Origin of the sequence: Jidongwangia harbinensis (assembly GCF_020216025.1) — a bacterium.
Lineage (GTDB): Bacteria > Actinomycetota > Actinomycetes > Mycobacteriales > Micromonosporaceae > Actinoplanes > Actinoplanes harbinensis.
Map to the genome: position 1 here is coordinate 56,565 of NZ_JAIWNC010000034.1, position 46,765 is coordinate 103,329.

The 46,765-nt window shown below is 72.7% G+C and carries 45 protein-coding genes (1 of these 45 running past the window's edge); 27 read left to right on the forward strand and 18 right to left on the reverse strand.

Translation table 11 applies throughout. The features are described from left to right. Positions 1–636: the 5' portion of a carbohydrate ABC transporter permease gene (locus tag LDL48_RS32770; protein ID WP_225258999.1), read on the reverse strand. It extends 303 nt beyond the left edge of the window; only the first 636 of its 939 coding nucleotides appear in the window; its start codon is at positions 634–636; its stop codon lies off the left edge, out of view. A gap of 10 nt (positions 637–646) precedes the next feature. Continuing rightward, complete coding sequence (locus tag LDL48_RS32775; protein ID WP_225259000.1) at positions 647–2,011, reverse strand: extracellular solute-binding protein; 1,365 nt, start codon at positions 2,009–2,011, stop codon at positions 647–649. A 188-nt stretch (positions 2,012–2,199) separates the two neighbouring features. Here LDL48_RS32775 and LDL48_RS32780 point away from each other — a divergent pair, with 188 nt between their 5' ends. Genes LDL48_RS32780 through LDL48_RS32800 form a run of 5 tightly spaced genes read left to right on the forward strand, consistent with a single transcriptional unit; the run spans position 2,200 to position 7,545 of the window. Further along, positions 2,200–3,744, forward strand: coding sequence for a cache domain-containing protein (locus LDL48_RS32780; protein WP_225259001.1), 1,545 nt, complete (start codon positions 2,200–2,202; stop codon positions 3,742–3,744). Positions 3,745–3,802: 58 nt separating this feature from the next. Beyond that, complete coding sequence (locus tag LDL48_RS32785) at positions 3,803–4,531, forward strand: histidine phosphatase family protein (protein WP_225259002.1); 729 nt, start codon at positions 3,803–3,805, stop codon at positions 4,529–4,531. Continuing rightward, the gene (locus tag LDL48_RS32790; protein ID WP_225259003.1) at positions 4,515–5,390 is read left to right on the forward strand and encodes an NAD(P)H-hydrate dehydratase; all 876 of its coding nucleotides are present in this window, start codon (positions 4,515–4,517) and stop codon (positions 5,388–5,390) included. The genes LDL48_RS32785 and LDL48_RS32790 overlap by 17 nt, the downstream gene beginning before the upstream one ends. A gap of 43 nt (positions 5,391–5,433) precedes the next feature. After that, positions 5,434–5,847 (forward strand): CBS domain-containing protein, encoded by a 414-nt coding sequence (locus LDL48_RS32795; protein WP_225259004.1) that lies wholly within the window; start codon positions 5,434–5,436, stop codon positions 5,845–5,847. A gap of 60 nt (positions 5,848–5,907) precedes the next feature. Then, positions 5,908–7,545, forward strand: a complete 1,638-nt coding sequence (locus LDL48_RS32800; RefSeq protein ID WP_225259005.1) for an alkaline phosphatase D family protein — start codon at positions 5,908–5,910, stop codon at positions 7,543–7,545. 6 nt (positions 7,546–7,551) lie between these two features. Here LDL48_RS32800 and LDL48_RS32805 read toward each other — a convergent pair whose 3' ends face one another. From LDL48_RS32805 to LDL48_RS32815, 3 genes are all read right to left on the reverse strand, one after another. Beyond that, on the reverse strand, positions 7,552–8,346 hold the full coding sequence (locus LDL48_RS32805) for an MBL fold metallo-hydrolase (protein ID WP_225259006.1): 795 nt from the start codon (positions 8,344–8,346) through the stop codon (positions 7,552–7,554). Positions 8,347–8,427: 81 nt separating this feature from the next. After that, the gene (locus tag LDL48_RS32810) at positions 8,428–9,114 is read right to left on the reverse strand and encodes a glycoside hydrolase family 11 protein (RefSeq protein WP_225259007.1); all 687 of its coding nucleotides are present in this window, start codon (positions 9,112–9,114) and stop codon (positions 8,428–8,430) included. Between the two features lie 123 nt (positions 9,115–9,237). Beyond that, a complete protein-coding gene (locus tag LDL48_RS32815) occupies positions 9,238–9,411 on the reverse strand; it encodes a hypothetical protein (protein ID WP_225259008.1) in 174 nt (57 codons plus the stop codon). A gap of 43 nt (positions 9,412–9,454) precedes the next feature. Here LDL48_RS32815 and LDL48_RS32820 point away from each other — a divergent pair, with 43 nt between their 5' ends. Next, positions 9,455–10,066, forward strand: coding sequence for a DNA-3-methyladenine glycosylase (locus LDL48_RS32820; protein ID WP_225259009.1), 612 nt, complete (start codon positions 9,455–9,457; stop codon positions 10,064–10,066). A 1-nt stretch (position 10,067) separates the two neighbouring features. On the opposite strand, the gene LDL48_RS32825 is transcribed toward LDL48_RS32820, so the two are convergent. Further along, positions 10,068–10,526: a VOC family protein gene (locus LDL48_RS32825; protein ID WP_255629568.1), complete on the reverse strand. Its 459-nt coding sequence runs from the start codon at positions 10,524–10,526 to the stop codon at positions 10,068–10,070. A gap of 93 nt (positions 10,527–10,619) precedes the next feature. Here LDL48_RS32825 and LDL48_RS32830 point away from each other — a divergent pair, with 93 nt between their 5' ends. Beyond that, positions 10,620–11,606, forward strand: coding sequence for a helix-turn-helix transcriptional regulator (locus LDL48_RS32830; protein WP_225259011.1), 987 nt, complete (start codon positions 10,620–10,622; stop codon positions 11,604–11,606). 4 nt (positions 11,607–11,610) lie between these two features. Further along, positions 11,611–11,913, forward strand: coding sequence for a DUF1905 domain-containing protein (locus LDL48_RS32835; RefSeq protein ID WP_225259012.1), 303 nt, complete (start codon positions 11,611–11,613; stop codon positions 11,911–11,913). 52 nt (positions 11,914–11,965) lie between these two features. On the opposite strand, the gene LDL48_RS32840 is transcribed toward LDL48_RS32835, so the two are convergent. Then, positions 11,966–12,640 carry an MBL fold metallo-hydrolase gene (locus LDL48_RS32840; protein ID WP_225259013.1) on the reverse strand — a complete coding sequence of 225 codons (675 nt, stop codon included), beginning with the start codon at positions 12,638–12,640 and terminating at the stop codon, positions 11,966–11,968. 126 nt (positions 12,641–12,766) lie between these two features. Here LDL48_RS32840 and LDL48_RS32845 point away from each other — a divergent pair, with 126 nt between their 5' ends. The 4 genes from LDL48_RS32845 (at position 12,767) to LDL48_RS32860 (ending at position 19,183) form a co-directional block, all read left to right on the forward strand. Continuing rightward, positions 12,767–13,321 carry a hypothetical protein gene (locus LDL48_RS32845; protein WP_225259014.1) on the forward strand — a complete coding sequence of 185 codons (555 nt, stop codon included), beginning with the start codon at positions 12,767–12,769 and terminating at the stop codon, positions 13,319–13,321. A gap of 52 nt (positions 13,322–13,373) precedes the next feature. Further along, positions 13,374–14,354 (forward strand): YihY/virulence factor BrkB family protein, encoded by a 981-nt coding sequence (locus tag LDL48_RS32850; protein WP_225259015.1) that lies wholly within the window; start codon positions 13,374–13,376, stop codon positions 14,352–14,354. Positions 14,355–14,429: 75 nt separating this feature from the next. Beyond that, complete coding sequence (locus LDL48_RS32855; RefSeq protein ID WP_225259016.1) at positions 14,430–15,947, forward strand: DUF11 domain-containing protein; 1,518 nt, start codon at positions 14,430–14,432, stop codon at positions 15,945–15,947. Between the two features lie 260 nt (positions 15,948–16,207). Next, complete coding sequence (locus LDL48_RS32860; RefSeq protein ID WP_225259017.1) at positions 16,208–19,183, forward strand: 3-keto-alpha-glucoside-1,2-lyase-like domain-containing protein; 2,976 nt, start codon at positions 16,208–16,210, stop codon at positions 19,181–19,183. 49 nt (positions 19,184–19,232) lie between these two features. Here LDL48_RS32860 and LDL48_RS32865 read toward each other — a convergent pair whose 3' ends face one another. Genes LDL48_RS32865 through LDL48_RS32880 form a run of 4 tightly spaced genes read right to left on the reverse strand, consistent with a single transcriptional unit; the run spans position 19,233 to position 22,664 of the window. Then, entirely contained in the window at positions 19,233–20,420 is a 1,188-nt protein-coding gene (locus LDL48_RS32865; RefSeq protein ID WP_225259018.1) for an ABC transporter permease, read from the reverse strand. Beyond that, entirely contained in the window at positions 20,417–21,073 is a 657-nt protein-coding gene (locus tag LDL48_RS32870) for an ABC transporter ATP-binding protein (protein WP_225259019.1), read from the reverse strand. The genes LDL48_RS32865 and LDL48_RS32870 overlap by 4 nt, the downstream gene beginning before the upstream one ends. Continuing rightward, the gene (locus LDL48_RS32875; RefSeq protein ID WP_225259020.1) at positions 21,070–22,110 is read right to left on the reverse strand and encodes a peptidoglycan-binding protein; all 1,041 of its coding nucleotides are present in this window, start codon (positions 22,108–22,110) and stop codon (positions 21,070–21,072) included. The genes LDL48_RS32870 and LDL48_RS32875 overlap by 4 nt, the downstream gene beginning before the upstream one ends. After that, entirely contained in the window at positions 22,107–22,664 is a 558-nt protein-coding gene (locus LDL48_RS32880) for a hypothetical protein (protein WP_225259021.1), read from the reverse strand. The genes LDL48_RS32875 and LDL48_RS32880 overlap by 4 nt, the downstream gene beginning before the upstream one ends. A gap of 105 nt (positions 22,665–22,769) precedes the next feature. On the opposite strand from LDL48_RS32880, the gene LDL48_RS32885 reads away from it, so the two are divergent. Together LDL48_RS32885 and LDL48_RS32890 are read left to right on the forward strand one after the other, a co-directional pair. Beyond that, complete coding sequence (locus tag LDL48_RS32885) at positions 22,770–23,426, forward strand: response regulator transcription factor (RefSeq protein ID WP_225259022.1); 657 nt, start codon at positions 22,770–22,772, stop codon at positions 23,424–23,426. Further along, positions 23,423–24,655, forward strand: a complete 1,233-nt coding sequence (locus tag LDL48_RS32890; protein WP_225259023.1) for a sensor histidine kinase — start codon at positions 23,423–23,425, stop codon at positions 24,653–24,655. The genes LDL48_RS32885 and LDL48_RS32890 overlap by 4 nt, the downstream gene beginning before the upstream one ends. Here LDL48_RS32890 and LDL48_RS32895 read toward each other — a convergent pair. Both LDL48_RS32895 and LDL48_RS32900 read right to left on the reverse strand, forming a co-directional pair. Further along, complete coding sequence (locus LDL48_RS32895) at positions 24,606–24,929, reverse strand: hypothetical protein (protein WP_225259024.1); 324 nt, start codon at positions 24,927–24,929, stop codon at positions 24,606–24,608. The genes LDL48_RS32890 and LDL48_RS32895 overlap by 50 nt on opposite strands. Positions 24,930–25,147: 218 nt before the next feature. Then, on the reverse strand, positions 25,148–25,639 hold the full coding sequence (locus LDL48_RS32900) for a beta-class carbonic anhydrase (protein WP_225259025.1): 492 nt from the start codon (positions 25,637–25,639) through the stop codon (positions 25,148–25,150). Positions 25,640–25,833: 194 nt separating this feature from the next. On the opposite strand from LDL48_RS32900, the gene LDL48_RS32905 reads away from it, so the two are divergent. Genes LDL48_RS32905 through LDL48_RS32935 form a run of 7 tightly spaced genes read left to right on the forward strand, consistent with a single transcriptional unit; the run spans position 25,834 to position 32,813 of the window. Beyond that, entirely contained in the window at positions 25,834–26,709 is an 876-nt protein-coding gene (locus LDL48_RS32905) for an ABC transporter permease (RefSeq protein WP_225259026.1), read from the forward strand. A 12-nt stretch (positions 26,710–26,721) separates the two neighbouring features. Beyond that, the gene (locus LDL48_RS32910; RefSeq protein ID WP_225259027.1) at positions 26,722–27,753 is read left to right on the forward strand and encodes a taurine ABC transporter substrate-binding protein; all 1,032 of its coding nucleotides are present in this window, start codon (positions 26,722–26,724) and stop codon (positions 27,751–27,753) included. After that, positions 27,740–28,513: an ABC transporter ATP-binding protein gene (locus LDL48_RS32915; RefSeq protein WP_225259028.1), complete on the forward strand. Its 774-nt coding sequence runs from the start codon at positions 27,740–27,742 to the stop codon at positions 28,511–28,513. Before LDL48_RS32910 ends, LDL48_RS32915 begins: the two co-directional genes overlap by 14 nt. Continuing rightward, positions 28,510–29,376, forward strand: coding sequence for a TauD/TfdA dioxygenase family protein (locus LDL48_RS32920; RefSeq protein ID WP_225259029.1), 867 nt, complete (start codon positions 28,510–28,512; stop codon positions 29,374–29,376). Before LDL48_RS32915 ends, LDL48_RS32920 begins: the two co-directional genes overlap by 4 nt. After that, on the forward strand, positions 29,373–30,434 hold the full coding sequence (locus tag LDL48_RS32925; protein ID WP_225259030.1) for an LLM class flavin-dependent oxidoreductase: 1,062 nt from the start codon (positions 29,373–29,375) through the stop codon (positions 30,432–30,434). The genes LDL48_RS32920 and LDL48_RS32925 overlap by 4 nt, the downstream gene beginning before the upstream one ends. Next, positions 30,427–31,692: an NtaA/DmoA family FMN-dependent monooxygenase gene (locus LDL48_RS32930; RefSeq protein WP_225259031.1), complete on the forward strand. Its 1,266-nt coding sequence runs from the start codon at positions 30,427–30,429 to the stop codon at positions 31,690–31,692. The genes LDL48_RS32925 and LDL48_RS32930 overlap by 8 nt, the downstream gene beginning before the upstream one ends. Positions 31,693–31,694: 2 nt before the next feature. Continuing rightward, positions 31,695–32,813 (forward strand): LLM class flavin-dependent oxidoreductase, encoded by a 1,119-nt coding sequence (locus LDL48_RS32935; RefSeq protein ID WP_225259032.1) that lies wholly within the window; start codon positions 31,695–31,697, stop codon positions 32,811–32,813. Positions 32,814–32,819: 6 nt separating this feature from the next. Here the strand turns inward: LDL48_RS32935 and LDL48_RS32940 are convergent, their stop codons facing one another. After that, on the reverse strand, positions 32,820–33,674 hold the full coding sequence (locus LDL48_RS32940; protein WP_225259033.1) for a glutathione S-transferase C-terminal domain-containing protein: 855 nt from the start codon (positions 33,672–33,674) through the stop codon (positions 32,820–32,822). An 11-nt stretch (positions 33,675–33,685) separates the two neighbouring features. Then, on the reverse strand, positions 33,686–34,882 hold the full coding sequence (locus tag LDL48_RS32945) for an aminotransferase class V-fold PLP-dependent enzyme (RefSeq protein WP_225259049.1): 1,197 nt from the start codon (positions 34,880–34,882) through the stop codon (positions 33,686–33,688). 94 nt (positions 34,883–34,976) lie between these two features. Between LDL48_RS32945 and LDL48_RS32950 the strand changes: the two genes are divergently transcribed. Then, a complete protein-coding gene (locus tag LDL48_RS32950; RefSeq protein ID WP_225259034.1) occupies positions 34,977–36,341 on the forward strand; it encodes an MBL fold metallo-hydrolase in 1,365 nt (454 codons plus the stop codon). Between the two features lie 204 nt (positions 36,342–36,545). Here the strand turns inward: LDL48_RS32950 and LDL48_RS32955 are convergent, their stop codons facing one another. Continuing rightward, entirely contained in the window at positions 36,546–38,750 is a 2,205-nt protein-coding gene (locus LDL48_RS32955; RefSeq protein ID WP_225259035.1) for an MMPL family transporter, read from the reverse strand. A gap of 174 nt (positions 38,751–38,924) precedes the next feature. On the opposite strand from LDL48_RS32955, the gene LDL48_RS32960 reads away from it, so the two are divergent. Together LDL48_RS32960 and LDL48_RS32965 are read left to right on the forward strand one after the other, a co-directional pair. After that, positions 38,925–40,187, forward strand: coding sequence for a sensor histidine kinase (locus LDL48_RS32960; protein ID WP_225259036.1), 1,263 nt, complete (start codon positions 38,925–38,927; stop codon positions 40,185–40,187). Then, positions 40,184–40,864: a response regulator gene (locus LDL48_RS32965; RefSeq protein ID WP_225259037.1), complete on the forward strand. Its 681-nt coding sequence runs from the start codon at positions 40,184–40,186 to the stop codon at positions 40,862–40,864. Before LDL48_RS32960 ends, LDL48_RS32965 begins: the two co-directional genes overlap by 4 nt. Before the next feature lie 21 nt (positions 40,865–40,885). On the opposite strand, the gene LDL48_RS32970 is transcribed toward LDL48_RS32965, so the two are convergent. Further along, positions 40,886–41,941, reverse strand: a complete 1,056-nt coding sequence (locus tag LDL48_RS32970; RefSeq protein ID WP_225259038.1) for an aldo/keto reductase — start codon at positions 41,939–41,941, stop codon at positions 40,886–40,888. 169 nt (positions 41,942–42,110) lie between these two features. Between LDL48_RS32970 and LDL48_RS32975 the strand changes: the two genes are divergently transcribed. The 3 genes from LDL48_RS32975 to LDL48_RS32985 all read left to right on the forward strand — a co-directional run bounded on the left by LDL48_RS32975 (position 42,111) and on the right by LDL48_RS32985 (position 45,373). Further along, on the forward strand, positions 42,111–43,148 hold the full coding sequence (locus LDL48_RS32975) for a hypothetical protein (protein WP_225259039.1): 1,038 nt from the start codon (positions 42,111–42,113) through the stop codon (positions 43,146–43,148). A gap of 91 nt (positions 43,149–43,239) precedes the next feature. Beyond that, on the forward strand, positions 43,240–43,719 hold the full coding sequence (locus tag LDL48_RS32980; RefSeq protein ID WP_225259040.1) for a MarR family winged helix-turn-helix transcriptional regulator: 480 nt from the start codon (positions 43,240–43,242) through the stop codon (positions 43,717–43,719). A 91-nt stretch (positions 43,720–43,810) separates the two neighbouring features. Further along, complete coding sequence (locus tag LDL48_RS32985; protein ID WP_225259041.1) at positions 43,811–45,373, forward strand: methyl-accepting chemotaxis protein; 1,563 nt, start codon at positions 43,811–43,813, stop codon at positions 45,371–45,373. 168 nt (positions 45,374–45,541) lie between these two features. Here the strand turns inward: LDL48_RS32985 and LDL48_RS32990 are convergent, their stop codons facing one another. After that, on the reverse strand, positions 45,542–46,546 hold the full coding sequence (locus LDL48_RS32990; protein ID WP_225259042.1) for a LacI family DNA-binding transcriptional regulator: 1,005 nt from the start codon (positions 46,544–46,546) through the stop codon (positions 45,542–45,544). Positions 46,547–46,765 lie beyond the last annotated feature (219 nt).

A 46,765-nucleotide genomic window follows, 5' to 3' on the forward strand; every position in this document is an offset into this window, starting at 1 on the left:
CATCGCGGCCGCCTCGTAGAGCTCGCGGGGCACCTCCTGCAGCCCGGCCAGGTACAGGATGAAGTTGAAGCCGAGCGTCCACCAGATGGTGGTGATCGCCAGCGACGGCATGGCCCAGGTCTCGCTGCCCAGCCAGACCGGCGCGGTGATGCCGATCTTGCCGAGGGTGACCTCCGCCAGCCCGATGACCGGGGTGTAGATGAAGATCCAGATCAGCGCGACCACGGCCGAGGGCAGGATGAACGGCGCGAAGAACGCCAGCCGGAAGAACCAGCGCCCGCGGGCCACCCGGTCGGCGAGCAGCGCGAACAGGAAGGCCAGCAGGATCAGCGGCGGCGTGGTCAGGATGGTGAACCAGACCGTGTGCCACAGCGACGACCAGAAGTCGGGGCTCCGCAGGGCCTCGGCGTAGTTGTCCAGGCCGGCGAACCCGGACAGTCCCGGCTTGACCAGGCTGGTGTTGAAGAAGCTCATCACCAGGCCGTACAGCGCGGGTCCGATGATGAAGGCGAGATAGAGGATCAGGAACGGGGCGAGGAAGCCGAACGCGGGCAGGCCGCTGCGGGCGCCCCGGGACGACGGCGGCGCGGGTACGGGCGGGACCGGGCGGGCCCGGGTGGCGGTTCCGGTGGACACCGACGACCCCCTAGATCGGTGATGCGGTGGTCGCGAGCGCGGTGAGCTTGTCGCGTATCTGGGCCAGAGCGGCCGCGGGCGACTGTTGTCCGCCCAGCACGGTGGAGACGCCGGAGCCGGTGACGGTCTCGAAGTTGGAGCCGGATCCGCTGTACCAGCCCTCCGGGTCGTACGCCGCACCCTCGGCCGCCGCCGCGTAGTTCGACTGCGGGGTCATCGCCCGGTACTCGGCGCTCTCCAGGAACGGCCGCCAGGACGGCACGTGCCCGCCCTCGGTCCAGACCCTGCTCTGGTCCAGCATGGAACGGACGAACAGCAGCGAGCGGTCCAGCCGGGCCGGGTCGTCGTCGGGCTGCCGGGGCAGCACCAGGGTGTGCGAGTCGGCCTGCACGGCGTACCGTTCGCCGCCGAACAGGTTCGGGAACAGCGTCATCGAGAACGGCAGCCCGACGGTCTGGAACGTGGAGATCTCCCACTCGCCCTGGAAGTAGAAGCCGGCCTTCTGCTCCGCGAACAGCGCGATCGAGCCCTGGTAGTCGACGCCGGCCGGGAACAGCCCGCCGGCGGTCAGGCTCTGCAGGAACGTCAGCACCCGGGTGGCCTTGGCGTCGTCCAGCACCACCCGCCGCCCCTCGTCGGCGAGCATCTGCCCGCCGAGCTGGCTGTAGAGCGACTGGAAGATGCGCCACGGCGTCGACGGTTCACTGTTGATCGCCACCACGCCGCCGAACGCGCCGGTGACCTTCCTGGCGCGGGCCATGGCGTCGGTGAACTTCTCCGGACTGTCCAGCGGGGTCAGCGCGCCACCGGAGTCGAGCAGGCCGGCCTTCTCGCAGACCTCGGTGTTGTAGAACATGACGAACGGGTGGGTGTCCAGCGGGATGGCGTACGCCTTGCCGTCGACCAGGCCCGCCTCCCAGGTGGCCGGGGTGAACTTGTCCGGCGTGATCCCGTGCCGGGCCAGGTCCTCCGGCCGCAGTTCCTGCAGCAGGCCGGAGCGGACCATCGACTTCATCCGGGTCAGGTGCGCGACCGCCACCTCGGGCGGCTTGTCGCCCACCGTCGCCAGCGACAGCTTGGTGTAGTACGGATTGCCCCAGGCCAGTGTGACCGCGCTGAGGTCGACGCCGGGGTTGGCGGTGCGGAAGCCCTCGAGCATCTGTGCCATCCGGACGCCGTCGCCGCCGCCGAACAGGTTCCAGTAGTCGACGGAGTCGGGTTTGTCGGTGCCGGTGGTGAGCCCGCTGAGCACCGGGGTGGAGCATCCGGCAAGGCCGGCGCCGAGGCCCAGCCCGGCCACCGCAGCGGCGCTCCGCAGCAGGTCACGGCGGCTGAGCCCGGTCCGGCCGGCGCGTCCGTCGCGTTGGCTGGTCATGGTCGGAGCCTGCGCCGGGGGCGGAGCCGGGTCCAGAGATCGGCACGTGCCAGATCGAGAACGCTCGGACGCGAAACGAGAAGTGGCAGACCGCGGAGTAACCGCCTTCTTTCGCATTTGCGCTCCGGGAACCGCTCTCGGCCGAAATAGTGACAAGTGGGGTCAGGATCCAGGAAGGGTGCTTGCGCATGCGCAACGGGCGTATTCCCATCGCGGTGAAGCTCGCGGCGGTGGCTGTGGTCGCCGTACTCGGTGTGCTGATCCTGGCGTTCGCCCGGATCTCCGACATCCGCCCGGCCGAGATGGAGGCGCGGCAGACCAAGACCCGCCACCTGGTCGAGGTCGCGCACTCGGTGCTGGCCGGGTACCAGAAGCTCGAGGCGGACGGGGCGATGTCCAAGGACGAGGCCCAGAAGGCGGCCAAGGACGCGGTCAAGGCCATGCGGTACGACAAGGTCGAGTACTTCTGGATCAACGACCGTGGCCCCACCATGATCATGCACCCGACCAGGCCGGAACTGGACGGCACGGACCTGTCCAAGAACGCCGACCCGAACGGCAAGCTGCTGTTCGTCGAGATGGTGAACACGGTGAAGGCCAACGGCGCCGGGTACGTCAGCTACCTGTGGCCGAAGCCGAACCACAAGGACCCGGTGCCGAAGCTGTCGTACGTGTCCGGCTTCGAGCCGTGGGGCTGGATCATCGGCAGCGGCATCTACATCGACGACGTGGACGTGATCGTGGCCGACAAGCGCGGCGAGGTGCTGGCGCAGACCGGCGTCGTGCTGGCGCTGCTGCTGGCCGGCCTGTGCACGGTCAGCCTGGCGATCTCCCGTCCGGTCCGCCGCCTGACCCGCACGCTGGACCGGCTCGCGGCCGGCGACCTCGACGTGGCGGTGCCGCCGGCCGGCCGCGACGAGTTGGGCCGAATGGCCGGGTCGGTACGCACGCTGCAGCAGAACCTGCGCGCCAAGCAGGACCTGGAGCAGCAGAACACGCAGCTGCAGCAGCGGGCCGCCGCGGACCAGCGGGCCGCCGCCACCGAGCTGGGCGCGCGAGTGGAGACCGTGGTGCGGACCGTGCTGGACCGGATCACCGAGGCGGTGGCCAGCATGCAGTCGGCCGCCGCGGACCTCACCGCCACCACCGGCGACCTCAGCGACGCGGTGGACGAGATCTCCGGGCAGGCGGCCGAGTCCACCGGCACCGCGACCCAGGCGGCGGAGGAGGCGAACCAGGTCAGCGACACGGTGACCGGCCTGACCACGGCCGCGGAGACGATCGGCGGGGTGATCGAGGTGATCCGTACCGTCGCGGCGCAGACCAACCTGCTCGCGCTGAACGCCACCATCGAGGCGGCCCGGGCCGGCGAGATGGGCAAGGGTTTCGCGGTGGTGGCGAACGAGGTCAAGGAACTGGCCCAGCAGAGCGCGGCGGCCACCGACCAGATCGCCGCCGAGGTGGAGGCCATCCAGGCCACCTCGCACGACGCGGCCACCGTGATGGCCCGGATGGCGCAGACCGTACGGTCGCTCGGTTCGGCCACCGGCCACGTGGCCACCGCGATCGCCGGCGGCGACGGCGCCCGGAACAGCGTCCGGGAGACCGCGCACCGCACCGGCGACGTCGCGGTCCGGATCCAGCAGGCCTCCGACCAGCTGACCCGCGAGGCGGACCGGATCAGCACCGAGTTCGCCGCGCTCATCGAGCAGATGGTGGACGCGCGCCGGTGACGACGGCTCCCGGCCGGACCGCGGGTACGTCCGGCGCCCGCCGGGTATGAGCACCGGCATGGAGCAACTGCAGTGGCTCGCCGTGGTACGCCACGGCCAGAGCACCGGCAACGTCATCGCCCAGGACGCCGAGTCCGGCGGGCTCGAGGCCATCGACATCCCGGAGCGCGACGCGGACGTGCCGCTGTCGGCGACCGGGCGGGACCAGGCCGAGGCGGTGGGCCGGTGGCTGACCGGCCGGCCGCCGGCCGAGCGCCCGGAGATCGCGGTGGTCTCGCCGTACCTGCGGACCCGGCAGACCGCCGAACTGGCGCTGGCCGGCACCGGCATCCCGGCCGTGGTGGACGAGCGGCTGCGCGACCGGGAGCTCGGCGTCCTGGACCTGCTGACCGGCCGGGGCGTGGAGGCCCGGCTGCCGGACGAGGCGGCCCGGCGCCGGCGGCTCGGCAAGTTCTACTACCGCCCGCCCGGCGGCGAGAACTGGGCGGACGTGCTGCTGCGGCTGCGCGCGCTGCTCCGCGAGCTGCGCGCGGACCATCCGGACGGCCGGGTGCTGCTGTTCGGGCACGAGGCCACCGTGCTGCTCGTGCGCTACCTCGCCGAGCACCTCAGCGAGGCGGAACTGATGGACATCGCGCACCGGACCGCCGTCGCCAACACCTCGATCAGCAGCTGGCGCCGGGCCGGCGACGACCTCAAGCCGGAGTTGTTCAACTCCGTCGACCACCTGCACCGCGAGGGCACCCCGCCGACGAAACAGGAGGACGTCAATGCCGAGCCGGTCTGACACCCCGCCCGCGGTGATCACCCCGCGGCTGCTGCGCGAGTGGCCGCTGCCGGATCCGCAGGGCGGCAAGGAGTCCCGCGGCACCGTCCTGGTGATCGGCGGTTCCCGGGTCACCCCCGGCGCCGTCCTGCTGGCCGGCGTGGCCGCGCTGCGGGCCGGCGCCGGCCGGCTGCAGCTCGCCGTCACCTCGAGCACCGCCACCGCGCTCAGCATCGCCGTGCCGGAGGCCAAGGTGGTCGGACTCCCGGAGACCGACGCCGGCTCGGTCTCCGGCGAGGTGCCGGACCATCTGCTGGAACTCGCCGCCGAGGCGGACGTGCTGGCGGTCGGGCCCGGCCTCGACGACGTCGAGCAGACCGCCCGGCTGATGCGCGCGGTCCTCGGCGCCGCCGCCAAGGATGCCGCGGTGGTGCTGGACGCGCACGCGCTGGGCGCGCTGAGCCGGGACGCCGGCCTGCTCGCCGACCGGGACCTGCGCGCGGTGCTCACCCCGAACCTCACCGAGGCGGAGATCCTGCTGGGCCGCGGTCCTGGGGAGGACCTCGGCGCGGCGGCGCGCGAACTGGCCGCCCGGCACCGGGCCGTGGTGTCGCTGTACGGCCACATCGCCGCACCCGACGGGCGTCTCTGGCGGGAGGAGAGCGGCGACGCCGGGCTAGGCACCTCGGGCAGCGGCGACGTCCGCGCCGGCATCGTCGCCGGGCTGCTCGGCCGCGGCGCCGAACCGGCACAGGCGGCCTGCTGGGGTGCGTTCGCGCACGCGGTCAGCGGCCAGCGGCTGGCACCCCGGTACGGCCGCACCGGGTTCCTGGCCCGGGAACTGGTAGACGAGGTGGCGTACACGATTGCGACGGTGTGAAGCGGGTACCCGCTTGTCATCACCGAAGGGAAGGGAGGCACCCATGACCACCGCGCGCGAAATCATGACGCCCGACGTCACCTGTGTCGGCGAGAAGGAGAGCCTGGCCGACGCCGCGCAGAAGATGGCCGACCTCGGCGTCGGCTCGCTGCCGATCTGCGGTGACGACAACCGGCTCAAGGGCATGCTCACCGACCGCGACATCGTGGTGAAGGCGCTGGCCAAGGGCCGCAGCGCGACCGACGTGACGGCCGGCGAGCTGGCCGAGGGCAAGCCGGTGACGATCGGCGCCGACGACGACGCGCAGGAGATCCTGCGCACGATGAGCCAGTACAAGGTACGCCGCCTGCCGGTGATCGACGGCCACCAGCTGGTCGGCATCGTGGCGGTCGCGGACGTGGCCCGGGCGCTGCCGGACCGTCCGGTCGGCGACCTGATCGACGCGCTCTCGTCCTGACCTGCCCCGGGACCGGTTCGGGGCAGCGGGCGCACCGGGAGTTCTGCTAAATAGGACTCCATGACTTCTTCTCCCCGCGCGGAGGGTACGGTCGACCGCCGTACCCTCCTGCGTCTGGCCGGACTATCCACCGGCGCGACCATCGTCGCGGCCGCCGCCGGGACCGGGACGGCCGCGGCCGCCGAGGGGGCCTTCCGGCACGGCGTCGCCTCCGGTGACCCGCTGCCCGGCGGCATCCTGCTGTGGACCCGGGTCACGCCCACCGCGGACGCGGTGCCCGGCTCCGGCGCCGGACCGGACGTGACCGTCGACTGGCAGATCGCGTCGGACGCCTCGTTCGCGACCGTGGTGCGCTCCGGTGTCGCGGCCACCGGGCCGGCCCGGGACCACACCGTCAAGGTGGACGTCGACGGGCTGGAACCGGCCACCACGTACTGGTACCGCTTCGGTCTGTCCGGCGTGTGGTCCCCGACCGGGCGGACGATGACCGCGCCGGCCGCCGACGCGCCCGTCACCCGGCTCCGGCTGGGCGTGGTCAGTTGCGCCAACTGGGAGGCCGGCTACTTCGCGGCGTACCGGCACCTGGCCGAGCGCGGCGACCTCAACCTGGTCGTGCACCTCGGTGACTACCTCTACGAGTACGGCACCGGCCAGTTCGCCGCGGCCGAGACGGTGGTGCGCCCGCACCTCCCGGCGCACGAGACGCTGACCCTGGAGGACTACCGGATCCGGCACGCGCAGTACAAGACGGACGCGGATCTGCAGGCGCTGCATGCCTCGGTGCCGTGGATCATCACCTGGGACGACCACGAGGTCGCCAACGACATGTGGTCCGACGGCGCGGAGAACCACACGCCCGGCACCGAGGGGGACTTCGCGGCGCGCAAGGCGGCGGCCCGGCAGGCGTACGCGGAGTGGATGCCGGTGCGGCTCGGCGCCGACGGTGCGATCTACCGGCGGCTGCGCTACGGCGACCTGGTCGAACTCTCCATGCTGGACCTGCGCACGTACCGGTCGCAGCAGGCCACCGGCCCGGCCGTGGACGACCCGGACCGCACCATCGCCGGCGCCGACCAGCTGCAGTGGCTCACCGACGGACTGGTGGAGTCGACCGCCGCGTGGAAGCTGGTCGGCAACCCGGTGATCATCTCCCGGCTCGACCTGGCCACGCTGCCGGCCTGGCTGCTGGGTCCGCTCGCCGAACTGCTCGGCATCCCGAGCAACGGCGTCGTGCTCAACCCGGACCAGTGGGACGGCTACAACGCCGACCGGGAACGCCTGGTCGACGCGCTGCGCGCCGCCCGTACCCGGGACGTGGTGTTCCTCACCGGGGACATCCACACGTCCTGGGCCAACGAGCTGACCACCCGCGACACCGGCCCGTCGAACCCGGCCGCGGCCGAGTTCGTGGTGCCGTCGGTGACCAGCGACAACATCGACGACTTCCTGAACACCCGGCCGGGCGGCCCGCTCAGCGTGTTCGCCGCCGAGCTGATCCGGGCGACGAACCCGCACGTCAAGTGGCTGGAGCTGGACGGGCACGGCTTCGGGGTGCTGGATCTGTCCCCGTCCCGCTGCCGGATGGACTGGTACCACCTGGCCGACCGGACCAGCGCGGGCAGCGGGTCGAGCTGGGTGGCCGGGTGGTCGGTGGGACGCGGCTCGTCGCAGATCCGGCGGGAGTCCGCCCCGGCCTGACGACGGTCAGACCAGGTCGACCACCTCGCCGCGGCGGATCGCCCGTACCCCCGGCAGTTTGCGCTGCTCGCAGCGTCCCAGATAGGCGCTCAGCGGCGACTTGAAGACTCGGTAGTCGTCGTAGTGGATGGGCAGGGTGAGGCGCGGCCGGATCAGCTCGGTGAGCGCCGCACCCTGCTTGTCGTCCATGGTCAGCAACAGGCCCAGCAGCCGGGTGCCGCCCAGGTGGATCAGCATGGTGTCGATCTCGCCGCACCGCTGGGTCACCTCGGACAGGAACGGCCGGTACAACGTGTCGCCGGTGATGTACAGGCGGACCACCCGGCGGCCGTCCACCCCCAGTTCCAGCACCGAGCCCATCACGTCCGGCAGCAGCCGGTCGACGAACCCGGGACCGTGCCGCCCCGGCACGGCGGTCACCCGCAGCCGCTGGGAGTCCCGCTCCCAGACGTGCGACTCCCAGACGCCGAGGCCGCCCGCACCGCGGAATCCCCTGCGCCGCAGCTTCCGCCCGGCCTGCGGGGTGGTCAGGATCGGCTGGTCGCGGGGTACCTGCTCGCGGGCCGCCCGGTCGAAGTGGTCGCCGTGCAGGTGGGACAGCAGGATGCCGTCCAGCGGCGGCAGGTCCGGGTACCCCAGGGCCGGGTCCTTGAGCCGCCGGGTCCAGGCGCCGTACCCGAGGTGGACGCGGGTCCCGGCGTGCCCGAACGCCGGATCGGTGAGCAGTGTGAAGGCACCCAGCTGCAGCAGCGTGGTCGCATTGCCCACGAACGTCACGGTGGCCCGGGTCGGCGAGGTCATACGCGGCGACTACCCGCAGGGGACGATTGTTAACGCTTCTTCCGGTGATCCCGAACCGCCACGGCACGTCGTGTGCCGACGTCACGCCTCCCCGGGGCCGGCGCTGACTGCGGCGAGCGACGCGGCCGGGCGGCGTTGCGGCTCGGCGGTGGCGCAGTCGACCGTGATGTCGGAGCTGCCGATGCTCCGGTAGCCCTCGGTCGCCATCACCATGAAATCGTGGGTGCCCGGTTCCATGCCGGCGCGGGCCCACGCGTCGAAGTGGTCTTCGGTGTTGATCGTCCCACCGGTCCGCTTCTCCTGCCGGACACTCCAGTACCGCCAGAAGGTGAACGTGACGCTGTGATTGGCCCGCTCGCGGTAGACGTCGTAGGTACCGCCCTCGCTGGTGACGGTGCCCACGAAGGCGGCGTAATCGGGCCGGAACGTGCCCCAGTTCTCGACAATGTAGTACTCGGTGTACGGGTCGGTCGTCGTTCCGAACACGGCCAGATAGCCATTGCCCTCCGGTTCGAAGGTGCCGGAGTAACTGAAGGTCCGCGGTCCCCCGGTTTCCCAGCCCTTGCCGCCGATCCAGTTGCCGACGTCGCTCCACCGAGAGCTGTACCCGCCGCGCTTCAGCGTCATCGAGGCGTCGCCCACGTCCTGCCAGAACCAGTAGAAGCAACCGTCGTGCGTACCCCGCTGGTTGGTCGTGATGGTCGTTTCGCCGTCGGCGCTCGTCCCGGCGTCGGCGGGCAGCGCGGTCCCGGTGAGTGTCAGCGTCACGGCGCAGGCGGCGCTGAGGGTGGCCCTGACGATTGTGCGCTCAACTCGAAGACGTCCGAACATGGGAACCGTCCCTAGGTCTCTCGGAGCTCGGCCTGGGAAAAGCATCGATGAACAACGATATTACCTGACCGAGCAGGTGACCCGAGCTTTCAGGTTGTCGAGCAGTGCGGTGGTGGGGAGGCCGTACTCGGCGAAACCCACCATCGCGATGGAGTGGATGACCCCGATCAGCCTGCCGATGTGGTCAGCCGCCGGAAGGCCCTGCGCGGCGTGGAAATACGACGTCGACCTCATGAGTGCCGGACCCCCTTCGACTGCCTTCTGCTTTCCTTGGAACGTGACCTACCCCTGGCTCGACGCCCCCGCGACTTCGGTCGCCGACACCGCGCGCCAACTGCTCGGCTGGCTGGCGGTGGCCAACGGCGTCACCATCCGGCTCACCGAGACTGAGGCGTATGCAGGACTGGGCGGGGACCCCGCCAGCCACGCCCATCGAGGCCGGACCTCGCGTAACGCGGCGATGTTCGGGCCGGCCGGCCACCTCTATCTCTACCGCATATACGGGTTACACACCTGCGCCAATGTGACGTGCGGAGCCGCGGGGCAGCCTGCGGCAGTTCTCCTGCGCGCGGGGCAGGTCGTGAGCGGTGTCGACGTGGCCCGGGCCCGGCGACCCTCGGCGAAGCGCGACGTCGATCTCGCTTCCGGGCCGGCGCGCCTCGTCGAGGCGCTTGGCTTGCCACTCACGGCCTATGGCTCATCCGTGGTTGACGGCACGGGCCCACTGACCCTGCATCCTCCGCCCGAGCCGGTCCCGGACGAGCGCGTCGTAGCTGGTCCTCGGGTGGGCGTAACCGCTGCGCACGATCTGGCGTGGCGATTCTCGCTCGCCGGCGACCCCACCGTCAGCGCCTACCGTCGCCACGTGCCCCGTAGCAGCCGGACCTAGCCTAGTCGTCGTCCTCAGGTGCGCTGCGCGAGACGCAGAACTCGTTGCCCTCCGGGTCGGCGAGCGTGACCCAGGTGTGCGGCCCCTGACGCCCGTCGTGCAGGCGCGTGGCGCCGCGGGCGGTGAGCTTGCCGACCGCGGCCTCGACGTCGCCGTCCACGCCGATCCGGACGTCGAGGTGCATCCGGTTCTTTCCCGCCTTCTTCTCCGGCACCAGCTGGAACAGCAGCCGGGGGGCCCGCTTCAGCCCGTCCGGGTGGCGGATCGCCGCGCCTTCCCGCCACACCAGGGTGCCGCGGTGGACCTTGGTGTCGCCGTCCGACGCGTAGCCCTCGGCGATCATGCGCCGGATGAACGCCTCGTCGGACGGCTCCACCACCCAGTCCAGCGTCTCGGCCCACCAGTCGGCGAGCGTGTGCGGGTCGGCGCTGTCCTGCGTGACCTGGAATTCGTATGCCAACGGGATCACCTCGGAATTCGACGGAATGGGCGACAGCGAGGCTAGCCGCCATTGCGGACAGTATCGTTCCTCGATCGGTGTCAGACTCGGATCATGCTCGACACGTCGGCCCGCCTGCTGCGCCTGCTCGCCCTCCTGCCGACCCGGCCGGACTGGACCGGCCCGGAGCTGGCCGCCCGGCTGGAGGTGACCGGGCGAACGGTGCGCCGCGACATGGCCCGGCTGCGCGAGCTGGGCTATCCGGTACAGGCCACCCCGGGCGTGGCCGGCGGTTACCGGCTCGCGGCCGGATCGACCCTGCCGCCGCTGCTGCTGGACGACGACGAGGCCGTCGCGGTGGTGCTCAGCCTGCGGACCGCGACCCACCAGGGCGTGACCGGCGGCGCGGAGACCGCGGTGCGCGCGCTGGCCAAGCTGGAGCGGGTCCTGCCGGCCCGGCTGCGCCGGCGTGCGGCGGCGCTGCGGCTGGCCACGGTCCCGCTGACCGGCCCGGCGCCGACCGCGGACCCGGACGTGCTGACCGTGATCGCCGAGGCGTGCCGGGACCAGCACCGGCTCACCTTCGGATACCGCGACCGGGACGGCGCGGCGAGCGTGCGCACGACCGAGCCGCACCGGCTGGTGCACACCGGCCGCCGCTGGTACCTGGTGGCCCGCGACCACGACCGCGACGACTGGCGCACGTTCCGCGCCGACCGGATCGACGATCCGCGGCCGACCGGGATCCGGTTCACGCCGCGGAATCCGCCGGACGCCGCGGCCTTCGTCGCCGACGCCGTCACCACCGGGCCCTACCGCCTCCGCGCCCGGGTGCGGGTGCACGCGCCGGCCCACGTGGTGGCCGAGCGGTTCCCGCCCGGCACCGGCGTCGTCGAAGCGGTGGACCGGCACAGCTGCCTGCTGGTCACCGGCGCCGACCGGCTCGCGCCGATCGCCGTGCACCTGGCGGCGCTCGGCCACGACTTCACCGTGCTGGAACCGGCGGAACTGGTCGACGAACTCGGGACGCTGGCGGCCCGCCTCGCCGCCGCGCACCGCGCCTCGGCGGCCGGAATCTGTCGTACCCCCGTGTCATCCTGATGCCGTGGTGGTCACCTTCGACGCCGAGCTGTGGATCTGGGATGCCCGGCGCGGCGACAGCTGGACGTTCGTCAGCCTGCCCGGGGAGGTCTCCGGGGACATCCGGGACCGGGCCGGCGGGCTGCGCCGGGGCTTCGGGTCGGTGCGGGTGCGGGCCACCATCGGCAGCAGCACCTGGACCACGTCGATCTTCCCGGACAGCGCCCGGGGCGCCTACGTGCTGCCGGTCAAGCGCGGCATCCGGCGGGCCGAGTCGCTGGAGGCGGGCGACCGCGCGGCCGTCACGGTCGAGCTCGTCGACGTCTGAGCAGCCGGCCCGCCTCCCGGTCTCGGCGAGCAGCCCCACCACCGGCACCCGGTCAGCTCGCGACGAACTGACGGAACCGTTCCACCGCGCGGCCGGAGACCGCCGGGCCGTGGCCGAACACGGCGTGCGCGAAGTCCAGTTCGGCCAGCCGGGCCACGCTGCGGGCCTGCTCGTCCAGGTCGGCCGAGACCATCCGCGGGGTGCTGCCGATCCGCCCGCCGCGTTTGCCGGCCGCCGCGTCGCCGGCGAACAGCACGCCCTCGGCCCGGTCGAGCAGATAGGACACGTGCCCGGCGGTGTGGCCGGGGGTGTGCAGCGCGGTGAAGCCGGGGACGGGCGTGGCCCGGTCCGTGGTCACCAGGTCGTCCACCGGTGCCGGCTCGGGGGTGCCGAGCAGCAGGCCGACCAGCTTGACCACCGGGTGCCGGACCACCGCGCGGGCCTCGCCGGTCACGTACGGCGCGTCCAGCCGGTGGGCGACGACCCGGGCCCCGCTGCGGCGGCACAGGTCGGCGACGCTGCCGGTGTGATCGGGGTGGTGGTGGGTGAGCAGGATCGTGCGGACGTCGCCGACGGTACGGCGGATGCCGTGCAGCGCCCGGTCGATGGTGGCCGACCGGCGGGGCAGGCCGGTGTCCACCAGCACCACGCCGTCGTCGGTCACGACCACGTGCATGTTGACGTATCCGATGCCGAGTTCGAACACTCCGTCGACCACTTCGCGCACCCGCCGATGATGACACCGCGGAGTCCCGATCTGGCGCTTCACTAGGAACGACGCGCCGTAAAGACTATGTCAGACATTGATGATCTGCGATGATGGGAGCGCTCCCATGAACCGCCGGAGGCTCCCATGACCGCCACATTGGAATCCGCCGTCCGTCATTTCCGGCATCGTCGCCGCCCGTCCCCGTACCCCCTCGCGTTGGTCCTGGTGATCGCCTGGACCGCGATGTTCCTGACCGTGCCGCACATCCGCATCGGCGCGGACCTCCGCCAAGTCGCCCTCTTCGCCCACCTGGCCGCGCTCGTGCTCGGCTTCGGCGCCGTGCTCACGCTGGACTGGTTCGGCCTGATGTGGATCCTGCGCCGGCAGACCCTCACCACGCTGGTCCGGGTGGCGCAGGTGGTGCACACCCCGATCTGGCTCGGGCTCGCCGGCCTGACGCTCAGCGGCGTGCTGCTCGCGCCGAACACGTCGGCGCCGCTGACCGTGGTGAAACTGGTCGCCGTGCTCGGTGTGGCACTCAACGGCCTGGCCGCCGGCAAGGTGCAGCAGCGCATGCTGGCACTGGACGGCGCCACCCCGCCCCGCCGGCTGCTCGCCACCAGCGTCCTGGTCGCCACCATCTCCCAGGCGGGCTGGTGGACCGCCATGCTGGTCGGATTTCTCAACGCCCAGGACTGAACCGGCCGGGCCGCCGGCATGAGCCGGTGCCGGCGCGGGCAACAGGGGCGTCATGCCCACCGCCTCGCCGCCACCGGCCAGCCCGGCCCGGTTGTCCCCCCGGGCGTGGTGGCACACGCTGCGGCGCACCGTGCGCGAGTTCCGCAACGACAGCCTGCTGGACTGGGCGGCCGCGCTCACCTACTACGGTGTGCTGTCGGTCTTCCCGGGGCTGATCCTGCTCGCCTCGGTGCTCGGCCTGGTCGGCCCGGCCGCCACCCGGCCGCTGATCGACAGCCTCACCGGGGTGGCACCCGGACCGGTCCGGCAGATCCTCGCCGACAGCCTGCGCAGCCTGGACCGGGACGGGGACGCCGCCGGCGTGCTCGCCGTCGTCGGGCTGGCCGGCGCGCTGTGGTCGGCGTCCGGTTACGTGGGCGCGTTCATGCGGGCCGCCAACGCGATCTACGACGTACCCGAGGGCCGCCCGCTCTGGAAGACCCTGCCGGTCCGGATCGGGGTCACGCTCGTGGTCGGCGCCATGCTGGCCGCCAGCGCGCTGATCGTGCTGTTCACCGGGGAACTGGCCGAGTGGCTGGGCCGGCTGGTCGGCGCGGACCGGACCGCCGTCACGGTGTGGTCGATCGCCAAGTGGCCGGTGCTGGCGGTGCTGGTCAGCGCGGTGCTGGGCATCCTCTACTGGGCTTCGCCCAACGCCCGGCAGGCCGGTCTGAAATGGATCAGCCCGGGCGGGCTGCTCGCGGTCGTGCTCTGGGTCGCGGCCTCGGTCGGATTCGGGGTGTACGCGGCCAACTTCGGCTCGTACCACAGGACCTACGGCACGCTCGGTGGCGTCGCGGTGTTCCTGGTGTGGATGTGGATCTCGAACATCGCCATCCTGCTCGGCGCGGAACTGGACGCCGAGTTGCACCGCAGCCGGGCCATCGCGACCGGGTATCCGTCCGACTCGGAACCGTATGTCCGGCTGCGCGACACCCGGGCGCTGGACGAGCGCCAGAAGGAAGCGGTCGCCGACCCGCCGCCGCCCGGCTGACCTCGGGGTCCGGGATCGCGGCGGTTGACGGTCATCACTATGATCTCCCCGCACGCATCAACGGGGAGGAACTCTGTGGCACCCTCACGCCTGCGCCGGCTGGTTGCCGGTCTGGCCGGACTGATCGCGAGCGCCGCGCTGGCGCCGCTCCCGGCGAACGCCGCGCCCACGCCGCCCGAGCTGTCGTTCGAGCACGTCGCGCTGGTCCCGGACGGCCCGGCGAAGATCCAGCACGTGAGCTACTTCAGCTATCAGCCGACCGGCGGCGCGCCGTACACGTTGCACGACGTCAAGGCCACCATCGACACGTCCAAGCTGGCCGGTGTCGCGACCGTGGAGCTGTTCGGCAACTCCGGCGGGGCGTGCCGGACCGCCGGCACGCTGATCACCTGCACGTTCGACGCGCTCGGTGCGCCCGAGGGCTACGCCGGCGTCGCGATGGTGAGCTACCGCGCCGCCGAGGGTGCCGCGGTCGGCGCGGAGGGCACCGCCACCCTCACGATCAGCAGCCGTGAGCTGGGCTCGGTGACCCGCACCGCGAAGATCACGGTGGCCGAGGGCGTGCAGCTCGCGGCGGCCGGCGAGACGATCCTGTCGCGCACCTCGAAGCCCGGCGGCACGGTGTCGGTGCCGCTGTCGGTGCGCAACGACGGCAAGAACGCCATCACCGGCGTCGAGATGTTCTTCTACATCGACCCGTGGTATTCGCCGGCCAAGCGCTACCGCAACTGCGTGTACGGCGCCAGCGCGGCGTACTGCCACTTCGAGACGACGCTGCAGCCGGGCACCACGTACGCCGTCTCCGAGCCGGTCGGCGTCAAGGTGCGTGCCGACATTCCGGCCCCGTCCGTCGTCGGACCGACGTACAACTGGAAGACCCCGGTCGACAACCGGGACAACGTCGACCGGGTGATGGCGCAGCAGGGCCGGGCCGGCACCCAGGGTGAGCTGAAGCTGGTGGCGCAGTCCGCGGCGAAGGGCGCGCAGACCGACACCGGCGGCGGCGTCGACTGGCACAATGTGATCATCGACGTGCAGGGCACCCAGACCGCGGACGTGGCCGCGGTCGGCGCCAAGGTCACCGCCGCGGTCGGCAAGACCGTCGAGGCGAAGGTCGGCGTCCGCAACCTCGGCCCGGCGTTTCTTCCCGGCTTCCCGGAGCCGGCCGCGACCGCGACCGTGCGGATTCCGAAGGGCACGACCGTGGCGTCCGTGCCGGACGACTGCGTGGCGACGGGCAACGACAGGACCACGTACGTCTGCACCACCACGGTCATGCCGTTCGACCCGGACACCACGATCACCTGGCCGTTCCGGCTCACCGTCACCAAGTCCGGTGAACTGGTCGGCTCGGTGACCGCCAAGGCCGCCGGCGGCGACCCGAAGGCCGGCAACGACACGGCCAAGCTGACCGTGAACCAGGCCCGGGCCGTGAGCACCACCCCGACCACCAGGCCGGCGGCCGGCGGCTCCGGCGGTGGTGCCACGCTGCCGATCACCGGTGCTCCGGTCGCGGTGGTCGCGGGGGTCGGTGTGGTGCTGCTGGTGGGCGGGATCGCGGCGTTCACGCTGACCCGGCGCCGGAGGACCTGACCGGGCCGGCCGGAATGGCCGGTGCATGATCGACGGCTGAATGGCCGGTGTGGGCGGTGGCCCGCGCCGGCCATCGTCGTCTCCGGTGGCCGAATTGGACGGGCCTGTCCCGCCTTGTCGTGACGATCTCCCGGCGAGGCAGGGCTCCTTTTTGTTTCGTCGATGAAACTTCTGGATTTCGAGTCGAAAGTGGTTGATGATATCGGCGCAAGTGGATCGTCGTGGTCAGCGCGACCGATCCGGTGACCTGAAGGAGCGCCATGATCCGACGACGTGTGCTGCGTCGCTCGCTGCCCGCCGTGCTGGTGGGCCTGTTAGGGGCGATGCTGGTCCACCCGGCTCCCGCCGCCGCGGCCGACATTCCACCGCAGCAGCCGGGCGTAACAATGCGGGCCTTCGACACCCGGATTCCACTCACCGAGATCTGCACGCTGAAGCCGGGACAGACGCCGAACGTCGACCGGCTGATGCCGGTGATCGACTGGACCGGTGACGCGTTCGGGCTCGAGGACAACTTCGTGGCGCACGCGGTGGGTTACCTCAACGTCCCGGCCGACGGCGTCTACATGTTCCGGCTGAGCAGCGACGACGGCTCCCGGCTGTACCTCGACGACACCGTGGTGGTGGACCACGACGGACTGCACGGTGTGACGTCGAAGGACGGCTCGGTGGCGCTGACCGCCGGTCCGCACGCCCTGCGGGTCGAGTTCTTCGAGGCCGGCGGCGGACAGCAGCTCACGCTGGCCTGGCGGCCGCCCGGGGCCGCCGATTTTGAGATCGTGCCGAACTCGGTGCTCAGCACGGACGCCGACGTGGTCCGGGTGACCGCTCCGGGGCAGAAGCAGTGCGAGGGCTCGAACGACGCGCCCGGTGACGGCCTGCCGCTGGACGCCGTCCACCCCAACTACACGCTGACCAACCTGCGGCCCGAGGGCTTCGAGCCGAAGGTCTCCGGGATGGACTGGACCGCGGACGGCCGCATGGTCATCACCACCTGGGGCGGCAGCAACAACACCCTCGGTGAGGTCTACCTGGTGGACGGGGTCACCGGCGAGACCGACCCCAGCAAGGTCAGGTACACGAAGTTCGCCGAGGGACTGCGCGAGCCGATGGGCGTCGCGGTGGTCGACGGGATGATCTACGTGTCCCAGAAGCACGAGCTGACCGAGCTGCGTGACACCGACGGTGACGACGTCGCCGACGCCTCCCGCACCGTGGCGACCTGGCCGTACGGCGGCAACTTCCACGAGTTCGCGTTCGGCCTGCTGTACAAGGGCGGCAACTTCCACCTCAACCTGTCGGTCGCCATCGACCTCGGCGGCGCCACCACCAACCCGCAGCCCGCCACGAACCGCGGCACCAGCATCACGGTGAACCGCCGGACCGGGAAGATCACCTACGTCGCGGGCGGCCTGCGTACCCCGAACGGCGCCGCCTGGGGACCCGACGGCGAGGTGCTCGCGGTGGACAACCAGGGTGGCTGGCTGCCGGCGTCGAAGCTGGTGCACATCAAGCAGGACCGGTTCTTCCACCACTACACCAACCCGGCCGGGCAGTTCGACGCCAACCCGGTCACCCCGCCGGTGCTGTGGCTGCCGCAGAACGAGATCGCCAACTCGCCGAGCACCCCGGTGCTGCTGAAGAAGGGGCCGTTCAAGGGGCAGATGCTGATCGGTGACGTGACCTACGGCGGACTGCAGCGGGCATACCTGGAAGAGGTGCACGGCGAGCTGCAGGGCGCGGTGTTCCGGCACACGCAGGGCCTGGAGGCCGGTGTCAACCGCACCACGATCGGACCGGACGGCGCGATCTACGTCGGCGGGCTCGGCGCGCCGGGCAACTGGGGCCAGACCGGCAAGCTCTGGCACGGCCTGCAGAAGCTCACCCCGAACGGTGCGAACACGTTCGACATGAAGTCCGTCAAGGCCACCGCCACCGGCTTCAAGATCGAGTACACCCGCCCGCTGTCGGTGGAGACGATCCAGAACCTGGCCAGGTCGTACCAGGTCGAGCAGTGGCGCTACGTGCCGACTCCGCAGTACGGCGGCCCGAAGGTGGACGAGGAGAAGCTGACCGTCACCGGGGTCAAGGCCACCGAGGACCGTAGGACCGTCACGCTCACCGTCGCCGGGCTGCAGGCGGGCCACGTCGTGCACCTGCGCTCGCCCCGCCCGTTCAAGGCCGCGAACGGCGAACAGCTCTGGAGCACCGAGGCCTGGTACACGCTCAACGCGATCCCGGGCGCACAGCCGGACCAGGTGTTCTACGAGCTGGAGCAGGGCCGGCGCCAGGGCAGCGCCGGAGACGGCACCGACCACCCCGGATACTCCGGTGCCGCCTTCGTGGACAGCTTCGGCACGGCCGGCGCGTCCGTCACCACGCACGTCAACGTCAAGCGCAAGGGCACCTACGACGTCGGGCTGCGCTACTCCAACGGCCCCAACCCGTTCCGCGGGACCAAGACCGTCAGCGTGTACGTCAACGGGGTCAGGACCGGCCAGGCCGTGCTGCCCAGCACGGACAACTGGAACGACTGGGCCACCGAGACACAGCGGGTGGAGCTGCGCCGGGGCGACAACACGGTCGAGTACCGGGTCGACCCCACCGACACCGGCCACGTCAACCTGGACCTGATCACGGTGCGCCCACCCGGCGAGCGGATCACCCTGTACGACGGCGGCGACCTGTCCGAGTGGCAGCACACCGACGGCCGTGGCCCGGGCTGGCCGCGGGTACCGGGCGACGCGATCGAGGTCTGCTGCGGCGACCTGCGCACCAAGCAGGCGTTCCGGGACTACAAGCTGCACGTGGAGTTCAAGGTTCCGCAGCTCCCGGCGGACGTCACCGGGCAGGACCGCGGCAACAGCGGCGTGTACCAGCAGGAGCGGTACGAGGTGCAGGTGCTGGACTCGTTCGGTGACACCACGCCGGCCACCAACGAGGCGGCGGCGATCTACCAGCAGAAGGCGCCGGACGTGAACGCCGCCACCGCGCCGGAGACCTGGCAGACGTACGACATCGATTTCCGGGCGGCCCGGTACGACGCGGCCGGCACGAAGACCGCGAACGCCCGGATCACGGTGAAGTGGAACGGCGTCGTCGTGCACAACGACGTCGAACTGACCGGCCCGACCGGCGGCAGCATCCCGGAGGGACCGTCGACCGGCTCGATCCGCCTGCAGGACCACGGAAACAAGGTCCAGTACCGCAACATCTGGATCGAACCGGCCGCCTGACGAACCGGCACACCCCGCGGGCCCCGGTGCCCGCGGGGTGTCCGGTCGTTCACCGGGACAACGCCTCGGTGGGCGCCAGCCGGGCGGCCCGGACCGCCGGGTACAGGCCGGCCACCGCACCCACCAGCACCGTGGCGGCCACCCCACCGGCCAGCGCCCACACCGGCATCGCCACCGGCCACGACCGCCACCACGACCAGACCGCGGTGACCGCCGTGGCCACCGCCGCGCCGGCCACCCCGCCGAGCCCGGCCAGCAGCAGCGACTCGGCCAGGAACTGCTGGCAGATCTGTCCGCCGGTGGCGCCCAGCGCGCGCCGCAACCCGATCTCGGCGCGGCGTTCCAGCACCGACACCACCATGGTGTTCGCCACCCCGACGCCGCCGACCAGCAGCGCCACCGCGCCGAGGCCGAGCAGCAGGCCGTTCAGCGCGGCGTCCCCGGCCCGGGCCGCGGCGAGCGCCTCGGACGGGCGGGACACCTGCACCTCGTTCGGGGCGGCCGGGTTCACGGTGGCCGCCAGCACCCGCCGGACGTCCTCGACCGCCGACTCCACCGACCGGGTGTAGACCGTGGTGGGCGCGCCGTCGAAGGCCAGCAGCTTCGCCGCGGCGGTCCACCCGACCAGCGCCGCGGCGTCCAGTTCCGGGGCCAGCGGCACCGGCGCCAGGATGCCGACGACCGCGAACCACTTCCCGCCCAGCCACACCCGCGGGCCGGGCGCGCGGACCCCGAGCCGCTCCGCGGCGGTGGCGCCGAGGACGACGGCGGGACCGTCGGCCACCACGTCACCGAGCCACCGGCCTCTGGCCAGCCCGGCCCGGACCGTGGCGGGCAGGTCGAGGCGGGCGGCGAGCACGGCGATGCTGCCGCTCTCCGCGGCCGGGATGCGGTCGGTGCGGTACACCTTCGCGTCCAGCCGCCCGGTGGCGCTGACCGACCGGATCGGGCCGATCCGGCGGACCATCGTGAGGGACTCCGCGGGCAGCGACGCGTCCTCGCCGCGGAGCGTCTGTCCGGGGCCGGCGATGAGCAGGTTCGTGCCCAGGCCGGCCAGCGCCCGGTCCAGTTCGGCCCGGCTGGACGCGGAGATGCCGACCACCGCCAGCATCGCCGCGATGCCGATCGCGATGCCCGCGGCGGACAGCACCATCCGCAGCGGCCGGGACCGCAGCCCGGCCGCGCCGAGCCGCAGCACGTCGGCGGCCGCCAGGCGGGCCGGGCGCAGCCGGGTCACGAGGCCACCAGCCGTCCGTCGCGCAGGTACACCCGGCGGGGGAGGGCCGCCGCGATGTCCCGGTCGTGGGTGATCACCACGACCGTGGTGCCGGCCGCGTGCAGACCGCGCAACAGGTCCATCACCACCGTGCCGGCCGCGGTGTCCAGGTTGCCGGTGGGTTCGTCGGCGAGCAGCAGCGGCGGGTCCGCCACCACGGCCCGGGCGATCGCCACCCGCTGCCGTTCGCCGCCGGACATCTCGTGCGGCCGGTGGTGCGCCCGATGGTCCAGACCGACGCGCTCCAGCGCCCGCGCCGCGCGCCGGCGGCGCTCCCGCCGCCGCACCCCGGCGTACAGCAGGCCGTCCGCGACGTTGTCCAGCGCGGAGACCCCGGCGGCCAGGTGGAACTGCTGGAAGACGAAGCCGACGGTACGGGCCCGCAGCGCCGACAGCGCCCGGTCCGGCAGGGCGGCCACGTCGTACCCGTCGATGTGCACGCTTCCGGCGGACGGCCGGTCCAGCGCGCCCAGCAGGTGCAGCATCGTCGACTTGCCCGAACCGGACGGCCCGACCACGCCGACCAGTTCGCCGGCGCCCACGGTCAGCGACACGTCGGCGAGCGCGGTGACACCGCCCGGATAGTGCTTGCGGACGTCCGCCATCCGGATCACGCCGCCATCCCCACGGTCATCCCGTCGGTGAGCCCGGCGCCGCTGACCTCGGCCCGGCCGTCGGCGAACAGGCCGACGTCCACCGGCAGGTAGCGGCTGCCGGCCGGGTCGACCACCTCCAGGCCGTACCCGCCCTCGGCGAGCGCGAGCAGCGCCGCGACCGGCACGGTCAGCACGTCCTTGCGCTCCTCCCCGGTGTACGTGACCTCGACCGGCGCCTCCCGCAACCGGCCCAGTGCGTCCCGGTCGGTGAGCCGGACGGTCACCGGCAGGGTCGGCGTGTCACCGTCCTTGGGCGTCGCCTTCGTACCCACGTGGGTGACCTTGCCGGGGGTCTGCCTGCCGTCCGGCAGCGTCACGGTCACCGGTACCCCCGGGTCGGCCCACCCGGCGGCGTCCGCCTCCGCCTGCACCGTCACCACCGGCGTCGCCCCGGTGTACGACAGCACGTCGCCGGTGGCCGGGCCGCCGAGCCGGCCGGTGTGCCCGGCCACCCGGATCGCGCCGGTGGCCACCACCACCGACTCCGGGGTCACCGCGCCGGTCTCCGGCAGCCCGAGCTTCTCCTGCCAGCGGCGTACCGCGGCGGCGGTCCGATAGGTGTACTCGTCGTCGACGGTGAACTCGTCGTACCCGAGTTCCCGCAGGTTGCGTTCCAGCTGGGCGACGTCCGGGCCGTCGGTGCCCGGGACCAGCGACCGGTACATCGGCAGGATCCCGTACAGCAGCACCACCGGCCGGTTGTCGGCGCGCAGCAGCGTGCCGCCGCGGTCCACGGCGGCGCCCACCTTGGGCAGCCAGGTGAGCGTGCCCGCCGCCCGGGAGGCGAGCGGGACCGCGGTGCCGTAGCCGAGTTCCGCGTCCACCGTGGTCCGGCTCGCCAGCGTCTGCCGGGTGACCGTGGTGGTGGCGGCCGGCCGGTCGGCGCCGGGCGCGCCCGGCGGCCGGTCCCGCAGAAGCAGCACCACGCCGCCGCTCCCGGCCAGGACGAGGACCGCGGCGACGGCGATCACGAGCCGGCGGGTGCGGCGACTCACCGGCTGCCCCCGGTAGTGCCACCCCGGATGGCCGGCAGCCGGTCCGGCCCGACGCTTGCGCACTTCTCCATCGCCTCGCCGAGGTTCTTGTGGTCGGGCATCGCGGCGAAGTGGCCGCTGGCCGGATCGGGATCCGGGAAGTCCGGTACGCCGTTCTCCCGCACGCACTTCGCCATGGCTCGCATCTTGGTGACGTCCTCGGGCGACATCTTCGGCGGCTCTCCGCCGTTCGGCAGCAGCTCGCGGCACTTCTCCGCGGCGGCCTCCATCTTCTTGACCTCCGGCGAACCGGGCTTGTCGGCGTCCCCCGCCCGCAGCGCGATCCCGCCGCTCGCGTCCGGATCCGGTATGTCGACCCCCTCCGCGCGCATGCACTGCGCGAACTTGCGCATCTGCGCCGCGTCGTCCGCCGGCGCCGCCGGCGCCGAACTGGCCGCGCCCTTCCCGGCCGAGGCCACCGGGGGCGCCTTCTCGTCCGCGCCCGCGCACCCGCCCAGGGCGGCGACGACCAGCAGCGGTACGGCGAGCAACCGGATCATGTGTCCGTGCGTCATCACGGCTCCCTTCATGTCGGCGCACAGCCCACCGCACCGCCCATAAGACGGCCGTCAGCGCGAACGCTTACCGCGGCTTTATCGTCCGGTCCGCACCATGGACCGATGCGGGTACTGGTGGCGGAGGACGAGGTCGTGATGGCGGACGCGATAGCCGAGGGGCTGCGGCTGCAGTCGCTGGCCGTCGACACGGTCTACGACGGCGACGCCGCGCTGCAGCGCCTGGCCGTGCACAGCTACGACGTGCTGGTCCTGGACCGCGACCTGCCGGGGGTGCACGGCGACGAGGTGTGCCGGTCGGTGGTGGCGTCCGGCGGCGCGGTCCGGGTGCTGATGCTCACCGCCGCGTCCGAGGTGACCGACCGGGTGCACGGCCTGGCGCTCGGTGCCGACGACTACCTGCCCAAGCCGTTCGCGTTCAGTGAACTGGTGGCCCGGGTGCGGGCGCTCGGCCGGCGGGCCCGGCCGGCCGCGCCCCCGGTCCTGGAACGCGCCGGGGTCCGGCTGGACACCACCCGCCGGGAGGTACGCCGCGACGGCCACCACGTGGCGGTGTCCCGCAAGGAGTTCGCCGTGCTGGAGGAGCTGCTGCGGGCCGACGGAGCGGTGGTGAGCACCGAACAGTTGCTGGAACGGGCCTGGGACGAGCACACCGACCCGTTCACCAACGTGGTCCGGGTGACGATGATGACGCTGCGCCGCAAGCTCGGCGCCCCGCAGGTGATCGACACGGTGACCGGAGTGGGGTACCAGATCCCGTGACACCGCACCGCTGGACCGTCCGGGCCCGCCTGACCGCCATCTACGGCGGCCTGTTCCTGCTCGCCGGGGCGGCGCTGCTCGCCATCACCTACCTGCTGTTGTCCCAGGCCCTGAACAACCAGGGCATCGACCAGACCCGGGTGTACGCCCTACCCGGCGTGGCTCCCGCCGGCGCCGAGACGATCGAGGTTCCGACCCGGCCCGCGGAGGAACTCGCGTCGGTGGTGCCGCCCACCGGACTGACCGACGATCAGCGCCTGGACATCGAGAGCCGGTGGGTCCTCGCCCAGGACCTGCAGCGCGACTTCCGCCAGGCGACCCTGTCCTCGCTGCTGCGGCAGGGGTCGATCGCGCTGGCCGGGGTGGCCCTGGTCGGCATCTGCCTGGGCTGGGTGACGGCCGGGCGGACGCTGCGCCCGATCCAGCAGATCACCGAGACCGCGCAGCGGGTCGCCGACCGCAACCTGCACGAACGGATCGGGCTCACCGGTCCGCGCGACGAGCTGCGCCGGCTGGCCGACACGTTCGACGACATGCTGGCCCGGCTGGACGCCGCGTTCGACTCGCAGCGCCGGTTCGTGGCCAACGCCTCGCACGAGCTGCGCACCCCGCTGGCCATCAACCGGACCCTGATCGAGGTCGCGCTGAGCCGGCCGGACCCGCCCGCCGAGGTGCGCCAGCTGGGCGAGACCATGCTGGCGGTGAACGCCCGGCACGAGAAGCTGATCGACGGCCTGCTCCTGCTGGCGCGTACCGAGCAGGAACTGACCGACCCGGTCCCGGTCGACCTGACCCAGATCACCGACCGGTTGACCGCCGCCGCCCGTTCCGAGGCAACGGCCGCCGGCGTCACGCTCACCGTGACCACCGAGCCGGTGGCGACCACCGGCGACCCGGTGCTGCTGGAACGCCTGGTGCAGAACCTGCTGCGGAACGCGATCGCCTACAACGTCGCCGGAGGCCGGGTCGACGTCGCCTGCCTGGCGGGCCGGCTGACCGTCACCAACACCGGGCCGGAGATCGCCGGGTACGAGATCCCGCGGCTGTTCGAACCGTTCCAGCGACTCACCGACCGGGTCGGTTCGGCGCACGGCACCGGGCTGGGGCTGTCGATCGTGCGCTCGGTGGCGCGGGCGCACGGCGCCGAGGTGAGCGCCGCGCCCGGGCCGGAGGGCGGGCTCACGGTGACGGTGACCTTCCCGCCGGACGCCGGGCCGTCACGGCGCTGACCGGCGCGCACCGCGGTCCGTCCTGGGCCTCGGCGGTGAGCACACTGACATGGGCGGTGTCGCCGGGCCACCTGCGGTAGCCGGCGGCCGCAACCACGTCCGGCCCGGCACGCACCACGAACGCCGGTGAGGTGATCTCGGCCAGGCCTGACTCGTCGGCGTCGTCAGCCGACACCCGCGCCAGGAGCCCTTCCACCTCGTTCCCGTCCGCCGGGGCCAACTCCACGAGGCCGGAGGCGACCGGGCGGAAACCCGCCGCGTCGCAGTACGCCAACGTCGCAGGTCCCAGAGCCGGCCGGGCACAGCAACGACCGGGGAGAGACGGCCACCTCGATTGCCGAGTCCGCGAAGCCGACCTGCGCTCCGGCCAGCTCGATCCAAGGCCTCCGAGCGCGGTCCACCAGGCGGTCATCGATCACGGCCGAATCATGGCAAGCGACCGACGCGGCACGCCACCGAGAAACCGCGACCGGATGCGACCCGGGCGGGGCGCTACTTCACCTCGCGGAGGCGGCCCGTCTCGACCTCGTACACGAAGCCGCGCACCGAGTCCTTCACCGGGATGAACGGGTCGGCGAGGATGCGCCGGACCGACTGCCGCACGTCCGCGTCGAGGTCGGGGAACGCCTCCGCGGCCCAGGCCGGCTTCACGCCCACCTCGGCCTCGATCGCCGCCTTGAACTCGTCGTCGGTGAAGGTGAGCATGCCGCAGCCGGTGTGGTGGATGAGGATGATCTCGGTGGTGCCGAGCAGCCGCTGGCTGATCGCCAGGCTGCGCAGCTGGTCGGCGGTGATCACGCCGCCGGCGTTGCGGATCACGTGTGCGTCGCCCTCGGCGAGGCCGAGCAGGCCGTACGGGTTGAGCCGGGCGTCCATGCAGGCGACCACGGCGACGTGCCGGGCGGGCGGGAGTGGCAGGTCGCCCTTGTCGAAGTCGGCGGCGTAGCGCTCGGCGTTGGCGAGCAGCTCATCGGTGACGCTCATGGTGCCTCGCTCCTTCGGTTCAGTAGCCGGGAACACAGTTGCAATATACCTAGTAAGGCGATAGGAAATACAGGTGTTGCCGGCCTGGGTGGTGGCTCCTGACCCGAGCCCCGGCCGCTGATGTCGTCGTCCCGTACCGCCGATCTCGTCGCCCGACCGGTGACGGGCCGGCGCGCGCCCTCCTGGAGCCAGACTTGTCCACCTCGGTAACCACCGCGACGGCACCGCCCGCCGCCGAACCGTCGATCGGCGGGCCGCCGGCGGGCCGCCGGGCGCCCGCGCCGCGCGGCGGACGACGGCGCCGGATCCTGTTGCGCCTGCTCGCCCTGGCGGTCCTGTACGCCCTGTGGGAGGTGGCCGCCCGGGTCACCCGCAACCCCACGTTCATCCCGCCCCCGTCCGCGGTGTGGCACCAGCTCGTCGAGACGTCCAGCACGCACGACGGCCGCCGCGGCTACAGCGGCCACCTGCTGATCGAGCACCTCGGCGTGAGCCTGCGCCGGATCCTGGTCGGTTCCGCGATCGGGATCGGCGCCGGCCTGGTGCTCGGGGTGGTGATGGGCTCGGTCGCCTGGATCCGGGTGGTCGTCGAGCCGGTCGTCACGTTCATCCGGGCGCTGCCGCCGCTGGCGTACTTCAGCCTGTTCATCATCTGGTTCGGCATCGACGAGACGCCGAAGATCTGGCTGCTGTCGATCGCCGCCATGCCGCCGGTCGCGGTGGCCGCCGCGGCAGCCGTCTACTCCGCGCCGACCGCGCTGGTCGAGGCCGCCCGGGCACTGGGCGCCGGCCGCCGGCAGGTGATCCGGGACGTGGTGCTGCCCAGTGCGCTGCCGGAGATCTTCACCGGCATCCGGCTCGCCGTCGGGGTGGCGTACTCGTCGGTGGTCGCCGCCGAGACCATCAACGGCGTGCCGGGCATCGGCGGCATGATCCGCGACGCCCAGCGCTACTCGCAGACCGACGTCGTCGTGCTCGGCCTGTTCGCCATCGGCCTCTCCGGCCTGCTCATCGACGCCCTGCTGCGGACGGCCGAGAACCGGCTGATCCCGTGGCGGGGCCGTGCCTAGACAAGGAATCCCGTGCGAAAGTCTCTTACCCTGCTCCTCGCCGGACTGCTCGCCGCCACCACCGCGGCCTGCGGGAACGGTGCCGCCAGCGGTGCCGACCCGGCCGACCGCAAGTCCATCCGGCTGGCCTACCAGGCCTTCCCGAGCGGCGACCTGATCGTCAAGAACCAGGGTCTGCTGGAGAAGGCGCTGCCGGACTACGAGATCACCTGGACCAAGTTCGACTCCGGCGCCAGCATCAACACCGCGTTCGTGGCCGGCAGCGTGGACATCGCCGCGATCGGGTCCAGCCCGGTCGCCCGCGGGCTGTCCGCTCCGCTGAACATTCCGTACCAGGTCGCCTTCGTGCTGGACGTGGCCGGGGACAACGAGGCGCTGGTGGCCCGCAACGGATCCGGCGTCACCGACGTCGCCGGCCTGCGCGGCAAGAAGGTGGCCACGCCGTTCGCCTCGACCGCGCACTACAGCCTGCTCGCCGCGCTGAACCGGGCCGGCGTCAAGGAATCCGAACTGACCATTGTGGACCTGGAGCCGCAGGACATCCTGGCCGCGTGGACCCGCGGCGACCTGGACGCCGCGTACTCCTGGCTGCCCTCGCTGGACGAGCTGAAGAAGACCGGCAAGGTGCTGGTCACCAGCCGGGAACTCGCCACCGCCGGCAAACCGACACTGGACCTGGGCGTGGTGTCCACCGCGTTCATCCAGGCCCACCCGGAGGCGGTGGACGCCTGGCGCAAGGTGGAGGCGCAGGCGCTCGACCTGATCGCCACGGACCCGGCCGCCGCCGCCGAGGCGGTCGGCAAGGAACTGAACCTGAGCACCGCCGAGGCGCAGAAGCAGCTCAGCCAGGGCGTGTTCCTCAAGCCCGCGGACCTCTCCTCCGACGAGTGGCTGGGCACCGAGGCGAAGGTCGGCAAGCTGGCCGACAACCTGCTCAGTGCGGCCCAGTTCCTGAAGGACCAGCAGAAGATCGACGCGGTACCGGACCTGGCCACCGTGCAGAAGGCGGTCTACGTGAAGGGCCTGCCGGATGTCCTCGCCTGACGCGATCACGCTGACCGGCGTCGAGCACGCGTACGGCGACGTCACCGCGGTGGGGCCGATCGACCTCACCGTCCCGGAGGGCGAGTTCCTGGTGCTGGTCGGCGCGTCCGGCTGCGGCAAGAGCACGCTGCTGCGGCTGATCGCCGGGTTCGAGCAGCCGACCACCGGCACCGTGCGTACCGGAGACACGGCGCCGGTACCCGGGCGCGGTGCCGGCATGGTGTTCCAGCAGCCCCGGCTGCTGCCCTGGAAGACCGTCGGCGGCAACGTCGAGCTGGGCCTCGGCTACGCCGGCGTGGCCGACCGGCGGGAGCGGGTGGAGGAACTGCTCGCCGGCGTCGGGCTGCCGGGCGTGTCGAAGCGGCGCACCTGGCAGATCTCCGGCGGCCAGCAGCAGCGGGTCGCCATCGCCCGGGCCCTCGCGGTGGACAACCCGCTGCTGCTGCTCGACGAACCGTTCGCGGCGCTGGACGCGCTCACCCGGGAACGGCTGCAGGAGGACCTGCGCCGGGTCAGCGCGGCCACCGGCCGTACCTCCGTCTTCGTCACCCACAGCGTCGACGAGGCCGTGTTCCTGGGCAGCCGGGTGGTGGTGCTCACCGCCCGGCCCGGCCGGATCGCCCTCGATCTGCGGATCGACCTGCCGCGCAGCGGCATCACCCCGGACGAACTGCGCGGCCGGCCGGAGTACGCCGCGCTGCGCTCGGAGATCGGCCACGCCGTCCGCGCGGCCGCCCACCTGGAAGGGAGCCCCACATGACCGCCGCACTCGTCCGGCTGGAGCTGGAACCGCTCGGCCCGCACTTCGGCGCCGTGGTGCACGGCCTGGACCTGGCCGCCGCCTCCGACGACGACCTGGTGGCGCTGCGGGCCGCGCTGGTCGACCGCAAGGTGCTGTTCGTGCGCGACCAGCGCCTGGACGACGACGGCCAGGTGGAGCTGGGCCGGCGCCTCGGCGAACTGACCGCCTCGCACCCGGTGGTGGGCGGCGTCGACGAGGCCCACCCCGAGGTGTACGCGCTGGACAGCGCGGACAACGGCTTCGCCGACGTGTGGCACACCGACGTGACGTTCATGAAGCGCCCGCCGCTCGGCTCGATCCTGCGCGCGGTGACCCTGCCGCCGACCGGTGGCGACACCAACTGGGCGGACGCGCAACTCGCCTACGACTCGCTCGCGCCCGGGGTGCAGCGGCTGGTGGACGGACTGACCGCGGTGCACGACGGCACCCGCGAGTTCGGCTACTACCTGGCCCAGCGGCGCGGCGGCAAGGGCAACGTCTGGGACGGCGAGACGGTCACCCGGCTGGATCCGGTGGAGCATCCGGTGATCCGGGTGCATCCGGAGACCGGGCGCAAGGGCATCTTCGTCAACCCGGGTTTCACCTCGCACATCGTGGGCGTGTCCGAGTTCGAGAGCCGGGCCCTCCTCGACCTGCTCTACGCCCACCTGACCAAGCCGGAGCACATCGTCCGGCACCGCTGGCGGGCCGGCGACGTGGCGCTCTGGGACAACCGCAGCACCGCGCACTACGCGAACCGCGACTACGGCACCGAGCGGCGCGTCATGCACCGCATCACGTTACGCGGCGACGTACCGCGAGGCCCGCAACCGGTCCGATGAGCCTCCGGCTCGCCGTCGCGCTCGACCGGCACGGCTGGCATCCGGCCGCGCCGGGCGACGCCGCGGCGGCCTTCACCGCCGCGCATTGGTCCGGCCCGGTCCGTGCGGCGGACGCCGCCGGGCTGGACTTCGTCACCGTCGAGGACACGTTCGGGCCGCCGGAGACCGGCCCGGCACGTCCGGACGCGGTACTGGTCGCGGCCCGGCTGGCGCCGCTCACCCGGCACGTCGGGTTGGTGCCGGTCGCCACCACCACGCACACCGAGCCGTTCCACCTGTCCACCGCGCTGGCCACCCTGGACTACCTCACCGGCGGACGGGCCGGCTGGCAGGTCCGGGTGTCCGGCCGGCCGGAGGAGGCGGCGCTGCTGGGTCGGCGTGCGCCGTTGCCGGCGTCCGAGCTGCTCGCCGAGGCGGCGGACGCGGTCGAGGTGGTCCGTCGGCTCTGGGACAGCTGGCAGGACGACGCGGTGATCCGGGACGTGGCGACCGGCCGGTACCTCGACCGGGACCGCGTGCACTACGTGGACTTCGCCGGCCGGTACTTCAGCGTCAAGGGCCCGTCGATCGTGCCGCGCCCGCCGCAGGGCCAGCCGGTGGTGACCGCGCTGGCGCACACCCCGTCGGTGTACGAGTTCGCCGCCCGCACCGCCGACGTGGTGTTCGTGACGCCGGCCGAGGGCACGGTGGCCGAGGTGGTCGGCGCGGTGCGCGCGGCCGAGGCGGCGGCCGGCCGCACCGGATCGCCGCTGCGGATCTTCGCGGACCTGGTGGTGTCGGACCGGCCGGACCTCGGGCCGCTCGACTCGGACGCCACGGTGGTCATCGGACCGCCGGAGGAACTGGCCGATCTGCTGGAGCGCTGGCGGGGCCGGGGGATCGAGGGCTTCCGCCTGCGCCCGGCCGCGTTGCCCGGTGACCTGGAGGCGATCACCCGGCGGTTGGTGCCGATGCTGCGGGCGCGTGGGCTGTTCGCACCGCGTGCCGGGCGCCTGCGGGACCGGCTCGGACTGCCGCCGGCCCGGAACCGGTACGCGGAGGGAGCCGTCGTTGCCTAAGCAGGTCATCCTCGGAGCGCACTTCCCGGGCGTGAACAACACCACCGTGTGGAGCGATCCGCGGGCCGGCAGCCAGATCGAGTTCGCGTCGTTCGCGCACCTGGCCCGCACCGCGGAACGGGGGCGGTTCGACTTCTTCTTCCTCGCCGAGGGACTCCGGCTGCGGGAGCAACGCGGGCTGATCCACGACCTCGACGTGGTCGGGCGCCCGGACACCCTCACCGTGCTCGCCGGACTGGCCGCGGTCACCGAGCGGCTCGGCCTGGCCGGCACGCTGAACGCGACGTTCCACGAACCGTACGAGCTCGCCCGGCAACTGGCCACGCTGGACCACCTGTCCGGCGGCCGGGCGGCGTGGAACGTGGTGACCTCGTCCGGGGCGTTCTTCGGGGCGAACTTCCGTCGCGGCGGTTTCCTCGAGCACCGCCTGCGGTACGAGCGGGCCGGCGAGTTCATCCGTACCGCCAAGCGGTTGTGGGACACCGACGGTGGCGACTTCGCGGTCCGCGGCGCGCAGTTCGACATCGCCGGCCGGTTCGGCGTGCCGCGCAGCCCGCAGGGGCACCCGGTGATCTTCCAGGCCGGCGACTCCGAGGGCGGCCGGGAGCTGGCCGCCGCCGAGGCCGACGCGGTCTTCTCCCGGCACCACGAGATCGAGGACGCGCGGGCGTTCTACCGCGACGTCAAGGGCCGCCTGCGCCGGTACGGCCGGAACCCGGACGACCTCAAGATCATCCCGGGGGTTTCGTTCGTGCTCGGCGACTCGGACGCCGACGCCCGGGAGAAGGCGCACCACATCCGCCGCCAGCAGGTCAGCCCGCAGACCGCGATCCTGCTGCTGGAGCAGGTGTGGAACCGGGACCTGTCCGGCTACGACCCGGACGGTCCGCTGCCCGCCGTCGACCCGGACGTCTCGGACCACACCGTCGTGCAGGGCCGGGCCGGCCAGTACCCGGACCGGCTGGCCACCGCGCGGGAGTGGCGCGAGCGGGCCGAGCAGAAGAACCTGAGCATCCGCGAGCTCGTCATCGAGACCACCGGCCGGCAGTCGTTCGTCGGCACCCCGCAGAGCGTCGCCGCCGAACTCGACCGGTACGTGCAGACCGGCGCCTGCGACGGTTTCATCCTGGTACCGCACCTCACGCCCACCGGGCTGGACGAGTTCGTCGACACCGTCGTGCCGCTGCTCCAGGAACGCGGCGTCCTCCGCTCCGAGTACCGGACCACCACGTTGCGCGGACACCTGGGAGTGAGTTAGCCATGGCCGTACCCCTGTCTGTTCTGGACCTCGCGCCGCTGGTGTCCGGCAGCGACCTCACCGACGCCCTGCGGCGCAGCGTCGACCTCGCGCAACAGGCCGAGCAGTTCGGGTACGAGCGGTACTGGGTGGCCGAACACCACTTCACGCCGGGCGTGGCCAGCTCACAGCCGGCCCTGCTGCTCGGCCAGCTCGCCGCGCACACCCGCCGGATCCGGCTCGGTTCCGGTGCGGTGCAGACCGGCCACCAGACCGCCCTGTCCATCGTGGAGCAGTTCGGCCTGCTCGACGCGCTCTACCCCGGCCGGTTCGACCTCGGGCTGGGCCGGTCCGGGCAGCGGCGCCGGGAGGCGTTGCAGGAAGGTACGCCGCCGCCGGAGCCGGGATGCGAACACACCGTGGACGGCCTGCTGATCCCGGCGCCGTTCTCGTTCGCGCCGCTGCTGACGTCCCGCCGGTCGGCGCTCTTCGCCCGGCTGCTGCACCAGCCGGGCGCGGAGCCCGCCGACTTCGCCGACGTGCTGAACGAGATCCAGGCCCTGCTCGCCGGTCCGGTCATGGACGAGGACGGCAACGAGGCGCTGGCCGTGCCGGGGGAGGGCGCGGACCTGCAGATCTGGATCCTGGGCAGCAGCGCCGGGCAGAGTGCCCGGGTGGCCGGGGAGCGTGGGCTGCCGTTCGCGGCGAACTACCACGTCGCCCCCGCCCGGGTGCTGGAGGCGGTCGAGGCGTACCGCCGGGCCTTCCGCCCGTCGGACACGCTCACCCGGCCGCGGGTGATGGTGTCCGCCGACGTCGTGGTCGCCGACGACGACGAGACGGCCCGGCGTCTGGCGGCGCCGTACGGCCTGTGGGTGCGCAGCATCCGGACCGGCGCGGGGGCGATCCCGTTCCCCACCGAGGCGGAGGCGCTCGCCCACCGGTGGACCGAGGCGGAACGCGCGCTCGTCGCCGACCGGATCGCCACCCAGTTCGTCGGCTCGCCGCACCGGGTGGCCGAGCGGCTGCGCACGCTGCAACGGGTCACCGGCGCGGACGAACTGCTGATCACCACGATCACCCACGGGCACGCCGACCGGGTCCGGTCGTTCGAACTGCTCGCCAAGGCGTGGTCCGGCTGACCCCGCTCAGCGGTCGGCCGGCGTCGTCCAGTCCGGGATCCGCGCACCCGAGCGGGCGAACGCGCCGAAGTCGGTGGTCGACCGGAACGCCGGCAGCGCGTACAGGTCCCGCGCGTACCGCCACAGGTGCGGAAAGACATGCAGACCCGGATTCACCGTACGGGCGGCGTTGACCCCGACGTCGTAACGCACCAGGCGGACCCACAGCCGCACGTCGGCCAGGGTCAGCGCGTCGCCCAGCAGGTACCGTGACCGCGCCAGCCGGCCGTCGAGCAACTCGAACGCCTCCAGCAGCGCCGGGTGGTCGGTGCTCTGGTTCACCGCCGGCCCGATCCAGCCGTCCAACTCCTCGATCCGCTCCCGCAACGGCTCCGGGTACAGGTCCACCACCGGCCGGGCCAGGTGCCGGAACCGGCTGGCCAGGTCGACCTCGATGCCCGGGGCGTCGTTGCTCACCAACCGGGAGTGGAACCGGTCCCACAACGCCGGTACCGCCACGTGGCCGTCGAAGTCCTCCTCGGTCGCCTCGTACGCCTCCCGCAGCAGGGTGAACCCGTTCACCGGATCCGGCCCGGTCGCCGCCCGGAACGCCCAGCCGCGGCCGTCCCGCTCGCCGTCGACGTACGACATGGTCACCAGGTCCTGCAGTCCGGCCAGTTCGCGGGTGATGGCGACGCGGTGCGACCAGGCACAGAACCGGCCGCCGTAGACGTGGTAGCGGAACGGCCGGGCGGTGAACGCGCCGTCCTCGGTGAGCCGGCCGGTGAACCGCACCAGCGGGGGTCGTCCCGGGTGGTATTCGCCGTGGACGGCGACGTCGACGGGAGAGGCGAGCCGGGTGGCGGGGGACAGGCGCAGCATGGTGATCCTCCCTAGAGCGCGACCAGACAGGAGAGCAGGCGGTCGACGTGCTCGGGCCGGGTGCCGATCCCGACGCTGGCGCGCACGGCCGAACCGGGCGGTGTCGCGGCGGGGTCCAGCCGGGCGGTGGCCTCGCGGAGCAGGCGGCGGGTGAGCGGGTGTGCGCAGAACAGGCCGACCCGTACCCCGATGCCGTGGTCCCGGCCGAGTGCGGTGCCGAGCCGGTCCGGGTCGGTACCGAGGACCGCGAACGAGACGATACCGACCCGATCGGCGTCCGCGCCGAACAACCGCAGTTCCGTCACATGCGGAAGCGCGGCGAGGCCCCGCCGGAGCCGGTCCACCAGGTGGTGCTCGGCGGTCAGGTCGGCGCCGCGCAGCGCGCGGCAGGCGGCGGCCAGGGCGACCGCACCGAGCAGGTTCGGGGTGCCCGCCTCGTGCCGCGCCGGCCCGGTGTGCCACCGCACGTCGAAGCCGGCCGACACGGCGGCCGTGGCCCCGCCGCCGGCCAGGTACGGCGGCGCGGCGTCCAGCCAGTCCGCCCGGCCGGCCAGCACGCCGGCGCCGAACGGTGCGTACAGCTTGTGCCCGGACAGCGCCACGTAGTCCGCGCCCAGCGCGGCCATGGCGGCGGGCGCGTGCGGCGCCAGCTGGGCCGCGTCCACCGCGATCCGGGCGCCGTGCCGGTGCGCGACCCGGGCCAGCTCGGCCACCGGCCACACCTCGCCGGTCACGTTGCTCGCCGCGGTGACCGCCACCAGCACCGGGCCGGTGAGCCCGGCCAGCACGGCGTCGAGGGCGTCGACCGCCGCCCGCGGCGAGCGCGGCGCGCCGATCCGCAGCGGCGCCCGCCAGGGGAGCAGGTTGGCGTGGTGCTCGGCGTCGAACGTGACCACCGTGGTGCCGGCCGGCAGCACGTGAGCCAGCAGGTTCAGCGCGTCGGTGGTGTTGCGGGTGAAGACCACGCTGTCGTGTTCGTCGCAGCCGAGGAACTCCGCGACCGTCTCGCGGGCCTGCTCGTACTCCCGGGTGCACCGTTCGGAGAGCGCGCCGGCGCCGCGGTGCACACTGCCGTACCAGGGCAGCAGGTCGGCCACCGCGTCCGCGACCAGGTCCAGGCAGGGCGCGGTGGCGGCCACGTCGAGGTGGGCGAACTCGACGCTGCGGCCGTCGGGAAGCTTCACCTCGCCCGGACTGCGGACGGTCAGACGGGCCGAGGTCGGCAAGGATGTCACGGCGGCTCCCGGTGATCGCGTTGAGTTAACCCTACCTAACCCATATGATTTACGGATAGCCTGAGACATGGACTTCTCGATCACCGTGACCGTGGTGGAAACGTCCTCCCTGGGCGACCGCACCTACCTGCTGGACGACGGCACCGCCGCGGTCGTCGTCGACCCGCAACGCGACATCGACCGCGTCCTCGCGGCGGCCGGCCGCCGCAACGTCCGCATCACCCACGTCGCCGAGACCCACTTGCACAACGACTACGTCTCCGGCGGCCTCGCCCTGGCCCGCGTCACCGGCGCCGCGTACCTGGTGGCCGCGGCCGAACAGGTCGGCTTCGCCCGCACCCCGGTCGCCGACCGCGACGAGATCACCGTCACCCCGGCGCTGCGGCTGCGGGCCGTCGCCACCCCCGGCCACACCTTCCACCACCTCTCGTACGTGGTGCTGTCCGGCGACACCCCGATCGGCGTGTGCACCGGCGGCTCGCTGCTGTTCGGCACCACCGGACGCACCGACCTGCTTGGCGCCGGGTCCACCCGTACGCTGGCGCACCACCAGCACACCTCGGCCCGGCGCCTCGCCGACGAACTACCGGACGGCGCCGCGGTCTGGCCCACCCACGGCTTCGGCAGCCTCTGCGCGGCGTCACCCACCGACGCCGCCGCCTCGACCATCGGGTACGAACGCCGAGTGAACCCGGCACTGCGCCTGCACCCCGAGGCGTACGTCGAGCAGCTCCTCGCCGGGCTGGGCGGCTACCCGGCGTACTACGCGCACATGGGCGCCCGCAACGCCGCCGGCGCCGACCTGATCGACCTCACCGCCCCGCCCCCGGCCACCGCCGCGGACCTGCGGGACCGCCTCCGGGCCGGGCAGTGGGTGGTGGATCTGCGGTCCCGCAAGGCGTACGCGTACCGCCACCTGGCCGGCACCCTCACTCTCGGCCTGGACGGGCCACTGGCCACCTGGCTGGGCTGGCTGCTGCCGCACGGTGCGCCGGTGACCCTGCTCGGCGAGTCACCGGACCAGGTGGCGGCGGCCCAGCGGGAACTCGCCCGGATCGGCGTCGACCGTCCCGCCGCGGCCGCCACCGGCACCCCGGAGGACTGGGCCGTTGGCGACACCGGGCTGGCCACCCTGCGCGCGGCGTCCTTCGCCGACCTGGCCGCGGCGCCGCCCGGGACGGTGGTGGTCGACGTGCGCGCGGACGACGAATGGCGCGGCGGGCACCTGCGCGGGGCGATCCACCTGCCGCTGCCGGAGCTGCCGGACCGCCTGGGCGAGCTGCCCGACGCCGAGCTGTGGGTGCATTGCGCGGCCGGATACCGCGCCGCCGCGGCGGCGAGCCTGCTGCTACGCGCCGGCCACCGCGCCGTCTACATCGACGACGACTGGCCAAACGCCGCCACGGCCGGCCTCCCCACCCACCCAGACTGACCGTCGCGGTGCCACGCCGCGTCGATCTTGGACGTGTGGTGCTCGACTTGTGGTGCGATGCGGCCGTTGTCCCCACCCAAGTCCAAGATCGACACAGCCGAGGTCAGCGTGGACGGGGACGGGCGAGACGGGGGAGGCGGGACGGGGACGCCGGTGTACCAGTGGAGTGCTCCACTGGTACACCGGCGTCGCTACGGTCGGGGGCTAGCGCCCCGCGCCCACCAGCTCCGGGCGGACCGGCGGCTCGTCCGGCGGTTCCTCGACGCTCAGCCGGTCGCCCTCGACGTCGACGTTCGGCAGGATCCGGTCGAGCCAGCGCGGCAGCGCCCACGCCCGGCGTCCCAGCAGCGTCATCACCGCCGGCACGATGGTCATCCGGACCACGAACGCGTCCAGCAGGATGGCCGCGGCCAGCGCGAACCCGATCGACTTGATGAGCGCGTCCGGCGCCAGGATGAAGCCGGCGAACACGCTGATCATGATGATCGCGGCCGCGGTCACCACCCGGGCGCTGTGCGCGAAGCCCTTGATCACCGCCTCGGTCGGGGCGGCGCCGTGCACGTGTTCCTCACGCATCCGGCTGACCAGGAAGACCTCGTAGTCCATGGCCAGGCCGAAGACGATGCCGATCAGGATGACCGGCAGCAGGCTGACGATCGGCCCGGTCTGGTCCACGCCGATCAGGTCGCTCAGCCAGCCCCACTGGAACACGGCCACCACGGCACCGAACGTGGCCACCACGGACAGCAGGAACCCGAGGATCGCCTTCAACGGCACCAGCAGCGACCGGAACAGCACGGTCAGGAGCAGGAAGGCCAGAACCACGATCACACCGAGGTACGGCAGGAGCGCGCCACCCATCTTCGCGGCGATGTCGATGGTGACCGCCGTGGTGCCGGTGATCGCCAGTTCGGCTCCGGTGCGTTCGCGCAGCATGTCGTTGCCGGCCCGGATGGTGTGCACCAGGTCGGTGGTCTCCGTGCTGTCCGGGGCGGTGGCCGGCGTCACCTGCAGCATCGCGGTGTTGTTCGCGTCGTTGAAGGTGGGCGGGCTGACCGAGACCACCCCGGGCAGCGCCTTGATCGACTCGGCCGCGAGGGCCGCCGCCGCCTGGGGCTGCGCGCTGTCCGCGGCGTCCACCACGACCAGCAGCGGGCCGTTGTAGCCGGCCCCGAAGCCCTCGGTCACCAGGTCGTACGCCTTGCGCTGGGTGGTGTCCGGCGCGGCCATGTTGTCCCCGGGCAGGCCGAGTCGCAGGTCCAGCGCCGGTACCGCGATCAGCAGCAGCCCGGCGACCGCGGTCACCAGGATCAGCACCGGCCGGCGGCTGATCAGCCGGACCCAGCGCAGGCTCATGGTGGGCCGCTCGCCGTCCGCCTCGATGTCCCGGGAGCGCCGGCCGGCGCGGCCGAGGATCCGCCGGCCGGTGAACCCGAGCATCGCGGGCAGCAGGGTGAGCGCGATCAGCACCGCGACCGCCACCGCACCGGCCGCGGCCAGGCCCATCTCGGTCAGCACCGGGATGTTCACCACCGCCAGGGCGGTCAGCGCCACCAGGACGGTGAGCCCGGCGAAGGTCACCGCGGAACCGGCGGTGCCGACCGCGCGGGCGGCGGCCTCCTCGCTGCGCCGGCCCAGGGCCAGTTCGTGCCGGTACCGGGAGACGATGAACAGCGCGTAGTCGATGCTCACCGCGATGCCGAGCATCAGCGCCAGCGTCGAGGTGCTGCTGCCCAGGTCGAAGAAGCCGGAGGCGATGGTGATTCCGGTCATCGTGACGGCCACCGCGAGGATCGCGGTGAGCAACGGCAGCCCGGCCGCCACCAGCGACCCGAACGTGATGGTGAGGACCACGGCGGCGACGCCGAAGCCGATCACCTCGCTCAGTCCCTGTTCCGGTTCGGCCTCCAGAGCGTCACCGCCGGCCTCCACCCGCAGGCCGGACTCGCGGCCGGTCTCGGTGGCGTGCAGCAGTGCCTCGCGGTCCGCCTCGGCGATCTGGCCGGCCGGCACCTTGAAGGAGACCCGGGCGTACGCGATCGTGCCGGCGTCGTTGATCGTGCCGTCCAGCGGGTCGCTGACCTCGGACACCTGTGGTCCGGACTTCAGGTCGGCGACCGTACGGCTGACCGCGGCCTTGTTCTCCGGGTCGGTGAGCTTCTCGCCGTCCGGGGCGGCGAACACCACCCGGGCTTCGGCGCCGCCGGCCGAGGAGTCGCCGAAGCGCTCGGACAGCAGGTCCTGCGCCTGCTGTGCCTCGGTTCCGGGAATGGTGAAGTCGTTCGACGTCGGGCCGGACAGCGTGGCCGCGCCCACGCCGAACAACCCGAGCACGGCCAGCCAGATCGCGAGGATCAATTTGCGGCGGCGGAAGCTGAGCCGTCCGAGCCGGTACAGATACGTAGCCATCGGTCACTCCCGAGGAGCCGTTGTCAGGGACGGCTCAACGCTCGCGGAACCGGTGCCGGAAAGCGTCGTCCAGGCGCAGTCAGCCGCGTACTACAGGCACGGTATGCCCGTCCGGGGCCGGTACCACGGCCGGACGACGTCACCCGCTCGCGCCCCGGCGTAGGGTCTGCGGTAATGGATGCGATGGACGAGCAGCGGCTCGATCGGTGGAAGGCGGCAGCGGCGCGCCCGCTGCTGATCGACTTTCTGCTCGCCCTGGTGCTGGCGGCGGCGGTGTTCAAGGCCGCGCTCCCGGACTCCGCCCAGGGGCCGACCCGCTGGGACGTGGCGATCGCGCTGGTGGCGTTCGTGGCCGTGCTGGTGCGGCGCCGGCATCCGATGGTCGCGTTGGTGATCGCCACCGTCGCCACGTCCGGTGCGGTCGTGCAGAACGTGCGCAACCCGGGGCTGATCGTGGCGCTGGGCGTGATCACGTACTCGATCGCCGCGCACACCGACCGGCGCCGGGGCTGGACGTGTGCGCTGGCCACGTCGTCGGTGGTCTATCTGAGCCTGATCCTGCTGCACCGCGACGTCTGGTGGCGGCCGGACGTGCTGGGCATCTTCGCCTGGGTCTTCATGGCCGCGGCGGTCGGCGACGCGGCGCGCAGCCACCGGGCGTACGTGGCCGAGGTGGAGGAGCGGGCCCGGCGCGCCGAGCGGACCCGGGACGAGGAGGCCCGGCGCCGGGTCACCGAGGAGCGGGTACGCATCGCCCGGGAACTGCACGACGTGGTGGCGCACCACATCGCCGTGATCAACGTGCAGGCCGGCGCGGCGGCGCACGTCCTGCAGCGCCGGCCGGACCAGGTGGCGCCGGTGCTGGAGCACATCCGGGAGGCGTCGGACAGCGTGCTCAAGGAGATCCAGTCGGTGGTCGGGGTGCTGCGCAGCGCGGACGAGCACGACAGCACCGAGCCGGTCCCGGGTCTCGGGCGGCTGCCGGACCTGCTGGCCAGCCTGGAGACCGCCGGGTTCCCGGTGCGGTACCAGCCGAGCGGCGACCCGCGGGAGCTGCCCGCCGTGGTGGATCTGGCCGCGTACCGGATCGTCCAGGAGGCGCTGACGAACGCGCACAAGCACGGGCACGGCGCGGCCCGGCTGCGGGTCGAGTACGCACCAGGTGGGGTGGTCGTCGAGGTGGTCAACGAGGTCCGTCCGGGCGCCGTCGCCCCGGTGTCCGGCTACGGTCTGCTGGGCATGCGGGAGCGCGCCGCGTCGGCGGGCGGCGCGGTGAGCGTGGGCGCGACCGGCGACGGCCGGTTCCGGGTGCGCGCGGTGCTGCCGGCCGAGGACGCGCCGGCCCCGATGCCGGCCGTCGAGCCGGAACCGGCGCCGCCGGTCACCGCGAAGGAGTGCGGCCGGTTCGGCGCCAAGAGCCGGATTCAGCAGGCGTGACGATCCGGGTGCTGCTGGCCGACGATCAGGCGCTGATCCGGGCCGGCTTCAAGATGATCATCGACTCGGAGGACGGGTTCGAGGTGGTCGCCGAGGCCGGCGACGGCCGGGAGGCGATCGGGCTGGCCCGCAGCGCCCGCGCCGACGTGGTGCTGATGGACATCCGGATGCCGCACATGGACGGCCTGGAGGCGACCCGGCGGATCGCGGCGGACGACAACCTGGCCGGCGTCCGGGTGCTGGTGCTGACCACGTTCGAGAACGACGACAACGTGGTGCTCGCGCTGCAGGCCGGCGCCAGCGGTTTCCTGGGCAAGAGCGTCGCCCCGGCCGACCTGCTGCACGCCATCCGGGTGGTGGCCGGCGGCGAGGCGCTGCTGTCGCCGCGGGCCACCCGGGGGCTGGTCAGCCGGTTCCTCGACCACCTGCGCCCGGAGGCCGCCCAGGCCGCCGGGCTGGACGAACTGACCGACCGGGAACGGGAGATCCTGACGCTGGTCGCGCACGGGCTGTCGAACGACGACATCGCCCGCCGGCTGCACGTCTCGCCGCTGACCGCCAAGACCCACGTGAACCGGGCGATGACGAAGCTGAACGTGCGGGACCGGGCGCAACTGGTGGTCATCGCGTACCAGTGCGGTCTGGTCCGGCCGGGCGACGCGCTCCCGCAGCGCTGACGCCGCCCGGCCGGCGGCCGGTCATTTCGGCAGGTGCCGGCGGATCAGGCTGAGGTCGGCCGGTCCGAGCCGTTCGGCGCTGGTGGCGGCCTGGTGCCAGTACGGGTACCGCAACGGCTCGCCGCTCACGTCGTCCAGCGCGGCGATCTCGTCGGCGCCGAGTTCCAGGGTGGCCGCGCCCAGGTTGTCGCGCAGCTGGTCGGTGGTGCGGGCGCCGACGATCAGCGAGGTCACCGCGGGCTTCGCCAGCAGGTACGCCAGCGACACCTGGGCCGCCGACACGCCGTGCTCCTGGCCGATGCGTACCGCCGTCTCGATCGTGTCGTAGAGCCGGTCCTCGTCGTGCACCGGCGGCTCGGACCACTCCGACAGGTGCCGGCTACCGGCCGGCGCCTCGACCCCGCGGCGGTACTTGCCGGACAGCAGCCCACCGGCCAGCGGGCTCCACACCAGGATGCCGAGCCCCTGGTCGATGGCGAGCGGGACGAGTTCGGACTCGGCGTCGCGGTTCTGCAGCGAGTAGTAGATCTGCTGGCTGGCGAACCGTTCCAGGAGCCGGGCGTCGGAGACGGCGAGCGCCTTCATCAGGTGCCAGGCCGCGTAGTTGGACGCGCCGATGTAGCGCACCTTGCCGCTGCGGACCAGGTCGTCCAGCGCCCGGAGGGTCTCCTCCAGCGGGGTCTGCCCGTCCCACTCGTGCACCTGGTACAGGTCGATGTGGTCGGTGTTCAGGCGGCGCAGGCTCGCCTCGGCGGCCCGCAGGATGTGGTGCCGGGACAGCCCGGCGTCGTTCGGCCCGTCGCCCATCGGCATCCGCGCCTTGGTGGCGATCAGCACCTCGTCCCGGGCGGAGCCGAGCGCCTCACCGAGGATCTCCTCGGACAGGCCGCCGGAGTAGACGTCGGCGGTGTCGATCAGGTTGACGCCGGCGTCCCGGGCGACGGCGATCTGCTCGCGCGCGCCCGCGACGTCGATCTGGCCCACCGGCGTGGCCCACCCGGTGCCACCGAACCCCATCGTGCCCAGCGTGATGGTGGAGACGCGCAGGCCGGAACGCCCCAACTGGCGGTATTGCATGGTTGCTCCTCGCACTCGGATCGGCTCACCGCCAGCCTGCCCCCGGGCCGGGGCCCTGTCCAACGGAACGGCATTCGCGAACCGGCCACATTCCGGTCCCGCGCCGGACACCCGGACCGCCGGAATCCCGCATACATTTCCGGTGATCGATGCGAGTGCGGGAGGGCACATGCGGAACATGGGTAGAGCGGCGCTGGCGATCGTGCTGGCCGCCGCCGGGCTGGTGGCGGTCGCCGGGCCGGTGCGGGCCGCGGTGAGCCGGGCGGAGCTGGCGCTGCGCTGGGCGCCGATCCACCACCAGGACGTGGACGCCACCGGCAGCCACGCGCTGGGCGGCCGGGCGGACTTCATCACCCGGGTGGACTTCGACGGCGATCTGAACGGGCGCAACAACTGGGACCGGACCGGCGAGGCGGGGGTGTCGCTGGCCGCGCACGCGTACTACTCGGTGGCCGAGACCAGCACCCACTGGTACGTCACCTACCTGTTCTTCCACCCGCGGGACTGGATCGACCACCCGTTCTTCGAGACCGAGCACGAGAACGACGGCGAGGGGGTGCTGCTGGCGATCGAGCGGGACGGTTCGGCGTACGGCGTGCTGCGCGCCGCGGTCACGGTCGCGCACAGCAGCTTCTTCTCCTACACCCCGGCGGGCAGCACCTGGTCCGGCGGGCGGGAGACGGTCGACGGCACGCTGACGACGCAGTCGTCGCCGCACGACGAGTTCCAGCACCCGGTCACCGCGCAGGAGGCCCGCGGGCACGGCCTCAAGGCCCATCCGCAGTACGCCATCAACGGCGACGGCATCGTGTACTACCCGTCGACGGTCGCGGAGACGCCGAGCGGCAGCGACGACCGGGACGTGCGGTACCGCCTGATCGACGTGTTCGCCGAGGGCGGCCTGTGGGCGCAGCGCGACACCGGCAGCCTGTTCGCGTCGCTCGGCACGTTCGCCGGGGACGACTCCGGTGACTGCGGCGCCGGCACCTTCGACTGCGGCATCAACTCCGCGAACGCGCCGTGGGGGTGGGACGACGGCGACGACGCGCCGGCCCGCGGGGAGATCGCCACGGACCCGGCGAAGCTGTCCGCCGAGTACTTCTCGATTCCCGGCGGGGTGTCCCGCGGGTACGCGTACAACCCGTACGCCGGGGAGGCGGCCGCGCTGCGGGAGGCGGCCCGGACGGCGCCCCGTACCGTCGACTGAGTTTTTGCGGCCGTCCCGCCGGGTGTGCCCGGCGGGACGGCGTCTCGCCGATTCCGGACCCGAGCCCGCCATCATGATCCATAATCGGCCTATGCCAGACGCCGAGGTCTCGGCCAGCCTTCTGGGGCGACTTCTCATGCAGGCGGGCCGGGTCCTGGACGGGCCGTTCGGCGAGGTGATCGACCGGTACGGCCTGACCCGCAACGCCTGGTGGCTGCTCACCGAGCTGTACGGCACCCGGCCGGAGGGCCTGGTGACGATCGGCGAACACGCCCGCCGCTGTGGCCTGGCCCCGTCGTCCGCGACCATCGCGGCCGAGCAGCTCACCATCCGCAAGCTGGCCCGTCGCCGCCGTCCCCGGGACAACCGGCGGATCATCTACCTGACCGTCACCGAGCCCGGGGTGGCGCTGGTCGAGGCCGTGCGGGACGAGCTCGAGGCGTCCGCCGCCCGGTTCTACCGGCTGTACGACGACGAGGAGCGCCGCGTGCTGCGCGATCTGCTGGGCCGGATCGTGGAGACCGCGAACCGGGAGCCGGACGGCAGCGTGCCGGAGCCGGGCCGGCTGTGATCCGCCCGGAACCTTTCAGTCCGGAAACCTCAGTGACAGTGAGCAACAGTCGAATTACTGATAGTCAGGACTGAGTCGTCCGGAGGTACCTGTGGCCCGTCTGTCCGACCTGAGCGTCGCCAAGCGTCTGTTCTCGATCGTTGCCGCCGGCGTGGTGTTCACCGGCGTGGTGACCGGCATCGGCGTCTGGTCGCAGGGCGCGCTGACCGCCGAGTCCGACCTCCTGCAAACGATGCTCAGCACCAAGTCGGCCCTGAACCACCTGGACACCCGCGAGAGCGAGCTGAAGGTGGACGCCTACCGGGCGGCGAGCGGCGACGACACCACGGACGACGTCGTCGACGACGTGGTGTCGGCGCGCGAGGCGTTCGCCGCCGCGGCCGCCGGGGACATGCCCGGCGACATCGACGAGACCATCGACGGGCTGGGCGACGACGTCGAGGCGTTCAGCGCGTTCGTCGGCGCGTTCGTCAACGACGCCAAGGCCGACCCGGCGAGCGTGCGCAGCCGCTACGACACCATCGCCGAGGAGAACAACAAGGTCGACGACCAGATCGACGCGCTGCACGAGCGGGTCGACGCGGAGATCGTGACCCAGCATGCGCACATGGCGCAGACCCGGGACCGGGCCCGGCTGTGGATGCTGGCGGCCAGCGCGGTGGCGCTGGTCCTGGCGATCGCGCTGTCCGTCCCGCTGGTCCGGTCGATCCTGCACCCGGTACGCCGGGTGGGCCTGGTGGTCGCCGCGTTGTCCCGCGGCGACCTCACCCAGCGCACCGGCGTGACGTCCCGGGACGAGCTGGGCGTGATGGCCGCCGAACTGGACGCCGCCATCGGCAACCTGAGCCGGACCATCGGGCGGATGGCCACGCACGCGGACACGCTCGCCGGTGCGTCCACCGAACTGTCCGGGATCAGCTCCGGCATCGCCGGCGCCGCCCGCGACACCAGCTCACAGACCAGCACCGCCGCGACCGAGGCCGACGAGATCTCCCGCAACGTGCAGACCGTGGCCGCCGGCGGGGAGCAGATGGGCCTGTCGATCCGGGAGATCTCGCAGAACACCAATCAGGCGGCGCAGATCGCCGGCCAGGCGGTCACCGAGGCGGCGCTCGCCACGACCAGCATGGAACGCCTGGGCGAGTCGTCCGCCGAGATCGGCAACGTGATCAAGCTGATCACCTCGATCGCCGAGCAGACCAACCTGCTGGCGCTCAACGCCACCATCGAGGCCGCGCGGGCCGGCGACGCGGGCAAGGGCTTCGCGGTGGTGGCCAGCGAGGTGAAGGACCTGGCGCAGGAGACCGCCCGGGCCACCGAGGACATCGGCGCGCGGGTGGCCGCGATCCAGTCCGACACCGGCGGCACGGTCGAGGTGATCGCCCGGATCAGCGCGGTCATCGCCCGGATCAACGACTACCAGACCACCATCGCCAGCGCGGTGGAGGAGCAGACCGCCACCACGGCCGAGATGTCCCGCAGCATCGCCGAGGTGGCGACCGGCGCGGACCGCATCGCCGGCAGCATCGCCGGGCTGGCCCGGTCGAGTTCGGCGTCGCTGGAGGGCGTGGACCAGACCAGCCGGGCCAGCGCCGGGGTGGCCCGGACCGCCGACGAACTGCGGGCCCTGGTCGGTTCCTTCCGCGTGAGCTGAGCGTCCACCGCCGCGGCCGGGGAGCCGGTGCCGGGCAGCACCGGTTCCCCGGGGGCGTGGTCCGGCTGCCGGCGCCGGACCGCCCGGACCGCCGCCGCCGAGGAGCAGGCGGCGGCCCCCTCCCGCGGGAGCCTGGTCAGAGATCCTGACGTGTTTCTGTAACAAGAGTCAGTGAGCCGGTGCCGGTCCGGTGGAGTTGCGCACCACCAGCTCGGTGCCGAGTTCCACGTGCAGCGCGTCCAGCTCGTGGTGGCCGAGCAGCCGGACCAGCAGCGTCACCGCCATCCGCCCCATCTCGGCCAGCGGCTGCCGCACGGTGGTCAGCGTCGGCTGGCTGATCCGGCTGATCTCGATGTCGTCGAACCCGGCCACCGACAGGTCGGCCGGCACCCGCAGCCCCCGCTCCCGGGCCGCCTGCAGCGCACCGGCGGCCATCTTGTCGTTGAAGCCGACCAGCGCGGTCGGCCGCTCGGGCAGGTCGAGCAGCTCGCCCGCGGCGCGGTAGCCGTGCTGCACCGTCGGCTCCACCACGAAGCGCATCAGCTCCGGCGCCGGCAGCACCCCGACATCGGCGAGCGGAGCCACGTACCCGGCGGTCCGGGCCTCGGTGACCAGCCACTCCCGCGGCCCGCCGATGATCCCGACCCGGCGGTGTCCCAGCTCCACCAGGTGCGCCATCAGGCTGCGGGCCCCGGTGAAATGGGCGGCCGAGACGGCCAGCACGTCCCGCGGCGGCGGGGTGCGCGGGTCCACCACCACGAACGGCACGCCCCGGTCACGCAGCCGGACCAGGTCCTCCTCGGGCTCCGGCGGCAGGATCAGGACGGCCCCCTCGGTGCCCGCCCGCCGGGTGAACTCGGCCAGCGCACCGTCGCGCTGCGCCGCCTCGCCGGCGTTGAGCACCACGCTGCGGCCGTGGCGCTCGACCGACTCGGCGATCGACGAGACGATCACGCCGAAGTAGTCCGTCAGCAGGTACGGGCAGCGGACGTGGATGCTGGCGTGGTCGCTGCGGGCCCGCGGCGCCTGGTGGCCGAGCCGCCCGACCGCCTTCAGCACCACCTCACGGGTCTGTGGTGCGACGTTCGACCGGCCGTTCAGCACCCGGGACACGGTCGCCACGGACAGGCCGGTCTCGGCGGCCAGGTCCCGTACCGTCGCGCGCTGTCGCAAGGGAAGTCCTTTGTTACATCGGCCGGTGTCAGTGCGGTCAGCATACGGCTCCGGAGCGGGCCATTGACACATTCCTCTGTAACGTGTTTCGTAGCTGTTACGCACATCCGGTGCCGGGCAGCCCGGGTTGCGCAGCGCCGGCGTGGGGGGGGGGGGGGGGGGGCCCCCCCCCCGCCCCGCCCCCGCCCCCCCCCCAGCCCCGGGCCCCCCCCCCGCCCC

What these genes read in the sequence shown, in the direction of transcription:
- LDL48_RS32800 (WP_225259005.1), top strand. Translation starts at nt 5,908, where the DNA reads ATGACTTCTTCTCCCCGCGCGGAGGGTACGGTCGACCGCCGTACCCTC.
- LDL48_RS32785 (WP_225259002.1), top strand. Translation starts at nt 3,803, where the DNA reads ATGGAGCAACTGCAGTGGCTCGCCGTGGTACGCCACGGCCAGAGCACC.
- LDL48_RS32815 (WP_225259008.1), bottom strand. Translation starts at nt 9,411, where the DNA reads ATGAGGTCGACGTCGTATTTCCACGCCGCGCAGGGCCTTCCGGCGGCT.
- LDL48_RS32960 (WP_225259036.1), top strand. Translation starts at nt 38,925, where the DNA reads ATGGATGCGATGGACGAGCAGCGGCTCGATCGGTGGAAGGCGGCAGCG.
- LDL48_RS32860 (WP_225259017.1), top strand. Translation starts at nt 16,208, where the DNA reads ATGATCCGACGACGTGTGCTGCGTCGCTCGCTGCCCGCCGTGCTGGTG.
- LDL48_RS32850 (WP_225259015.1), top strand. Translation starts at nt 13,374, where the DNA reads ATGCCCACCGCCTCGCCGCCACCGGCCAGCCCGGCCCGGTTGTCCCCC.
- LDL48_RS32900 (WP_225259025.1), bottom strand. Translation starts at nt 25,639, where the DNA reads ATGAGCGTCACCGATGAGCTGCTCGCCAACGCCGAGCGCTACGCCGCC.
- LDL48_RS32790 (WP_225259003.1), top strand. Translation starts at nt 4,515, where the DNA reads ATGCCGAGCCGGTCTGACACCCCGCCCGCGGTGATCACCCCGCGGCTG.
- LDL48_RS32780 (WP_225259001.1), top strand. Translation starts at nt 2,200, where the DNA reads ATGCGCAACGGGCGTATTCCCATCGCGGTGAAGCTCGCGGCGGTGGCT.
- LDL48_RS32920 (WP_225259029.1), top strand. Translation starts at nt 28,510, where the DNA reads ATGACCGCCGCACTCGTCCGGCTGGAGCTGGAACCGCTCGGCCCGCAC.
- LDL48_RS32775 (WP_225259000.1), bottom strand. Translation starts at nt 2,011, where the DNA reads ATGACCAGCCAACGCGACGGACGCGCCGGCCGGACCGGGCTCAGCCGC.
- LDL48_RS32925 (WP_225259030.1), top strand. Translation starts at nt 29,373, where the DNA reads ATGAGCCTCCGGCTCGCCGTCGCGCTCGACCGGCACGGCTGGCATCCG.
- LDL48_RS32805 (WP_225259006.1), bottom strand. Translation starts at nt 8,346, where the DNA reads ATGACCTCGCCGACCCGGGCCACCGTGACGTTCGTGGGCAATGCGACC.
- LDL48_RS32845 (WP_225259014.1), top strand. Translation starts at nt 12,767, where the DNA reads ATGACCGCCACATTGGAATCCGCCGTCCGTCATTTCCGGCATCGTCGC.
- LDL48_RS32980 (WP_225259040.1), top strand. Translation starts at nt 43,240, where the DNA reads ATGCCAGACGCCGAGGTCTCGGCCAGCCTTCTGGGGCGACTTCTCATG.
- LDL48_RS32940 (WP_225259033.1), bottom strand. Translation starts at nt 33,674, where the DNA reads ATGCTGCGCCTGTCCCCCGCCACCCGGCTCGCCTCTCCCGTCGACGTC.
- LDL48_RS32830 (WP_225259011.1), top strand. Translation starts at nt 10,620, where the DNA reads ATGCTCGACACGTCGGCCCGCCTGCTGCGCCTGCTCGCCCTCCTGCCG.
- LDL48_RS32880 (WP_225259021.1), bottom strand. Translation starts at nt 22,664, where the DNA reads ATGACGCACGGACACATGATCCGGTTGCTCGCCGTACCGCTGCTGGTC.
- LDL48_RS32935 (WP_225259032.1), top strand. Translation starts at nt 31,695, where the DNA reads ATGGCCGTACCCCTGTCTGTTCTGGACCTCGCGCCGCTGGTGTCCGGC.
- LDL48_RS32885 (WP_225259022.1), top strand. Translation starts at nt 22,770, where the DNA reads ATGCGGGTACTGGTGGCGGAGGACGAGGTCGTGATGGCGGACGCGATA.
- LDL48_RS32915 (WP_225259028.1), top strand. Translation starts at nt 27,740, where the DNA reads ATGTCCTCGCCTGACGCGATCACGCTGACCGGCGTCGAGCACGCGTAC.
- LDL48_RS32795 (WP_225259004.1), top strand. Translation starts at nt 5,434, where the DNA reads ATGACCACCGCGCGCGAAATCATGACGCCCGACGTCACCTGTGTCGGC.
- LDL48_RS32975 (WP_225259039.1), top strand. Translation starts at nt 42,111, where the DNA reads ATGCGGAACATGGGTAGAGCGGCGCTGGCGATCGTGCTGGCCGCCGCC.
- LDL48_RS32970 (WP_225259038.1), bottom strand. Translation starts at nt 41,941, where the DNA reads ATGCAATACCGCCAGTTGGGGCGTTCCGGCCTGCGCGTCTCCACCATC.
- LDL48_RS32955 (WP_225259035.1), bottom strand. Translation starts at nt 38,750, where the DNA reads ATGGCTACGTATCTGTACCGGCTCGGACGGCTCAGCTTCCGCCGCCGC.
- LDL48_RS32950 (WP_225259034.1), top strand. Translation starts at nt 34,977, where the DNA reads ATGGACTTCTCGATCACCGTGACCGTGGTGGAAACGTCCTCCCTGGGC.